Below are 41008 nucleotides of genomic sequence, written 5' to 3'. Positions count from 1 at the left end.
CGAGTTTTCCAAGTAAGTTAGATAAACCCGCCCTCTATTATATAAGCTACCGTCTCTGGGGCGGGTTTATGTAAATCTTAGAGTAAGCATGAAAATTTCCTGAGAAACCCGCCCCTACTATTGCACCGTAGTGTGTCATTCTACTACTGGACTTTAAACCATTCTTTCCCTTATGCCTTCTGCCTTACTTTAATTAACGACGAACTAAACCACTAAAACCTGCTACCCAAAGGGATGTTAATACCCAACCACAGATTATGTGAATCCATAAATACCATCTTAATATATCACCAGTTTTTACTTTGAATAATATTAATGGAATTTCTTTACCTTTTTGAGAATTTGGCAACCAATATGTTTGTTGATGTAGGTCAATTATAGGAATAAATGTATCTAATGAATATAATAAGGAATTAAATTTTGGATAGTCTATATTAATGGTTTGATTATTGTCAGTTTCTTCACTATAAGGACTAACTTGAGAAACTGGTGAAAAGAGGCATTTATTATTAGATATTGAGTTTGAACAATTCTCATAACCTACACGAAACAAATAAACACCGCTGAAGATAAAAATACTACTCAAAAATAAAGCTCTGGTGGGTTTATAGCCATAGACTATTGTAAAGTCGAGAAATCTATTCCAAAAGTTACTTAATTTTTTGAGTTTTGGTCGAATATCTCTTTCTTTATTAATTAATATTTCTGTAGCTGCATCTGGGTCTCCTTCTTGTTTTAAAACTTCGGCTAATTGTTCATAAGTTTGCGGAAAAAATTCTGGTTGTAGTCTCAGCCATTTGAGACGAGTTTTGGCATCTTTCAAAACTTTAATATTATCGTCTGTGCCAAATTTCTGATAAATGAAACCATCAAGGTTGAGATTATTTTTTTCCGGCCAACTTTTTTCGTCGTCTCTGAGGCGACCTATTCTGGCAAATTGTAGATCTATTTTCATACTGTTAGATTCTATTCTTTGATGCTCTTCCTGAAGTAGTGATGTAAATGGATTATTCTTGATATTTATCAGGAAAAAATTTATGGGAATATTTAGTTTTTCTTGTTGAATTTTAATCATGCTTAAAGTGTCATCAACTCTGGCACTAACTAAGTAAATTTTCCCTTTAAAAGTTCCTCCATCTAATATAATATCTCCATCAACATTAATTCCTTCGGCAGATAAAACATTACCTTTTTCGTTGGAAAAATTGCCATTGGTGCAGTCAAGATTTCCTTTAATATTTGCTGCGGTTAAATCTACTTCACCTTCAGCTTTGAAACCATTACTGAGAACAATATTAGTTTTAACTTCTATATTTTGAGCATCGAGGGCATTTTTTTCTGGATTAGAGAAATGACCTTGAGTACAATCTAGTTTACCCCCAATAGTAGAGCCAAATAGACTGACTTTTCCCCCAGCGTTGAAACCATTACCCAGAATGACATCAGCTTTGACTTTTATATTCTCAGCAAATAGCGCATCTTTTCCTGCATTAGAGAAATGACCTTCACTACAGTTAAGTTGACCACCAATACTAGCTCCAGAGAGACTGACTTCCCCCTCAGCGTTGAAACCATTGCCCAGAATGACAGAGCTTTTAGTTTCTATACTTTGAGCAATGAGTGCTTCTCCTTCTGGATTAGAGAAATGACCTTCACTACAGTTAAGTTGACCACCAATACTAGCTCCAGAGAGACTGACTTCCCCCTCAGCTTTGAAACCATTGCCCAGAATGACAGAACTTTTAGTTTCTATACTTTGAGCAATGAGTGCTTTTCCTTTTAGGTTAGAGAAATGACCTTGAGTACAATCAAGTACACCACCAATACTAGCTCCAGAGAGACTGACTTCCCCCTCAGCTTTGAAACCATCACTCAGAAAGATACCACCTTTGACTTCTATACTTTGAGCAATGAGTGCTTCTCCTTTTAGATTAGAGAAATGACCTTGACTACAATCAAGTACACCATCTATAGTAGCTCCAGCTAGACTGACTATACCCTCAGCTTGGAAACCTTCTCTCAAAAAGATACTACCTTTGACTTCTATGCTTTCAGCAAAGAGAGCATCTCCTTTTAGGTTAGAGAAACGACCTTGACTGCAATCAAGTGTACCACCAATAGTAGCTCCAGCTAGACTTACCATACCTTTAGCTTGGAAACCTTCTCTCAAAAAGATAGAATCTTTAACTTCTATGCTTTCAGCAAAGAGAGCATCTCCTTCTGGATTAAAGAAATGACCATTACTACAATCAAGTTGACCACCAATAATAGCTCCAGCTAGATTTACTTCACCTTTACTATGAAAGCCATTTATCAGATATAAATTACCCCTAACTTCAATCAACTCAGCATCAATACTAACAACATGACTACCATCAAATTTGACTTCTTCTACCTTTGCTCCTCTGAGAATAATTTTTTCTGTAAAAACACATTCTGTGAAATACAATAAACTTTTAAACTTCACAAACTCAAGATTTAATTCTCCCGAAATTTTAGCTCCACAAATCTGTAAACCATGATTTGTAAAATATGGAAAAACATCCACATCTGTACATAACCAGTAAATAAATTTAGCTGGTAATATTTGCTCTTCTCCCCATAATTCTGCTTGAGCTGGATTATTAATTTCTTTCTTTTTAATGATAGCTGATAATAACTTTTTTAATGCTTCTGGCTGTTCTAAATTTTCTAATTCTTTTAATTTTTCTAAGTCTAAATCTTTTAAAGTTTTTACATCTTTTAACTCTTTTAAATGGTCTTTTAAAAGTTCTAAATTTAACTGTTCTTTGAGCAAAGTAAGTTCTGGGGATTTGACTTGATAATCAGCAACTTTTCCTGTAGCAATAGCTTTTAATAACCTTTGTTCCACAGAAGTAAGTGTCATTCTGTATCTATGTTTTGCTAGTTCAAATAATTTGTCAAGTTTGTAATTCATAGTTTTTTGGATTTTAAGAATACCGTTAATATTATATCTGTATCTGCTGTATAATCAGGACTGACACAAACGAACCCAGAAACCCAGTTTCTGGCAAGAGAACCCAGAAACCCAGTTTCTCGGAGAAACCGGGTTTCTTTTAACTGAAATAGTTAGTCCAGGTTCAGCTTTCTTCCACCATTGACCCTTATGCTAGTATTAAAAAAAGATTAGCCGTTCTTGTAGAGCCGAGCCGAAGTACCTCATATCCAATCTACCAAGAAAAGAAAAAAATTCCTTTTAGTCAATCCTCTTTTTTATAAGAAGAGGTAATTATTAATTGTTAATTATTAATTATTTAGGACTTACCCATGAGGTACGAAAAATAGTGGTTTGAGATTGCTATCCTGACGGACTGCGACCCATTCATGTCGCGGAGCGAAACGCTGTCGCTCGTATCGGAAAAATTGCCTTGCGCGTGCGTAAGTCCTGTTATTGAACATAACTGTTGGATTAAATCCTTATGAGACATAAATTACTCAGATTAATTTTATTATTTGTAGTTAGTTTTATATTAATTACTTGTAGCCTAAATCCACCTAAAAATTCTCTGGAAAAACCTGAATCAGAAAAAATATTAACAATTTGGTGGAATCGAGGATATTATCCAGAACAAGAAGAAGCTTTAGAGAAAATAGTTACTAAGTGGCAAGAAAAAACTAACCACAAAGTTAAGCTTTTATTTCTGAGTGAGGATGATACTTTACAAGCAGCTATTGATGCTTTGGCAGCAAATAAACCACCTGATATTCTCTTTTCTGAAAGAGCAGAATTTACTCTAATTCCTCAATGGGCGAGGGAAGGAAAATTATTAGATGTTTCTGATGTTATTAAACCTATAAAAAATTTATATAATAATACTGCGCTGAAGTCTGCTTATTTGCACAATAATAATGGCTCTCAATCTTATTATGCTGTACCAATAATGCAGCAAAGTATTCATATTCATTACTGGCATAATTTGCTTATTGAAGCAGGTTTGGATGGAGAAATACCGAAACAATGGGATGAATTTTGGAAATTTTGGCAAAAGGCACAAGATATTTTGCGCCAACAAGGAAAAGATAATATTTATGCCCTTGGTTTGCCTATGTCTATTTATGCTTCAGATACTTACATGATATTTACACAAATTTTGGAAGCTAATAATTTCCAAATATTAGATGAACAGGGAAAATTACAAGTAGATAAACCAGCAGTAAGACAAAAAATTATTGAGATTTTAGACTGGTATACTAACTTGTATAAAAATGGTTATGTGCCACCTAATGCAGTTAATTGGATAAATTCTGATAATAATACTAATTTCCTGAACCATAATACTTTAATGACCATTAATCCGAGTATGTCGATTCCTAGTTCTCAACAAGAAGATGAAGAAATTTACTTGAATCAAATGAGAACTATAGAGTTTCCCCTTAATCCTGATGGAACAGACCCTAGATATTTAGTATCTGTCAAAGAACCTGTCATTTTTACATCTTCTCCTCACCCTAAATTAGCCAAAGAATTTTTATCATATTTAGTACAACCAGAAAATTTAGGAGCTTATATTAAAGGTGCAAAAGGTCGGTATTTTCCGATTATGTCTCAGCTATGGAAAGACCCCTTTTGGAGTAATAAAAAAGACCCTCAGATTTCCGTCGCATCTCAACAATTTACTGAATATAAAACTCGCTTGCTTAGTAATTTAAGTAACCCTATTTATGCTAAGATAGATTCCGAAAATATTTGGGGTAAAGCTATGCAAAAAGTATTAATTGAAGGTTTATCACCAACTGAAGCAACAGACTTTGCTATTAATCGAATTAAAGATATATTTGCAATTAATAATTAATAATGTCAGCATTCAGCTATTAGCCGTCAGCCGTTAGCAAATCCTATCTAAGATATGAAAATGGCTTTAAATTAATATAATTTTTATAAAATCAATAGCTGACCGCTAAATGCTGAATACTTACTCAATAATGAATAATTGATAACTGAAATGACCGATCTTTAAAAGGAGAATCGACTAATAAGGAGAAAGTTTATTTTTCCTGGAAAGGAGAAAGATTTTAGTAAGCATTCAGCTATTAGCTTTCAGCTATCAGCAATAAAAACCTCAACCTTAAGGAAGAAATTTAAACGAATATAGGCTTAAAAACTGAATTTTGTAGTCAAAAAAATTTCTGATTTTTCGGGAACCGTATCATAAAGCTTTTAATTATTAATTAATAAGCATTTCCTGCGGAATGCTGCGCAAACAGCTATTAGCTGTCAGCCGTCAGCAACAAAAACCTCAAGTTTAAAGAAGATATTTAAAGGAATAAAAAAAGTGAAAACTGACTTTTATAGTCAAATAAAATTTATGAATAATAACCCTGCTATTAAAAAATAGAATAACTCTTCTGATAGCTGTTAGCTGACGGCTGTTTGGCCAGCATTCCGCAAGAAATGCTTACATTAATTATTTGGTAAAAATTAGGATATTAAATCATGTACTTTTGGAAAAAAAGCCTCCTAATTAAAATAGTAGGTTCTTTTTTGATTTTGTCGTTAATGACAATATCAATTGTCGGATATACGACTTTTAGTGAAGCACGAAAATCTTTAAAAGAATCAGTCTTTGAACGCCTGAATTTTGCGGCTCAACTTAAAGAAAATGAACTTAATAATTGGATATTAGATCAACGTATAAATATTTTAGCGATCGCTGAGTTGCCAGAAATTAACAACCAAGCAAAAATCCTATTAACCAGCCAAAAATCTAGTCCAGAATATGAATTATCTCAAACTTCACTCCAAACTTTTTTAACATCCTTTACTAATAGTATTAAAAGTTTACAAGAAATTTTTATTTTGAGTAAAAGTAGCAGAATTTTAGTTTCTAGTAATTCCGATAAAGTAGGTAAATATCAACCTCTAATTCAATATAGCAAAATTACAAAATATGATATAGATAAATTAATTTCCAACTTTTACCGATCTGCGGAAACAGGTAAACCGATAATTACCTTTGCTATTCCTATTGTCAATGAAAATGGTAAACAATTAGGAACCTTAGCTACCCATCTTAACCTGGAAAGAATAGATTCTATTATTAGAAAAAAAGCAGGATTAGGCCAAACAGCAGAAATCTATTTAGTAGGTAATATTGGTAGTAGTTTGTCGATGAAAAATGTATTTGTCTCAGCCACAAAATTTGGTTCAGAAGAATTTCCGGATGGTGTTAGTAGTCAAGGTATTAATAATGCTCTGAATGGTCAAAATGGCAAAGGTTTGTATCGAAATTATAAAGGTGTACCAGTCATTGGTGTTTATCAATGGTTAGAATATCAAGACTTAGCATTATTAGCAGAAATAGAGCAAAAAGAAGCATTTGCACCTGCTCGTCATCTTGCTGTTTCAATTGTCTTTGTGGGGATGACTTTAGCCGTGATCATGGCTACAGCTATGTTATTATTAGGTCGTCAAATTGTTAGACCAATTTTAGCGATCGCTCATACAGCTAAGTTAGTAAGTAAAGGAGACCTAACTCAAAAAGTACCAGTCTTAACTAAGGATGAAATTGGTTTACTTGCTCGAACTTTTAATGAAATGATTAAACAGTTAGAAAGTTCATATCAGGAATTATCTAATTACAGTCATATTCTCGAAGTCAAAGTTGATGAAAGAACTCAAGAATTAAAAGAAAAAAATACATACCTAGAACAAACACTTTATAAGTTAAAACAAACTCAAGCTCAATTAATTCAGAATGAAAAAATGGTAGGTTTAGGTCAGTTAATTGCTGGGGTTGCCCATGAAATTAATAACCCTGTTAATTTTATTTATGGCAATATTGGGCACGCCAGAGGTTATGCAGAAGATTTATTAGATTTACTCAATCTTTATCAGCAATATTTTCCAGATCAAATAGCTGAAATTATCAATCAAGAAACAACAATAGACCTAGCTTTTATCAAAGAAGATTTTCCTAGTTTACTTAATTCTATGGAAGAAGGTTCTAAAAGAATTCAAGAAATAGTTTTATCTTTACGCAACTTTTCTCGTCACGATGAATCTAAGCAAAAACAAGTTAATATTCACGAAGGCATAGATAGTACCCTACTAATTTTGCGAAATCGCCTTAAACCCAAGTCAGAATGTCCAGAAATTCAGATAATTAAAGAATATGGTAATTTACCATTAGTTGAATGTTTAGCTAGTCAAGTTAATCAAGTTTTTATGAATATTTTAGCTAATGGTATTGATGCTTTAGAAATGTCATGGTCAGAATCAAAATCTAAATTTATTTCTATTCAACCTCAGATAAAAATTAAGACACAAGCTATAAATAAAGACTATATATCTATTCATATTAGTGATAACGGACCTGGAATACCAGAAGAAGTAAAAAAGAGAATTTTTGACCCTTTTTATACAACTAAACCTGTGGGAAAAGGTACCGGTTTAGGATTATCTCTCAGTTATCAAATTATAGTTGAAAAACATGGGGGAAATTTTTACTGTAATTCTGTAGTTGATCTGGGTACAGAATTTGTGATTGAATTGCCCGTTGTTTATGAAAAGAAGAAATAAGTAAGAAGGCATAAGGCATAAGGCAGAAGACTTTATCAAGGTTTTAGGAACTTTAGGTGGGAAAGCACCAAAATTAAGAGACAATTTTTCTGTTATAACTCCTATTCCTCCTAAATTACCCTCCTGGGAGGGCTGAGGGGTGGGTTGACTCCCTACTCCCTAAAAACAGAAATCAAATAGAATTGTTATAATAATATATTAAGTCTGAAATAAATATCTGACTTATTGTTATTTACTAAGTGGAATTATAAAGCAGTCGAAGCAAAGGGGGTGGACATTTCTACATTCTGAAACCTTTTGATATTCTACTGTTCCTTGTTCCCTGTTCCCTCTCTTGGTCGATTGGATATGGCGAGGAGACCTTGCCATCCCACCCTGCGGGAAGCTCCGCTAACGACCGCTGTTCCCTATTCCCTAGCGCGTAGCGCCATAGCACAATAAATATGGGTCTTAAAAAGAATCTCAGAAATTTACCTAACCGTCAAATTGGAACTGCTTTATTAATTTTGGCAGGTGTATTATTAGCAGTATATTTCTTCACTCCCCGTCGCCAACTCAAACCTGTTCCTTATAGTCTATTTATTGAACAAGTAAAAAGCGGACAAGTAGTCAGAGTTCAAATAGCTAATGAAAGAATTTTATATCTCATTAAAGCACAAGATAAACCTGAACCTTTGCTTGCTGCTACAACTAGAATAAATGACCCTCAATTACTTCAACGTTTAGAAGATAATAATGTTATATTTGAAGCTGCACGTCCTAAAAATCCTTGGTTTGCTATTCTTTTAAATTGGGTAATTCCTCCGATTATCTTAGTAGCAGCATTCCAATTTTTTATGAATCGTGGACCCCAAGGTTCCCTATCAATTAGTAAGAGTAAAGCTAAAGTTTATGTAGAAGGAAAATCAGAAAAAATTACTTTTGCTGATATTGCTGGAGTGGAAGAAGCTAAGACAGAATTAACAGAAATTGTAGACTTCTTAAAAACACCAAAACGCTTCACTCAAATTGGTGCCAGAATCCCTAAAGGTTTGTTGTTAGTCGGACCTCCGGGAACAGGTAAAACTTTATTAGCAAAAGCTGTCGCTGGAGAGGCAGGAGTAGCTTTTTTTAGTATTTCTGGTTCTGAATTTGTTGAACTGTTTGTGGGTACTGGTGCTGCTAGAGTTCGAGATTTATTTAAAGAGGCAAAAAAGAAGGCTCCTTGTATTATTTTTATTGATGAAATAGACGCAATAGGAAAATCGAGAACCAGTGGAAATTTTCATAGTGGTGGTAATGATGAACGGGAACAAACTCTCAATCAATTACTAACAGAAATGGATGGTTTTGGAGCCGGAGATTTAACAGTTATTGTTTTGGCTGCTACGAACCGTCCCGAAGCTTTGGATGCTGCTTTATTACGTCCCGGAAGATTTGATAGACAGGTTTTAGTAGACCGTCCAGACTTAATTGGTAGAGAACAAATTTTAAATATTTATGCCAAAAAAGTTAAGTTAGGAGAAGATGTTGATTTACATAAAATAGCTGTGAGAACTCCTGGTTTTGGGGGAGCAGATTTAGCTAATCTTGTTAATGAAGCTGCCTTATTAGCTGCTAGAAATAATCGAGAAACTGTAGCTCAAATAGACTTTTCTGAAGCTATTGAAAGAGTAGTTGCTGGTTTAGAAAAAAGAAGCCGAGTTTTGAGCGATCGCGAAAAGAAAATAGTCGCTTATCACGAGGTTGGTCATGCTTTGGTTGGTGCATTAATGCCTGGTAGTAATAAGGTGGAAAAAATTTCTATTGTACCAAGAGGAATGGCTGCTTTAGGTTACACTTTACAGTTACCAACTGAGGATAGATTTTTAAGAGATGAAGCAGAAATTAAGGGGCAAATTGCTACTTTATTAGGAGGTCGTGCTGCGGAAGAAATTGTATTTGGAAATATTACCACTGGAGCGTCAGGAGATTTACAAAAAGCTACTGATTTTGCTGAACAAATGGTGACAACTTATGGTATGAGTAAAGTGTTAGGACCTTTAGCTTATGAACGCCGTAGTCAAGGTGGGTTTTTAAGTAATGAAGGAGTTAGCCCCCGTCGTTTAGTTAGTGAAAAAACTGCCGAAGCAATTGATAATGAAGTGAAAGAAATTGTAGAAAAAGCTCATCAAAAAGCTTTAGAAATTTTGAACTATAATCGAGATTTATTGGAAAGTATTTCTCTACAGATTTTAGCACAAGAAGTAATCGAAGGAGAAGAATTATATCAGTTGTTGTCAAAGGTGCGATCGCCAGAAGATAATTAGGAAGTTTGGGAAGTGATAAGTGTAGGTTGGGTAGAGGGACGAAACCCAACATTGAGTAATAAGTGTAGGTTGGGTGGAGGAACGAAACCCAACCACAATCTTTCTATCAAGACTTACGCATTAAGAAGGCAGTTTCAAGGTTTGAGATTGCTTTCCTAATGTCATGCTCCGCAAACATGTCCCGGAGCAAAACGCTGTCAGCGCAATGACAGAAGTACGTTATTTTGCGTAAGTCCTATTAATTTGATTAATCATAATGATCATAACCACTATAAAAATGAAGTCTACCATACCCAAGAAAATAAGGATAAGATTTTTCTCCCACAGGAAAAGCAGTCACACCAAATAAATACACCCCCCCATATCCAGGAGTCCGTACTGGACGCAAACCAATAGTAAAAGTTTTCCCTGGAGGTATTGGAGGATTGAAAATTACAGAGACACTATTAGTTTTCCTGTCTATTACAACATCCTCAATATTCAACTGTTCACCATTTTTTCGATGATTTCCTTCAAAGGCAATTATTTCTCTTGGGTTATATCGAATATCCCCAAGACTATCATTGTTACTAATAGTCACCTGTTTGAGTGGTACTCCAGCATCAGGCAATAAATTGAGAGTAAAATAATAAGTAGCACCCCAGACATAAGTTTCGCTTCGGGTAGTTACCGCTTTAACCAAACGAGGTGGTTGAGCAAAATAAACCTTACCATCTCTTGTCTCAATACCTAAAGAAGGAGTGGCAAATAATAAAAAAGGTAGAAGTAAGAAAGAAAATTTTTTCATATAAAATGTAGTAAGAATGGGACTTATAGAGGAGTAGGGACGTTCCATGGAACGTCCCTACAGAAGAATTGTCTCTTAATTTTTTTGTTAAGGGTGAGGTGTTGATTGCTAACTTTTTGATTTTTCGGGAACCGTACCTTTTTGACCTAAAAGCTGGTACTTTTTCCCCACCTAAAGTTCCTAAAACTATTAGTATGTCAATGCTTTCATATTTCCATACGCCAACCCTATTTAAAAATACACTATGAGTGAGGACTGTAGACAAGACTCTTCCTCCCCATCCTCGCCTCAACCGGACATGATATGACTCCTCTCAAACATAAAACTCAGCTAAGATACTGCGAATTTCATTAGAACTAATATCTTCTAGTCCCGTTTTAGAGTAAATTGTTAGTAAAAGCACCCTAGTGTCTGACTCAACTTGATAGATAAGTCGATAACCATCACTTTCCCCTATTTGAATGTTGCTATTTTGAACTCTTACTTTAAAGATGAAAAGTTCTTCACCTATTCCGCTAAAGCAATCCCCAAGAAAATTACCTGTTTGTATTTCTTCAATAATAGGTTGAATATCGGAGCGGACGTGTCGATATTTTTTTGATAATCTATACAATCTTTCCTCAAATTCATCTGAGAATATGATATAAACTGGGTTGGCTTCATTCTGCATCTATTCTCTCCCATAATTGAGAAACTGGTCTAGTTTGTCCAGATTTTGCTTCTTGCAATGCTCTTGTGAGACTAGCTTTTATTTCTGCAACAGAAGTATCATCAAACTCGGGTTGAATTTCTGCTGTTATTTCGGTAAAAAGTAAGATAACTCGCACTTTGACTGGGACTGAATTTTCAATAGGTTGGTCCAGGAATAATTGCCCTTTTTCATCAATAATTCCTGTTGCTTCAATGGCTTTCATTTTTTTTCAAGGATATAATAGTCAATAAAAATAGATTTGTTTTCTAGTTAAAAAGCTATCATAGATTTGTTCTTTAGTTAAAAAACTATCGACTGAAATTGTTTTTTTTGATTATACAATTATATTATTTTAGCATAGCTTTTCTTTGCGTAGTTTAGGTAAATTATGATTACTTAACCTCATTAGGGTTTGCTGATTTATCGGGAACCGTAAAAGTTTTTTTGTTAAGGTAGGGAGTAGTTAAGAGTTAAGATTGACCGGAGTTCTAGAAAAGGTGGTCATTCATAATCTACCCTTAGTTTTTCTGTCATAATGACCCAAAAATTCTCACTTTTTCCCCGCCATCAAGCAAAAAGCTGGTACTTTTTGAACACCTAAAATTGCTCAAACCTTTATCTCTAAATGCGAGGGATATTTAATCAGTAAGCCCTAATTAATCTCAGGTTTGTAATTCTTGCCATTCTCTGTTTTGCTGATAATGTTCTAAAATTTATCATCTTTTTTATAATGGTAATTTCATTTTTTTGCCTCTTTATGCATCACCAAAAACAATAAACGAGAAACCACAATCTACAACCTGATCTGGTGCTGAAGTGAAGCAGACAAATTTCGAGATATCAGTTTCTACAATTCCAACTGATATGTTAAAGGTAGATTGAGGGTCTCCTTTAATTGTACATACAACTGTTGGTTGACCCACAAATGGGATGTCGAACTCTATTAAATAAGCACCTTTACTTAATCTACGGCAATTAAAACCTTCACCCCACATTTTATTGCCCTCTGAATCGACAGAACCATGAATATGCTGAACTTGGCCACCAGATTGATTTACCAAAATTGTCATAACTAACTCCTGTTTATATTTGCTTCTACAAGGTAAGTTCTATTCTTATAACACCTGTCCATAAACTAAAGTAGGGACGTTCTATGAAACGTCCCTACTATTAATAATAAATGCAATAAAGCTTAATTATTAATTATTCATTATCAATTATTAATTATACGTACTTACGCATAAACGCTATTGGTAGTGGACTATTTCACCTAAAATAGTGCATTAGACTTGTCATTGCGAAGGAATGTGTTTGCGTAGCATTCCGGACCGAAAGCAATCTCAGGCCAACTTCCTATTACACCATTAAGATGAAACAATGCAGTAGGGGCGGGTTTTACAAGTGAGTTAACGAGCTTTCTTAGTAAACTAGATAAACCCGCCCCCAGTGATGTAAGCCAACGTCTCAGGGGCGGGTTTATGTAAATCCTAGAAAGAGATGAAAATTTCTGATCAAACCCGCCCCTACCTATTGCACCATTTTAGATGAAGCGGTCGAGTAGGGTGCGTTACCCTACTTCGTAAGGCACTAATACTCCTTATGTAGTACCTTTGCGTAGGTCCTAAATTATTTAATCACACCAGAAACTGATAATACTTCAGACTCAGGAATCCTGGGGAATAAAGCTCTTTTAGCAAACAATTGAGGATTAGCTTTGGCAAATGTGTATGACTCTCTTACTTGAGTATTTACTGCTACAGTCTTGGCATCATACATATTAGTTGCTATCTTCGGATATAAACCAATACCGATAATCAATACTAGGAAACAAGCAGCGATCGCTACTTCTCTTGGTCTGGCATCGGTATAAACAGCTTTTGCAGGTATCACACAGCTAGTACCGAAACAAACTGCCTCATCTAAAATCTCATTCTCGTAAGGAGTATCCTTCAGTAAACAAGCTGGTGCATGACCAGTGCTATAAAACATTTGACGCAACATTGAGAGTAGATATATTGGAGTCAATATCAGACCAACTGCTGCTAAAAATACTGTCACTGTGCGGAATGTGGAGCTGTAAACATCGCTGCTAGTCATGCCCACAAATACCATTAGTTCGCTAGCAAAACCACTCATTCCAGGAAGAGCTAAAGATGCCATGGCACTGACAGTAAATAGAGCAAATACTTTTGGCATTACTTGACCAAGACCACCCATTTCGTCTAATGCTAAAGTGTGGAGACGGTCGTAAGTTATACCTGCAAGGAAGAATAATACTGCTGCTATTAATCCGTGAGAAATCATTTGTAGTAAAGCTCCACTTACTCCTAAGTCAGTAAAAGAAGCAATACCTAATAACACAAAACCCATGTGAGCAACAGAAGAGTAAGCCAAACGGCGCTTCATGTTAGATTGACCAAAAGAATTTAACCCACCGTATACAATATTTACTACACCCAAAATTGCTAAAACTGGAGCGAAGTAAACATGAGCATCAGATAGCATTTCTAAGTTGAGGCGAATTAATCCATATCCACCCATTTTCAACAAAACACCAGCTAAAATCATCGACACAGGTGCAGAAGCTTCGCCGTGGGCATCAGGTAGCCATGTGTGTAGAGGGAATACGGCTAACTTAACACCGAATGTAATTAGTAATCCTGCGTACATTAAAAGTTCAAAAGCTAGTGGATAATCTTTCAGACCCAGTTCCACTATGTCAAAGGTAATATCGCCACCACCGTATAAGGCCATTCCCAAAGCTGCCACGAGAATAAATATAGATGCGGCTGCTGTGTAGAGCAAGAATTTAGTTGCAGCGTACCGACGCTTTTGACCACCCCAAATTGATATGAGTAGGTAAACAGGAACTAATTCTAGTTCCCACATGATGAAGAGTAACATTAGATCTTGAGCTACAAACACCCCTACTTGGGCGGAGTATAAGACCAACATTAGGAAATAAAAAAGACGTGGTTTATAGTCTACTTGCCACGCTGCGAACATTGAAAGTGTTGTGACTAGGCCAGCTAGAAGCACCAGTGGCATAGATAAACCATCTACTGAGACTGCCCAACTTAATCCTATTTGAGGGAGCCAAGCATATTTTTCTACGAGTTGAAAACCAGAGTCGCTAGCATTGTAGTGGTTCCAGAACGTGTAGCACATTAAAGCAAAGTCTGTAACACCTACTCCTAGAGCATACCATCTCATGGTTTTTCCGTTTTTATCGGGTATGAGGGGTATGATTAGGGCTGCCAGAAGAGGCAGAAGCACTATGGTTGTTAGCCAGGGAAATTGAGTAGCCATGATAACAATGAGAACAAATACTTACCTTTGTTTTTTTTCATCTTACTAAATTTTGTAAACCTTTGTAAAGAGTTTTGGCAGAAATTGTAAATATTTATTTTGAATAATAACGTTAAGTTAAACTTATTAGTAGGGAGTAGGCAGTGGGTAATAGGTGATTTTTGGATATTTCTATTGGATATTTGATATGATAAAAAGTTATATTGATTTGATGGCTAATGTTTTCTGAGGAAAAATGTTGATTTTGGGTTGAAATTTTGTCAGATTAGGATTAGAATGAGAAATTCCTAAATCGGTATAAATAAACTTTACGAATAAATAGCAATAGCTTTTGGAAACCTCTTTGGTAAGACAGCGGTTTTTTTTATGGTGGCGATCGCTTAACTCTATGCTGATAACTGATAACTGAAATAGCCGCAGGGTTTAATGCGGATTAGTTGGAAACGACAAAGAAACCCGGTTTCTTAAAGAAACCCCGGGTTTCTACCCCAGATTAAATCAGGAAGCCCTAATAATTAATAATTAATTATTAATATTGTTCATCTTCATAAAAACGATAGAAAAGATACTCATTTTTAAAACCATGTTTATTAGTAACATGATGAATTAAACCACGGTCTATTAATAATTGACCCATAGAAATTGCTTCATTCAAATTCATTTTTTGAGTTTTAATTAACCAATCTACAGCTTCAGAACCCACAAAACATTTAGAGTAAACATCCCACCGATGTTGACGTTCTTTAATTGATATTCCATTTGGACTACGCATTTCTGCAACTAATTTATATATATCTATATCTTCATTTGTCTTTACTTCTTGATGGTTAATATCATCTTTAATTAATACTTTAGTATGATTTTCTTTTCCTGCTCCTATATGTGACTTATAAACATTATTTCTTAAATTAAATCGAACATTTTCCGGATAACAAATTTCTACTTCAGGAGGAGCATTTTTCTGCATCCAAGTATCAATCATTTGTTGAATTTCAGGAGACTTTAAATGCAAATCTCTTTGAGGAAAAGGAATCTCAATATTATATTTTCGTAGACTAGCTTCGATGCGATAATTTAACTCACTTTTGAGTTGATATTGTTTCTTGGGTTCTCTCGTCCAAACTAATAAATCAAAATTCAGAGAACTATCACCAAATTCTTGAAACCAAAGTTGAGGAGAGGGATGTAATAAAACTTCTGGATGACTTTTTGCTACTTCTAAAATAGCTTTTCTCACTAACTTAATATTAGAACCATAAGCAACTCCTACTGGTACTTTTATCCGAGAAATAGGGTTGCCATGACTCCAATTTAAAACCTCATTTTCTAGAAATCGAGAATTAGGAACAATCAAAGAAATTTTATCTAAAGTTGTAATGTGAGTGCTACGCAAACCTATTTTATCAACAACACCAACTAAACTTCCTACTTCAATAAAATCACCCACTTGAATTGGTCGCTCAAAAATTATAATAATACCACTCATAAAATTATTAGCAATATTCTGGAAACCAAAACCAATACCTACACCAAGAACACTAGCAATAATAGCTAAAGAACTAATATCTACACCCCAAAGTTGTAGGATAATTATTATGCCTAGAAAAATCAATCCATATCTAGTTAAAAAACTAATTGTATCTTGAACACTTCGTTCTGCTCCTGTTAAACTAATAATTTTAGTTCTAAATATCTCAATAAAGTACCCAACTCCTTTCCACATTCCAATAGTTAATGCAGTTAAAAACACCACATCAATAATAGAAAGACCTTTGTTGCCTAAATTAAAAATAGGAGAAGTAAAACTATCAGACAAAATTCGTAATAGTTCTTCGCGATAGCCACGAGTAAATGGTATTATATAAGTGATATAAAGAGTGATTCCTATGCCTACTATTACTCTGATAGAAACCCCAATAATTGGTAAAAATTTTGGTAAAAATTTGACAAATTGAGGATATTTTTGCTCACAAATATGATTAATTTGAAACTCAAACCATTTTAAAAAAAGTTCTAGGGCGAAGGCTGCCAAAATCAAACAAATACTGATTAATAATATTATGAAGATATTGCGAGGCTGACTCTCTTTTTTGACAAATTTAAAAGCTTGTTCAATTTTATATTTCCAGATAGCTGCTTGCTCTTCTGTGTTTATTCCTTCTTTCACGTCTCCAGCAGTTATAGTTACTAGATAGTCATTATTAATACGCAGAATAAACTGTTTATTTTCTCGATCTATATTTATGCTTATAGGTTTACCTGAACTGGAGAAATTTTCTAATTTGGAACTAATATTTGCAGCTCGTTCCATAGCAGTCAAATTTGTTCCATTATGACCTGCTACTTCAAACAATTCTTTACCATTTAATTCTACTGGAGCTGTTTCTAAATTATCATTGCTTTGCGCCCAGGTTGGTACTATGAAAAATAGTAAAGATATTATTAAACTAGCAATGATTAATATTTTGAAAATTTGCCTGGTTGGGATTCTTCTGCTTCTAGGAAAATCTAAGGAACTATGTGTTATTCTCAGGTAACTTACTGTTACTGGTTCATATTTTGCTATTTTTTGCAACTTTAGCCACAAATGTTTATGCCACATATTCATAGTTAAAAAATGCTATTGAATGAAATGTATTAATACTAAATTTTTAGGGGCGGGTTTTCCCAAAAATTAATAAAGCTTCACATTTGATGAGCTAGATCGGCTTTTTCGCTAATAGTCAACGGCTAAATGTTTAAATATTACAGAAATATAAAATCATTCGTGAGAAAAAAATGTAGGGGTTTGGATATCAAACCCCTAGGATAAATTTTACAACTTATTTAGTATTGCTATATTTAGGGTACATCTTAAATATTTGCAAAAATACTTTTTTGCTTCATACCTATTCTCTATTTCCTGTTCCCTAAAAGTGATAATTTTTTGCCTTTATTCAGGCATTGAGATGCAATCTATATTTAAGAATGTGGTTGATAAATTTGCCTTAATTTATCAATAGTTTCTACAGTTTTAAGAGAGCTAAGAATTGTTTCTAGAACCTGAATATTTTCAATAGTATTAATTTCTGAAAATATCTGTTTTCCTAATTCCCCAAATTTAAATTCTAATCCTATTTCTATTCCAGAAAGTATTCTTCTTTGTTCACCTCGTTGCTCACCAATTAAAATTCCTTCTTGTCAGATTTGTTGATACCAAGGAGATTGTTGTAAAACTGCCATATCCCACCTTTTCAGTTATCAGTTATCAGTTATCAGTACCTCTAGCTTCAGCCAGAAGCTTGAAATATTGAAGTTGATTTTTTTATCCCCTTGAAAGGGGAGGTTTGTCAGCTTATTTTTTTTTCAATTCCAATTATACGTTTGCTGCTAATATCGACTTTTTTTTGATCATATCAAATCTAGTTTCTTCTATGTGTTAAAAATTATCATACAGCATTTTCCGCTACTATTGCTACTATTATCTCTAGAAAATTCCCAGATAAATTGTTATAATAAAGCTGATAACTGATTGTTAATAGCTCAATTATTACATATTAATTATGCAAAAATTTATGAATTAAATTAGCTAATTTTTTAGCACTATCTTCTACTGCTAAATTTGCTGCTCCTACAGTCATTTCTTTTAACTTTTCTGGTGATTTTAATAACTCTAAAACTTCAGTCTTAAGCTTTTCTGCAGTTAATTCTGCTTGATTAAAAACTAGGGCAGCATTCTGATTAGAAAAAACCTTAGCATTATAAGTTTGATGATTATCCGCAGCATAAGGATAAGGAATTAAAATTGATGGTGTATGAGTAACTGCTAATTCTGTTAAACTACCGGCTCCAGCACGACTAATTACTAAATTAGCCCGCTGAAATAAACCAGCTACATTTTGATAAAATACCATAGGAAAATATTGGGGATGCTCCACACTAAAAGCATTAGGATCATTTTCCCCTGTTTGATGAATAATCCAAGCTCCAGTTTCTACCCATGCTAGAACACATTCTCTGACTAATTGATTAATTGCCACTGCTCCTTGAGAACCTCCAACAACTACAATGACGGGAACATTTTCTGGAATAGGTAAGTCTAAAGGCTTCCTAGATAAAAATTCTCCTCTGACAGGAGTACCCACATACACAGTTTTCTTAGTAGGAAGATATTTTGTTGCTTCCTCAAACCCTACTGCTACGACACTGCAGAAACGACTAAACCAGCGTGTCACTTTTCCTGGTAAAACATTAGATTCATGGAGAATAACTGGTAAACCTAGAGTCCGAGCTGCAATAACTGCTGGAGCAGCAATGTAACCCCCTGTGGTAAATAACCCTTGAAATTTTCCCCGCTTCAATATCCCTCTTACCCGCAAGATAGAGCGAATAAGTCGAATTAAAATCTTGAAAGTTCCTAAACCCAATTTCTGTTGAAATCCTTCAACTGATATAGTATGGAGAGGGTATTGGGATGGAACTAACTTAGTTTCTAGACGGTCAGGAACTCCTAACCATTCGATGTGATAATCCTTTAATTGATTAGCAGTGGCGATCGCTGGAAATAAATGTCCACCAGTTCCACTTGCTGCGATTAACAATTTAATTTTTTTATTAGTCATTTCAGTTATCAGTTATCAGCTTTTTCAGTTAACCGTTATTGCTGATCAGTGTCAATTCAGTAGTAACATGGGGCAAAATTTAACTTATGGCCACTTAACAGTTATCAGCTTTTTCAGTGTTAATCCAGTAGTAACATGGAGCAAAATTTAACTTATGGCCATAGAACTGACTTTTCACAACCAGTCAATTTTCAGCTAACAACTTTATATAATAGAACTTATGTACTCCAAGGAAGAAACTGGATTTATTGTCGTAATTTAATAGTTAATATGTAAGCATTCAGCTATCAGAAGAGTGCTTTTATCATTTGCCAAAAATATTTAATTAAGATAGAAAAATATTACTACAAAAGCCAGCTCTAAAGTCAATATTCATTTAAACCCTGTGCTTAAGAACAGGGTATCATTGCTGAATGGGAAAGCATTCCCCAGGAAATGCTTAGGTTAATATTTTCAATAATGGATAATTGATAATTACCTCTCTTTAAAACAGATAGGATTGAATAAAAGGAAAAAATAAATTTTTTTTCCCTTTTCAAGGGGAGCCTTCAAGGCGCGAATTATTTAATTATTAATTCTTTGGTAAATTGTTAGTTCATCAACCCAGTTTCTGTATAAATCATATCAAATCCGATAGCATAGGTATAATTTAATATCGTAGGGGTTTGGTCTCCAATTTTTCGGGAACCTTACCCTCTAAAAATTAGGAGTTTTTGCTTTTTTCTGATAGTAAATCTTATTCTCCAAAGCCAGCGGATTTGATATCATGTATAAATTACAAATGAATATTTTTCAAATGCAAAGCAAATTTTCGATGAAGTTTAAACAATTCTCAACAACATTATCTAGTTCATTATTACTTAGTTTAACAGTTTTTGTCGGGGTAGTTTTTTCCTCTAATTTGACATTAGCTAAAACTCCAGAACAAGCACCTAAAAAACTTACAGAATTATTGCAAGAAATTGATCGAGCTGCCAGTGGTCAAAACTTAGAAAATGTCATAAATTTTTATAGTAATGATTTTACCAATTCTGATGGTTTAAATCGGGAAAGTTTAGCTAAAGCTTTAGCTAATTTTTGGCGACTATATAAGTCAGTTAAATATCAGACAAAAGTTCAATCTTGGGAAAATGATGGTAATACTATTGTGGCAGAAACTATTACCTATATTACTGGTGTGCAAAAAATTAAAAATAGAGACTTTACTCTAAAGTCTACTATTACTTCTAAGCAGCGTTATGAAAATGGAAAAATTGTTGAACAAGAAATTTTAGCCGAGGAAAATCAAATCACAACAGGTGAAAAACCACCTAATGTTAATATTAATTTACCAGCAGAAGTAAAACCAGGTGAAAAGTATAATTTTGATGCGGTTGTTCAAGAACCTTTGGGTGAAGAAATTATTTTAGGGGCTGCTTTGGTAGAACCAATTAATGAAAATTCTTATAATTTTGAACCGACTGATTTTACTTTAGAATTATTGTCTTCTGGCGGACTTTTTAAAATTGGTGAAGCTCCAGAAAATTCTGAAGATAAGTGGTTGTCAGCAGTTTTAATGCGAAAAGGTGGTATTTCTATTAGTACCTATCGTTTAAGAGTTATTGATGTAGGGAAGTAGGGGAGTAGGGGAGTAGGAGTAGGGAAGTAGGGAAGTAGGGAAGTAGGGGAGTAGGGGAGTAGGGGAGAAAAATTATTGTTGGGTTTCGTCCCTCAACCCAACCTACAGCTATTGCAGTAATTACTTAACCGGACATGATATGAAACGGTTTAGTAAGGAGGAATGCCATTTCGCCCCTACTCTCATCTACTGAAATAAAAACCGCTGTAAATTACCTCACAAAGAAATCCTCAGCACTAATATCGGGTTTGCCTGCTAACACAGCAAATTCACCACCTTCACCAAAGCCAGGTTCACTACCGTTCTGGTTGTAGAACAACCTGCCATTATTACTGTTATAAACAATTAACGCCTCAGAAGTTCTCACTCCCTCAGTAACAGATGCAAACTCAGTTTGTACGCTGAAACCTGTTCCCGAATTGCTCTCCAACTCAGTAAACGTATCTTTATCCAACAAGATAATATCCTGACCAGGATTAAAGTCAGTAATCCGATCACTACCCATCAACTCATCATCAAACTCTCCATTTATCGCGAAGATAAAGCGATCAATACTTGCCCCACCAGTCATAGTATCTTTACCCAGACCACCATTCAGGCGATCGCGGCCGATACCCCCATTAAGGACATCGTCCCCAGAACCACCTAACAAATGGTCGTTTTCTGGACGGCCTTCCAGAACATCTTGGCCACCAAGGGAACGCAACATATCGTTACCGAAACCGCCGATGATAGTATCGTCACCACCACTACCGTTGATAGTATCGTCTTCTGCATTACCTTTCAATTCTTGGTTGGTAAAGTCTATCTCGGTCTTACCATTATTCTTGACTATGAAATCGAAACCGCGTTCGCTCAACTGAGACTCAACAGATTCAAACGCCTGTTCTACAGTCATATTTCCACGGGTTAAACGACGAGTAACTTTAGGCAACTCTGCCAACAGCATCTCTTGTAGAGGTGCAATTTGACCGAGAGAACGATTCACAACGGACTCCTGTCGGTCTTTTTTCTCCTCCAAGATATTCCCTATTGAATTATTAAAGGAATTAATTAACTCAGCCACAGTTTCTACAACTTCTGGCTCCACAGTTACCTCAGCAACGGTCAAAATCTCCTCAAAAACCTGTCGGATGCGATTAGTATTATTCAAGCGGAAATTATTACCAACAGAATTGAGTTTCTGTGCAATACCCTCAAGAACAACATCAAAAGAATTACCGCTAAAACCAGCATTCTTCAATAAAGTATCGCCGTGAACCAACAGACTCTTAATCAAAATATCTGCTCTTACACCATCAATACCCTCATCAAAATCATCTCCTTTCTCCTTATAAGGATTAAAGCTCTCTAAATCTTCTGCTGCTAATTCAAAGATGCGGTTAATAATCTTGCCTGCTTCCAAAGAAGTAATTCCCAAGCGTTCCAAACCGACTTTAAGAGTAGTTAAACCAGAAACCACATCGGGAGATGCTACATTAGCAACTAAAGGAACATTTAAAGCTACACCAGTAAGAGCATCTACCGCACCGATAACTACTATTTGACCTTCGTCGCTGTCAACCTTATTATTACCATTTTTGTCGTAGGTAGCATTCTCAAAATCAAGAACGAATTTACCGGATTTCTCTATTACAGTAGAAGTGTCTTTGCCATTGAATTTTTCATTGAAGTTGGTATCTAAGAAAACTGTACCTCCCTGAATATTAGCAATTTTTCCTGTTGCACCTTGGGTAATCTCTTCGATGATAAACTCAACTTCAATCTCAATTTCCCCATCTTCTCCCTCGACTTCTTCTACTACTCGCAACTGATAACCAGTCTGGTTTAATTTAGAATCTAAACTCTCATAAACTTCCTCTAAAGTTAACTCACCGCGAGTTAATCGTTCCGTCAATTCTGGTAAATCTCCTAACAATAAATTTTTGAAAGGAGTGATGGTTGGTATGATATCATTTACAGATTTTGGTTTATTTCCCTCGTCCTCATCCTCGTCATCATCATCTTCCTGTTCAATCTCTAATAAATCCTCCATGAAATCATTAAAAGCACTTACTAAAGTAGCAACATTGCTCACAGTTGTGGGATCGACAGAATCTATTCCTATCTCCTGAAGAGCAGAATTGAAAATAGCTTCAATATCAGCTTTTTCTTCTAATTCCACCTCATCTTCCGTGCTTAATTTTTTAACAATTGCATCGGTTAAAATTTTCGCAGATTCGGCAGCATTGCCATCAAAACCAGCGCCTTTTAAGAAGGCAGCACCGTTAATTGTTAAACTGTGCAGCAAGATATGAGATAGAGCTGTATTTACTCCTACCGTCAAGTCTTCTCCTTGCGCTTCATAAGCATCGAAATCGTCTAAGTCTGAATCTAATCCCAAAGTTTTACTGAGGATTTTGTTGGCAGTTTTCACATCTAAACCTAGTTGTTCCAAACCATTTTTAATGGTAGTAATAGGTGTCACCACACTGCCAGTTGTGGCATTACCAACCAGAGAAATAGCTAGAGGCAAACCAGTAGTTACATCTGTACCACCAACTACCACAATTTGACCTTCATCATCATCTATTTTGCCATTTTCATTGGCATCAAATAATGCCAGTTCAAACTCCAGATTATAGTTTCCTAACTCGTCCGTAGTTGTCTTCGGTTCTAGGGGATCTGGTGCTAAATTAAAGTTAGTATCCAGAAATACTGTCCCTCCCTCAATATAACCGCTAGCAGCAGTACCGGCATTGCTACCGCTACCGCCACCTGTACTACCGCCACCACCTGGGGCACCTCCCAGAGCAAACTCAAAGATGGGAACGCGAGCCAATTCTTTATCGTAAACTGTCTTGGTGATTTCAAAGAAACCTAAATCTACTCCGACTTTCACAATAGCCCGGAAGAATGCTTCAATGGAACCTGCTAACTCGAACAGACTCAAAGGATTACTAATCCGTGAGAACACTTCGGAACCCCGAATCTTACCATCGCTTTGTCCGGTGTATTCCCCGATATCTACCACATCCAAACCAACTTCACCCGTGATGCCACCGAGAACTGTAGCCGAAGCAACTACCGCATTCAGTTTGGCTCCTATTGCCATTGTAGCATCGACGGAAAGCTCATCCACATCTACACCCGTATTGGGGTCTACATCACTGAGGTATAAACCGTCTAAGACTAGATAGCTTTGAGCTGGGTCGAATCCTGTTTTCTCCCAAGCGCTGAAACCTACTGTATCCAAACCGAAGACTAAATCTGAAAACACGGAAAATTCACCTTGAATTAATCCATCTACTGGCGGTAAATTTAGAATTGTGAACTTGTTATTAATTTCGTATTGGATATCCAAGGCTGGCATATCGTAGGTAATCAAGTCGATGTCGTTGCCCAGGAAGAGGTTGATAGCAGTGAAGGGGTCTTCCAAGACGGGGATGCTAATACCGAGTTTGTCTAAGGCGCCAAACATTTTATCAACCTTTTGAGAAAGGCTTTGTTTGCCCAAACCTTTATTTTGGCTTTGGTTTCTGGTATTAGAGTTGAGTTGACTGCTGCCTTGGGTTTGGGGGTTGACATCAGCAGCGCTGGTGGTGGGAGAAGCACCTTGGAAGTTTTGTAGGGTATAGCTGCCAAAGTCGATAGCAAAGTTGTTTCCAGCTCCGAGGCTACTTTGCAAGTCTTTCACTGCTCCGACTAACTCAGTGACGCCGACAATGGCATCGAAGAATTGGATGTAATCAATTTTGGCTTTACCACCACGAGAAGGCAGTTTTTCGATAATAGTGCCTGCGACTTCGATAATATTTGCTTGTCCGTCGCCGTTTTGGTCAAATTCTGATGTTAAACCGACGTCGTTGAAGAAACCTATTGGCTCGTTGAGGGCATTGACTACAGGGGTAATGGGTTCGACAACGTTGGCAAGGAAATCGACTACGGGGCTGACTACTCCGGTAACAAAGCTACCAAAGTCTAAGGTCATGTTATTGAAAGCGATATTAAATGCACCTGCTTCTAACTTGGCACTAGCATTACTATTAATGGTTACTGTTTTATTGTTGTCTTTGACGTTATCACTTTTCAGTTTAACTAAGGCTGCACCGATGCTACCTTCAGCGATGGTGACAGTTTTATCTATGATGGCTGTCTCTTGATTATTGTTACCCCAGGTGAAGACTAACTGAGTGCCTTTTGGCAGTCGGATATTTTCGTTAGGCTTATTGTTACCGTTGTCGGCAATGCTGATGTTAATTGACTTAGCCGTTTTTTCTTCAATGCTGACATTAGTCGATCCGGCAATGGATACGGTTGTGGGTTGAGGTGGTTGTTGAGCTGCATTGGTATAGTTGAACAGCGGTAAGTCACTAAAGAGATTGAAACTGTAAGATGGTAATGCTGTGCTGCCTTTGACTGAGGTAACTACATCCACGTCTAAAGCTGCATCCCCAGCGAAACCATAATCAAGAATGCTCGATAGCTTTCCTTGTTTACGCAAGTTTTTCAATTCGGTTACGGTTAGTTTGTTGTTGGCGTCTTTTAAGCCAATATCGAAAGTAGCATTGACTTCCGTTCCTTTGGTGTCTCCTTGAGCAACATTGATACCGTTAGTCATATCCAGTTGCAAAAAGCCTAAGCTACCTTTAGCATTGAAGTTGTCGCTTAATTTAACTGCGGCATTGGCATTGAGGTTAGTATTGGCGGTATCTATATAGAAACCGTCGGTGTCATTGAGTCCGAAAGCGAAGTCGAAGTTGTAGTCAAAGTTGGCATTGAGGTTACCATTTGTTTCCATACCAATGCCTAATGCAGGCAATCCTAAATCGCTGGCGAGAGATATGGGTGTGTTATTGAACTTGTCTGTCGCGTTAACTTTAAAGCTAATATTGCTGCTCGATAGATCGGTGATTTCTACGGTTACTGCTCCACCATTGTTGATGTTGTTGTTAAATGAGTTAGTGAAGGCTTTGGCTAGTTTTTCTCCAGTCACGAACTCCATCGCCCGCACTTCTGCTACTACGTCAGTAATAACGTTGCGGATAAAGGGAGGAGCTGTACCTTCTAGTGTTCCTATCAGAGGCAGACTGAGGGTGTCGAGACTCTCTTGGAATGTTAGTAATCCTTGGGTGAGACTGCTAGCGGTGGTATTGGGATCGAAAGGACGATCTTTAATATCAATAATCTGAGCTGGAACCTTGAGATTGTTGTAGTCACTGTCGCCACTGGTGATGGTATATTCTAGGGTCGCCTCATGGGTATTTCCGACTTCGGCTACGTTGTCATCTAAACCTGTAACGTTAACTGGCTGTAACTGATACCAGTTGTTGGAGTTAAATGTTAGGGAGTTGGTAGATGATAGTTCTTGGTAAGAATAGGTGGTCGTGTTCCCTGTGGTAATGCTGCCAGAGACAGTGTTGACATTAACGCTATTCCCCTTTGAACCTACGAAAGTATCCGCTGCTACGGTTGCTGTTTTACCACCACCAAAATTGAGGACTGTTCCTACTGGCAACAAGAGAGAGTTAACTTTAGGATCGTTAACTTTTAACTCTACTACACCACCACTTAAATCTTTGGTAACAGTTAAATTTCGAGTTTTTTGCACTGGGGCGATATTAATCGTAACGTCAGCAGTGGGTTCAGTCAAGAGGGAGATGAAGTATTGGGCTGGTGCTTCTCCTTCAGTGACGGTAGTTCGTTCCGATGCCTCCACTACCCGCACTCCAGGGATATCATTATCCTCTATTTCTAGGGTAGCAATATTTTCGTCGCTACTGACTTGGTAGCCATTTCCGGCAGTAACTTCAACGATTACTGTTTCTGAAGCAATGCGAGTGGTATCCGCAACAGCAATGGTATTTAGGGCTTTGGAACTTTCCGGAGCTTTGGTAATATTAACTGCTTTATTGCCTGTTTGGTTGAAAGTAACGTCACTGCCAACTGTTCCGATCGCTCCATTACTAAAGGTTAATTTCGTTCCTGCCTTCAGAGTGACTGTATTCTCTACCACGCTCGTAGCTGGATTATCTAAACTGACGCCATTTTTGACTTTCAGGCTGATGCTGGTTCCATTGTAAGCACCGACAACCTCTAAAGGAGTACCTTCTGCTTTGAAGTCATCTATGGGGAAGGCTATCAATGGCGTTCTACTTTCTCCAGGAGCAATACGAGCGCTTCCGGTAGCTATGGGTTGCAGGTCATCTGTAGGACTGACTCCATTCGTATCCGCAGTACCACTGACGGTGTAGTTGATTTTTAAACCTGTGTCATCGAATTTGTCTGGCAGGGGTTTATCTAGGTTGATGGTGAAGTAACCGGGGGCGTTTGCTTCTATGGCTCCTGCTACTGACAAGACGCTGGCTGTTGGTAAATCGTTGTCAATAATATTGACTTTGACTCCAGCATTGCTAACGTTCAATCCTGCGTAAACACTGTCGGCACTATTAGAGGTGTCGAAGGCAATATTTGTGGTATGGTCAAATTCTACTTCAAAGTCATCTACTGCGGTGACGCCGATGGTTTGGGGAACATTCCAGTTAGTGGCATCGTAAGTAATAGTTAAAGGTTCTCCGGGAAGTTTCCCTTCTAGGGCGATTTGGTCGTCGGAGGGCGTCATTACTACGGTGACAGTATCTGTGGGTTCAGTTTTTAGCTCGACTTTATAGAAGTTGTTAGAAACTCCCTCTTTGGCTGCTATTTCTTCTACGTTTACTAAAACTAGGCCGGCGACATCGTTGTCGGTGTTACTGAGGTTGATATCTGGGGAGATGTCTTTAATGAAGGAGGTTGTCAGTCCAGATACCTCTAATGCACCCGATACCTTACTCGTACTGTTGGCTGCAATCGTCACATCCGTAGTTACAATGAAAGATGTACCGTCGGTAAAGCTGATAATATCTCCTGTTTTGAGATTCTTGGCAGTACCGGTGGTATTTTTTAATCCTAATTGTTTTTGGGTGTTGTTGTAGGTGGTAGTTACTTCAAAGTTACCGTTATTATTAGTTGTGCCTACTGCTAGGAGTGGGAGCGTATTGGGGTTTGTCGTTAATGTAGCCTTAGCTAAGTCCCGACTGTTTTCGGCGATAGTGATGTCTGCATCTATTCTCAGTTCCCCACCGTTGTTAAATTTGATGGTTTGGTTTTTGGTGAGGGTGATGGGGTTGCCAGTGGTATTTCTTAATTCTACCTGTTTGAGGCCGTGGTTATATGCTTCGCTTACCTGCCAACTACCGTTGCTGCTTGTGGCACCAAATCCCAGGGTGTTTGGTTCTATGGTGACACTGACATCAACTGGAGTGTTAGTTTCGTCATTATCTAGGGTGACGGTTTGACCTACTGTGGCTACAGTACCGTTACTGAAGTTTAACTTAGTTCCTTGAGGTAGTTGAGCTTTCTCTATGTTGAGTTCGTTTAGTTCTAGTTGAACTTTACCGTTATTTAAGCCTTGGAGGACATCAATATCTATTGCGCCTTCGCGATAGTTGAGGTCGCCACGACTTTCGACAGTGGTTTTCAGGTTGTAGGCAACATTGCCGTCTTGAATTAGGTCATCGACACCTTTGACTGTAAATGCTTGGGGAATATTCCAGTTGGTTCTGTCAAATTGGAGTTCGATGACTTCTTTGCCATCTAATAATCCTTCCTCTTTCTTGCTACTACCCACAAACACTGATACTGGTTCTAGGGGTTCGCTTTCTAGGCGAGAGTAGAACGTTTGCTCCCCTCCAGCTTCGGTGGTGTTGAATGTGCCAGAAACGACGTTTTTGCTAGCTAAATCGGTGGTGACACGAACTCCAGGAGTGTCGTTGTCAAGGATGGTTATTTGGGCTTCAAATGGGGTGCTGGCTGTTGTGCTTTGGTTGGCAGCTATGGTTTTGGTTGCACTGGTTGTAGTTACTGGTACTGCTGTGGCTGTCGATGGGTTTATTTCTGTATCACTGCCAACAGTAACAATGGTTTGTCCGTTGTTGAAACTTATTTCGGTTCCCTGTTTTAGGGTGAATTTATTTAGTTGGCTTTCGTTTAACTTCAGTTGCAGGTTGCTATCGGTCGATCCGTCATAAGCGCTGGTAACATCTACATTTACAAATGTTCGCAATTGGTTGCTGCGACTGAGTTTAGTTGTATCTCCTGTATTAGGCTGGAGAGCAGTGTCGCTTTGCGCTTGTACTTGCACTGATGTGCTATTGAAAGCAGATATTGATATTGTTTCGGCGACAGTGACTTTACTACCGTCGTTGAATGTCAGTTGAGTGCCTAGAGGGATACTATAAGGAGGAACTTCTTTGAGTACAACATTCACTACTTGAGGGCTTCCTGCTTGCACAGTAGTAGCAGTACTCACTTCTACAACGGTGCCATTTTTAAATGTCAGTGTTTCTCCTGCTGGGATTGCAATAGAGCCGCTGGCATTATTGATATCTAAGGTTACTTTTTTGTTAACAGAATCAAAAGCATTGGTTATTTTGAAACGATTATCTGTTGTTACCAGGTTTTTCGGTAAAGTGCTTGACTGTTTAATTTGCAGCCCGACAGAGTTGCTAGAAAAACTTTGACTTCCTGGAGGAGTGTATACCTGATAGTTTTCTGTTACTTCGAGAGTTAGGGTCTCATTGACATCGCTTTCATCATTTCTGTCAATCAGTCGAACGGTGAAGTTTTCTTTGTTTTCTACGATGGCGTCATCCATCGCTCTAATCTCGACAGTTGCTTGCGATTTACCTTCAGGTATATTAACTGTAAGCGGGTTCTGGTAGGACAACTGCTCGTAAAACGCCACGTTACGATAACCAACGAACAACTCTAATTGGTTATCGTTATCAATATCTACTAAGTCCAGTCGCCCAAAAATATTGAGACCCAATCCCCTAAATGGGGAAAGTTGCTCACTGATTTCAAAAACTGGATTTATAGCATTTCCTATGTTTCGATAGTAAACTGTTCCATAGACACCATCAAAAACTGCATCAAAATCGCCATCGTTATCTAGGTCTCCAAATTTTACGGCACCATCAATACTTCCTTTTCCATTTAGGGGATTATCTGCTCCAGTGCGTTGAACAAAATTCCCTCCATTATTTTCAAAGAAAACAACTGTATCTCGAGCTATTCCATCCCGATACACTGCAAAGAAATCTAAATCTTTATCCGCATCTATATCTACAAAAGTAGGAGTAAGGGGAAAGCGTCTGGCTGGATCGCCACCATTTATAGAATTAAAAGGATTATTAGCCCCGGTTCTTTTCACGAATCCAGAAGCCGTATTTTCAAAGTAGTGAATTTGCCCATCTACATCGCCAATAAAAACGTCTAAATCTCCATCGTTACCAATATCTATAAATGCGGGAGCAGGAGCATCAATATTAACAATGCTGCTCAAAGGATTTTGGGCGCCAGTGCGTTGTACAAATACAGGATTGTTTTTATCCCCTGTGTTTTCGTAATAAGTAATACCTTCGGTGTAAGCTGGCTTGAAAAATGCGTATTCCCCTCCAAAAACATCTAAATCTCCGTCCTGATCCCAGTCCACAAAAACTGGAACGATTGACGGTAGGTAATCGCCATTAGTTGATGCCAAATTAGCTGGTGGTATTCGATCCGCCATACTTAAGGGGTTGTTCTCTACAAACACAAAAGGTGTTTGCAAGTCTTGTGAAGTCGATGCAGTTTCACTGATGACTTCATATTCAATGTTTAAGCCTCCTACAGGTGCGGGTTTGTTTAACTTGAAGGTAGCAATAACTTTACCGCCATTTTCGTCGATCTGGGTTTTATCTGCGGTCAGATCGGCAATTATCGGAGGTTGGTTGAAATTGTTAGTTGTTTGGGTTGGATCGGGAGTTCTGTCGTTATCTTCGTTAGTTATTGATATGGATTGTAGTAAGGTACCCTTATAATTGCTGTCAGCGTTGCCGTTTTGACCTTTGACGTTCAAATTGTAAGTTATATTACCATCAACAAGTAGATCGTCTTCCCCTTTCACTGTCACTTCTTGGTACTGGTTCCAGTTTTGCTGAGTGAAGGTGAGGGTTTCGGCTTGGGTATTGTTGCTCTTAAATTTACCTTCCCTGCTGTTGTCGATAGTTAAATCTAAACCCACATTGCCACTAGTAGGTTGTGACGACAACCGCACTGCCACCGTAGTTTCACCTGACGGCAATACTACCGAACCTTCTTGGTTAACAGGAATAGCTGTGCCCTGAGTTAGGGTTACAGGAACTGCTTTTGCCTGACCTAATTTCAGGGCGGTGTCTGTTGTAACTCGTGCCTGAGTACCGTTATTGAAGACGATAACTTGATCCGCAGTAAGGGTGTAATCGCTAGAACGGTTGAATAGTTCTATTTCTACAGTACCCGCGTTAGCATCGTAGGCTTTGGTAGCAGTAAATTCTATTCGTTCCCCTTCTGTGGTTATCAGTTGGTTGCCAGTACCAGTGTTGATATTTCCTAATGGAGTTGCCACAACGTTAGCTGATAAAGGCAAGTTAATGGTATTAGCGTTGCCAACTTTGGCGGTTAAAGCAACTGCGTTGTTGGCAGAGGTTAATTGTAGGAAGTTGCTGGCGTTGGTTTGTTGGTATTTATTCCAGTTAGTATTGGTGAAGTTGAAAATGGCACTGTCGCTACCGTTAGCATCAGTAAGGGTGACACTGATATTTCCCGCTGGTCTTTGGGTTAAACGTACTTGGACGTTGGCGGTGACGTTGCCGTTAGAATCTTCGTTGTAGGAGAGAATGCCTACATCCAACAGCCGATTTTCCGTAGTGCTGGTTTCGGCAATGGGGATACTGCCTAGATTTTGGGCGACAGTGACTGTGGCTGCATTATTACTCAGAGTCGTGCCAGCCGGAATAATTATTTCGACACCATTAGTAAAGGTTATGGTGGTGTCGGCTGCAAAAGTATAGCTTTGAGCGCCTTGGGCGATTTTTAAGCCGATCGCTCCCGTGCTAGAATTGTAAGCAGTGGTTACTTCTAATTTGATAGCGGGAACTTCGATAGTAGCTGTTTTGCTGAGTTGGGCAAATTCTATTCCTGCTTTTTCGTCATCTTTGATATTTAGGGTTGCTTGGCTCGCGGGGTTACTCCTTTCTATAGCTACGGTTACGGTTTTATCCCCTTGAGCAATTTGGTTATCTATGGCTTCGATACCAATATTGGTTGAGGTTTGACCCGCATCTATTTTTAGCAAACCGATACTGCTGTCAACCAAAGACGCACCATTCTTTAATGTGCCGTCATTATTATTACTGGTTAAATCCGTTGCAGTTGTGCCGCTATCATTATTAAAGTTCCAATAGCCAACTAAGCCAGTTTCGTTCCCTGTGAAGGTAGCATTTAAGCTGTCCTGGATTTCGGCTTCGGTTCGCGCCACATTCCAGATGCGGAGTTCGTCAACTTTCCCTTTGAAATGGTTCGCCACACCTCCTCGATTACCAATAAACAAGGGCGAATTATTTTGGGTATTCCCAGTGGTTGTATCTGTAGTCGTTCCCTCTAGCTGACCGTCAATATAAAGTTTTAGAGCAGAACCATCTTTGACAAAAGCAATGTGATGATATTGTCCATCGTTAAGAGTTTTCGTAGAAACAATGGCAGGACCATTTGTACCATCCCAGCGAGCAGCAACGATTTTACCGTTATTTCTGTCGTAGCGAATCACATAAGGATAGCCACCGGGGCCACTCCATTTTTCAATGATGTCACGGTCGGTATTGCCCCCTGGTGTTTGATTGGGATCGGCTTGTACCCAAGACTCAACGGTAAAGTTTTGGTCTTTAGCAAAATCAATGGCATTGGTATCGGGAATTTCCAGATAATCGTTTTGTCCGTCCAGGTTCAGACTTTTTCCCAGCTTGGTATTATTGTCACTGGTAGTAACGTTGTAATCAGTGCCTTCTGTGGCCGTACCGCCGGATACTTTATAGGGGACAACGTATCCGCCTTGGGGAGCAATATCGCTCAAATTAACTGTAAACTGACCTGGTTCTGGCTGTCCTTCCTGGGCGTCTTGAGAGGCACTAACGGTAGCAATTATAGGAGGGATGTCTTGTTCTACTGCTCCTTCTGTTACTTTGATTTTAGTGGTGTCCCTTGGGGTAGAGTCGATGACACCTAATGTAGAGTTGCTTAAGCTGCTATACTTACTGTCATTACTGGTGACACTGGCGCTGACGTTGAAGTTATTGAAGGTTGCTCCCAAACCAGTGACGTTGACGGTTTTATAAGTATCCCAGTTATTGGGGGTGAAGGTCAGGCTATTGTTGTTGAGAGTCCCACTTCCTGACGTGAGATTAATGGTTACGTTGTTAGTGGGTTGGGAGGTGAGTTTGACTTGGAAGGTGGCTTCACCTTGGCTGTCGGCCACAATGGCGTTGTTAGCTGTTATTTGGTCTCCAAAGCGATCGCTAAAAGCTATACCTGCTTGATAGGCAGAACTGTCTTCTACAAAGAAGGAGACAGATGGATCGGAAGATTGGATGAAAAAACTTGGTTCTGGGTTATCTGTTAATACGGAGGTGAGCGTACCAATAACATTTGGTGTGCTAGAAAGTGTGCGTCCAGAAAGATTAAAGGATAATCTACCTCCATTTGAGTAATGTCCTATATAAGTTAGGTCTGCAACTTCAGCTTTAACTGTACCATTATAGCCGTTGCCACTCAAGTCAACAACGCTAGCTCCACTACTATCACTGGCATTAAAATCCCAATATCCCACAAGTCCCGATTCGTTTCCTGATATAGAACGACCCTGGGCGTTTTGAATTTCAGTTTCTGATAGAGCCTTATTCCATATTTGCACCTCATCAATAGAGCCTGGTAAAATATCAATTGGGTTTCCACTACTTTGACGCGCCCCAACGATTACGGGAGTTTGAGTATCGGTACTAACTTGAGCACCAAAAGCCCGAGAACCTGATAGTTGACCGTTAATATAAATTTTTAGCGTCGCACCATCATAAGTGGTCGCTACATGACTCCACTGACCGAAGGGAATAGCAGTATCAGAAACCAACTCCCACGGGGAAACTTCGCGATGAGCCTGAATACGTCCATCATTTTGGACTCTAAGGAAATGGGAACCAATTACTCCACTGTTATGTTTACCTACAATGGTTCCTTCACCGTCTGGCTTCACCCAAGCCGCGATCGTGTAGTTAGCTGTTCCAGCAAAAGCCAGGTCTGTGGTAGCATTACCTCCTAGTTCCATATAGTGGTTTACTTGCCCTGTTACTTGTGTGGAAGATGTAAGGGTAGCAGACCCTCTACTGATAGCAGGATATATATTGTCGTAGTTGACGAATGAATCTAGATTAAGCGGTGCCGTTCCTGTTGTTAACAGAGCTTTGTTATTAGAAGAATTCAGAGTACCATTATTGTTGTTAGAGCTTAAATCTGTAATCGTATTACCATTAACACTTCCTGAGTCAAAACTCCAATAACCGGCCAAACCGACTTCATTCCCAGTCAGAGAGCCATACATATTCTGGCGAATTTCGTTTTGAGTGCGAGATATATTCCAGATGCGGAGTTCGTCAACTTCCCCGTTGAAACGGTTACTATTATCTCCCCGCTGACCGACAAAAAGGGGTGAGCTGTTTTGGGTATTGCCAGTCGTCGTATCTGTAGTCGTTCCGTCTAGCTTACCATCAATGTAAAGTTTGAGAACCGAACCTTCTTTGACAAAAGCAATGTGATGATATTGTGCGTCGTTCAAAGTTGCAGTCGAAACAATACTAGGATTACGAGAACCATCGTAGCGAGCAGCATTGATTTTACCAGTGCTTCCGTCTAAGCGAATCACATAAGGATAGCCACCAGGACCGCTCCATTTTTCAAATATGTCAGCTTCGGTATTTTGGCTCGGATCGACTTTCACCCAAGACTCAACAGTAAAGTTTTGATCCTTGGTGAAATCGATAGCATTGGCATCGGGAATTTCCACATAATCGGTCGTACCGTTTAAAGATAAGACTTCCCGGTTATTAGCAAGGTTGTAAGTTCCACCAAAAGCGTCCGTACCAGAAAGTAGAGTAATTTTAACGTTTTCGTCTCCCTCGACCACCGCATCCGATAAAGCTGTCAAGTGGATGCGGGCTGTATTTTCCCCTTGAGGAATAAAAACAGAATTAGTTGGTGGATTCCCATCGGTGGTGCTGACATCTAATTGAGCATTATAAAAATCTGTCTGTTGGGTAGCAGTAGAGGCCCCTCAATCCGATATTCAATAATAGCCCCCGGTGCAACAGTCACCGCTTGGTCCAAAACTATCTCTACATAACCGATGAAAGAGTCATCTATCTCCAACTTCGCCCCATTTTTGAGAGTACCGTCATTGCCATTAGCCGTAGCATCCTGAGCGATCGTCCCATCGATATTATCCTGGTCAAAATTCCAATAACCTGCCAGCCCTGCTTCAGTCCCTTGGAAAGTTGTGTTTAAGTTGCTCTGGATTTCTGCTGGAGTCCGGGCCACATTCCAAATGCGGAGTTCCTCTATTTCGCCTTTGAAATGGTTGGCAATACCTCCTCGATTACCAATGAACAGAGGCGAGTTATTTTGGGTATTACCCGTTGTGGTGTCTGTAGTCGTTCCGTCTAGTTGGCCATCAACGTAAAGTTTTAATTGATTACCATCTTTGACAAAAGCAACGTGATGAGATTGGCCATCGTTAAAAGTTCTCGTCGAAACAATACTAGGATTATTAGAGCGATCGTAGCGAGCAGCAACGACTTTACCACTGCCTCCATCGTAGCGAATCACATAAGGATAGCCAGTGGGGTCTTTCCATTTTTCGATGATGTCGCCTTCGGTATTTTGACTCGGATCGACTTTGAACCAAGACTCAACGGTAAAGTTTTGATTCGTGCCAAAGTCAATAGCATTGGCATCGGGAATTTCAAGATAATCGTTGACTCCATCTAATAAAAGAATCTGTTTATTGGTTGCTTCTTTAATAATGGGAGTAAATTTGGGGCTACCGAAGTTATAACTTACATTTGCCATGATGTTTGTTTTCCTTTTTTCTCAGCGGTTAGTAGTTAGTTATTTGTTTATTTAATATTTTTCTTTTGAGTCAAATATACTCGCGATTCCCCTAGAGAAAGGAGACTTGAAATGGCTCCCCACAACTCAGCTAGATCCCGAGAAATCGCCGATATTTAGTAATTAAATCTTTTCAATATGTCAATATGAGTTTTGGCTGTTCAAGTTTACTAGCCTTTGTACTTAATTAACTTTGATAATTGTTAAACTAAACTCTATTGAAGTTCAAATCTAACACAATATTTGGGTTTGTCAAGAGAATTAGAACATTAATTTTTATTAATAATTAAAGCTGGTTTTAATTATTTTTTAATTAATTACTTGATGATCTAAAAAAATGTGCTAAAAAAGCCCTTGACTAAGATTCAATTCGGGTTGAATGCCTTGTTATTTCTAAGCTAACAACAGAAAGTAAATAAATCGGAAATATTTTTATATAGCCTCCGAATAATACTTTTTATCAAAAACTTTTTTACATCTTGTTGAGCCGGAGAGTAGGATCTAGAGGCTGCATACAAGGTTTATACAGGACAAGCAAACATAACAATAATTAACATTAAATTAGCTAAAATTAACAAAAAAGTGATTCGACTTGTGCTATCTAGTTGATGGCTGAAGTATTGCCCAAGTATAGTGCTAATGTATTGCAATTGGTATGACATTATATTGTAATAATTAGCCATAAAAAAAATCCTTCCTCTTCCCTTCTAACTTTTGAGGTATGTAAACGGATTCTATATTATTGCTCTTGAGATTATTACCCTCATTGCTAAATAAAGAAACCCGGTTTTTCAAAAAAACCGGGTTTCTTGGCTTTCCTATGAATCCTATAATTGTCCTGCGTAGGGTTATGGGTTATGATGCAAGCCCCCAAGCCTCTCAATTTTGGGAGGAACAAAACCCTTAAACTCCCCCAAAGTTAAGGGGGATGTAACTCTGAACATCGCCTAAAGTTGGCGGGGTGATTTTTATTCACTCCTACTAAGGGACTTCCAAGTAAAAATTATCCCATTTAGTTATAAAAATAGGGAGGAGTAGGGACGTTGCATAACAAAAATGCGTTTCATGTTGCGCAGCAAAACGTCCCTACAGAGGTTAGGTAGAAAACTCGGATAATTTATATTCTGCTATTCCCTAAATATGTAAATATGTTGTTTCTGCGTAACTCCTAATAACTCTAATTATAACTGTCAAAATAAAGTTATAATATGGTGTTAAAAATTAGGAAAACCAATCAAAATTTGTAATAGTAAAAATGATTTCTATTAAAGATCAAATAGTTTTAATTACAGGTGCAAGTAGTGGTATTGGAGAATCTTGTGCCAAGATATTTGCTGAAGCAGGAGCCAAACTAATTTTAGTTGCTCGTCGTCAAGAAAAATTAGAAAAACTTGCTGATGAATTAACTAAAAAATTCCCAAGTAAAGTTTATTTATTAAAGCTAGATGTGCGCGATCGCCTAGCAGTTGAATCCGCAATAAATTCTTTACTTGAACCTTGGCAAAATATTGATATTTTAATTAATAATGCTGGCTTAAGTCGGGGTTTAGATAAACTCCATCTCGGCGACTTCAACGATTGGGAAGAAATGATTGATACTAATATTAAAGGATTGCTATATATGACTCGTTATATAGTTCCAGGAATGGTAAGTCGAGGTCGAGGTCATGTAGTCAATATTGGTTCTATTGCTGGTCGTGCTGCCTATCCTGGAGGTAATGTTTATTGTGCTTCTAAAGCGGCTGTTAGGGCAATTTCTGAGGGTTTAAAACAGGATTTATTAGGAACTCCAGTCCGAGTAACTGAAATTCAACCAGGTTTAGTCGAAACAGAATTTAGTGAAGTCCGGTTTCATGGGGATGCAGAAAAAGCTAAGAATGTTTACAAAGACTTGACACCTTTGACCGGAGATGATATCGCAGACTTAGTATTTTTTTGTACGACGCGATCGCTCCATGTTAATATAAGTGAGTTATTGGTAGTTCCGACAGATCAGGCCAATGGCACAATGATTCACCGACATCAAATATAAAGGCAGAGGGCAGCAGCGGTGCGACCCCGCGCCAAGAATTAGAGATAAATTTGGAAAATAACTTTCTAATAACCGGATTTGGTATCAAAAATTAAATTGATATTTTCCGGAGTTAATAGACAAACTTAGGAAAAAGAAAACTAGATGCACCCTGGAAGCAACCTCTGCCTAATGTTGGTGGAGGTTTTTTTTGCTCCTAAATAACAACTGAAAAATTAAATTGATCAGGACTTACGCAAAGGCACTATATATGGAGTATTGCTTAGTTACGAGATAGGCTTTATATGTCGCGTAGCTTTGCGGAACGCAAAACACACCCTACCAATAGCGTTCATGCATAAGTCCTATTGATATTTTCCGGAGTTAATAGAGAAACTTAGGAAAAAGAAAATTGTAGATGCACCCTGGAAGCAACCTCTGCCTAATGTTGGTGGAGGTTTTTTTTGCTCCCAAATAACCACTGAAAAATTAAATTGATATTTTCCGGAGTTAATAGAGAAAATTAGGAAAAAGAAAATTGTAGATGCACCCTGGAAGCAACCTCTGCCTAATGTTGGTGGAGGTTTTTTTTTGCTCCCAAATAACCACTGAAAAATTACAGCGGTTTTCCTGCACGGTAAACCACAGTAGGGACATATCGCTACGCGACATGTTTGCGGAGCATTCCGGAACGGAAAACGCATTTTTGTTATCCAACGTCCCTACTATATTTTGATTATGGCTCCGGTGGTTCATCAAGAGTGAAAAGCGCTGTAAATTGATGATTTTCTGGAGTTGATAGAGGAACTGAAGAAAAGGAAAAGGTAGATGCACCCTGGAAGTAACCTCTGCCTAGCGTTGGTGGAGGTTTTTTTGTTCACAACCACTGGAAAATTAAATTGATGATTTTCCGGAGTTAATAGAGAAACTTAGGAAAAAGAAAATTGTAGATGCACCCTGATAGATAACCTTCACCTGGCGTTGGTGGAGGTTTTTTTTGTTCACAAACACTGGAAAATTAAATTGATGATTTTCCGGAGTTACATAGATGAACTGAGAAAAAAGAAGAGGTAGATGCACCCTGGAAGCAACCTCTGCCTAGCTTTGGTGGAGGTTTTTTTTGTTCACAATCACTGGAAAATTAAATTGATATTTTCCGAAGTTACATAGATGGACTATTACTATAGCTTAGTTGTCGTGAAGTTTAGTCTTAGTAACACAACTTTCATGTTCCGTGATTTTTTTCTCCTCTCTATGCTTTCTTTCGCAACGTCTCTGAAGGCAACTCCCCAAACATAGCTTTGTAATCTCTAGTAAAATGACTCGGACAGTAGAACCCATATTCATTAGCAAGGAAGACAATGGTACAATTTTCGGGTTCCCTTACCTTCAGGTGTTGTCGCACTGCATTAAGTCGTCGTATCTTGAGATAGCGCATCGGACTCACACCAAATAAGTCTTTAAAACCAAAAGATAATGCACAACTGCTAGACTCTAAATTTTCAGCGAGTTGTTTTAAAGTCAAAGGTTTATCTAAGTGCGCTAACATCTCTTTTTCAGCTTTGGCAATCAATTTTGCTCTTCGGGAAGGTTTGAGAAAAGACTTAGAATTTAACTTAATGGGAATTTTACTAATCAACAAAGGAACGAAATCATCGGCAACGAGTTTTTCAATATGAGGGTTTTGAAACCAAGTAGGTTGGTGTACTGCTAGCCAAATCAGTGGTTTCAGGTAATCTTTAATTTCTTTCATCGCAGTTAGAGGCAAGTTGACATGATTTTTACTGCGGAAATTATCGTCTAGATCGTGGCGTTGTAGTTGGTTTGCATAAGCATCAAAAGTTGTAACAGGGATAAAAATGTTTGTAAATGCTCCACCTTGAAGAAATATTTCGTGTGCTTCAGTGTTATTGAAACCAAAAACAGTTTTTTGAGGTTCGACAGGGTGACGACAGGAGTAATATTCCCTTTCATTTTCAGACCAAATTATCGCAAACGCTATGTATTCCTTTGTACCATCACCTGAAAATTGAAATCCCTGGTTCACCTGATGAAATAAAAAAAATATGTCACCAACCTGAATCGACAAAAACTCAGCTTTAACAAAACCAGGAGTGAGTTGTATTATTTCTTTATTTTTATAATCAAAAAATTCTTTGAAATGATCCACATCTGTACAGGATTTCGAGAGAATATTCTGATTACCTGTTCCAAGAGCATCTTTAGTGTGGTTAGTTTTAATATTATTGATATCCATTAACAAACTTATTTTTGTAGCACTTAATTTTATAACTAAAACTAATATTAATCAAAAAATAGTTATTTAATTTCTATAACTTAGAAAGTTATAATTTTGGCTTATTCACATAGATAGCTTACCAGTACATTAAGTCAAAAAGTATGCACGATTCTAAAAAATTGGCCTAGAAGAGACCTCCAGGCTTACCTTGCACAAAGAAGTTCCAGAGGATGTCATATCAAATCAGAGTGCAACAAACCCGTTTACAAAAAAATACGAAAACGCTGTAGAGACCTTGAATGCAAAGTCTCTAGAGCGAGGGGTATAACGGGTAGATTTATACCAGATTTGGAATCGTAAAAGAGTTAATCAATGTCAGGGCTTACGCAAAGAAACCGGGTTTCTCGTAAATATCTATTATTGACATACTCCCGACGCTCCCCTGCGGGAGATCGCGGGACTTACCGCCAGGGAAGTTAAAAATAATTATTTACCTGAGAAACGTGGTTTCTGGGTTCTCCCTGCGTAAATCCTGCTTATTGTATAGAGGTACTCATAACTGATAACTAAAATGACGCAACTTCCCACATCTATCCCAATTGAAGATATTTCTAAAGTCAACACACCTCATGTAAAACACCACCATCACCACCACCACGATGGTCATACCCATACCCACGGAATAATAGACCCCGAAATCGCTAGTTCGGAACGAGGCATCTGGGCTGTGAAATGGTCGCTAGTGGGTTTGCTAATCACTGCTGTCCTACAGGCAGGGGTATTCTGGCTTTCTGGCAGTGTCGCTCTCCTGGCCGATCTGATTCACAACATCGGGGATGCCATGACTGCTGTGCCTTTGGGTGTGGCGTTTCTCGTTTCTCGACGGAAAGCCAC

At 37.9% G+C, this 41008-nt stretch carries 18 protein-coding genes; 6 read left to right on the top strand and 12 right to left on the bottom strand.

Annotation, left to right across the window (positions count from 1 at the left end; translation table 11 throughout):
- Nucleotides 1-193 precede the first annotated feature (193 nt).
- Entirely contained in the window at nt 194-2938 is a 2745-nt protein-coding gene (locus VKJ25_RS08940; protein ID WP_324236279.1) for a hypothetical protein, read from the bottom strand.
- 502 nt (nt 2939-3440) lie between these two features.
- On the opposite strand from VKJ25_RS08940, the gene VKJ25_RS08935 reads away from it, so the two are divergent.
- From VKJ25_RS08935 to ftsH, 3 genes are all read left to right on the top strand, one after another.
- Nucleotides 3441-4814 carry an ABC transporter substrate-binding protein gene (locus VKJ25_RS08935; RefSeq protein ID WP_324236278.1) on the top strand — a complete coding sequence of 458 codons (1374 nt, stop codon included), beginning with the start codon at nt 3441-3443 and terminating at the stop codon, nt 4812-4814.
- Nucleotides 4815-5455: 641 nt separating this feature from the next.
- A complete protein-coding gene (locus tag VKJ25_RS08930) occupies nt 5456-7540 on the top strand; it encodes a sensor histidine kinase (protein ID WP_324236277.1) in 2085 nt (694 codons plus the stop codon).
- A gap of 443 nt (nt 7541-7983) precedes the next feature.
- Nucleotides 7984-9828, top strand: coding sequence for an ATP-dependent zinc metalloprotease FtsH (gene ftsH, locus VKJ25_RS08925; protein ID WP_324236276.1), 1845 nt, complete (start codon nt 7984-7986; stop codon nt 9826-9828).
- Nucleotides 9829-10075: 247 nt separating this feature from the next.
- Here ftsH and VKJ25_RS08920 read toward each other — a convergent pair whose 3' ends face one another.
- From VKJ25_RS08920 to murG, 7 genes are all read right to left on the bottom strand, one after another.
- Entirely contained in the window at nt 10076-10615 is a 540-nt protein-coding gene (locus VKJ25_RS08920) for a DUF2808 domain-containing protein (RefSeq protein ID WP_324236275.1), read from the bottom strand.
- Between the two features lie 313 nt (nt 10616-10928).
- Complete coding sequence (locus VKJ25_RS08915) at nt 10929-11285, bottom strand: type II toxin-antitoxin system RelE family toxin (RefSeq protein WP_324236274.1); 357 nt, start codon at nt 11283-11285, stop codon at nt 10929-10931.
- Nucleotides 11275-11529 (bottom strand): type II toxin-antitoxin system RelN family antitoxin, encoded by a 255-nt coding sequence (locus VKJ25_RS08910; RefSeq protein ID WP_324236273.1) that lies wholly within the window; start codon nt 11527-11529, stop codon nt 11275-11277. Before VKJ25_RS08910 ends, VKJ25_RS08915 begins: the two co-directional genes overlap by 11 nt.
- Nucleotides 11530-12061: 532 nt before the next feature.
- Nucleotides 12062-12376: a hypothetical protein gene (locus tag VKJ25_RS08905; RefSeq protein WP_324236272.1), complete on the bottom strand. Its 315-nt coding sequence runs from the start codon at nt 12374-12376 to the stop codon at nt 12062-12064.
- Nucleotides 12377-12932: 556 nt separating this feature from the next.
- On the bottom strand, nt 12933-14618 hold the full coding sequence (locus tag VKJ25_RS08900) for an NAD(P)H-quinone oxidoreductase subunit 4 (protein WP_324236280.1): 1686 nt from the start codon (nt 14616-14618) through the stop codon (nt 12933-12935).
- 526 nt (nt 14619-15144) lie between these two features.
- On the bottom strand, nt 15145-17223 hold the full coding sequence (locus VKJ25_RS08895; RefSeq protein WP_324236271.1) for a mechanosensitive ion channel domain-containing protein: 2079 nt from the start codon (nt 17221-17223) through the stop codon (nt 15145-15147).
- Between the two features lie 928 nt (nt 17224-18151).
- On the bottom strand, nt 18152-19216 hold the full coding sequence (gene murG, locus VKJ25_RS08890; protein ID WP_324236270.1) for an undecaprenyldiphospho-muramoylpentapeptide beta-N-acetylglucosaminyltransferase: 1065 nt from the start codon (nt 19214-19216) through the stop codon (nt 18152-18154).
- A gap of 766 nt (nt 19217-19982) precedes the next feature.
- Here murG and VKJ25_RS08885 point away from each other — a divergent pair.
- On the top strand, nt 19983-20834 hold the full coding sequence (locus VKJ25_RS08885; protein WP_324236269.1) for a nuclear transport factor 2 family protein: 852 nt from the start codon (nt 19983-19985) through the stop codon (nt 20832-20834).
- Nucleotides 20835-21045: 211 nt separating this feature from the next.
- On the opposite strand, the gene VKJ25_RS08880 is transcribed toward VKJ25_RS08885, so the two are convergent.
- The 3 genes from VKJ25_RS08880 to VKJ25_RS08870 form a co-directional block, all read right to left on the bottom strand.
- Entirely contained in the window at nt 21046-34905 is a 13860-nt protein-coding gene (locus VKJ25_RS08880) for a LamG-like jellyroll fold domain-containing protein (RefSeq protein WP_324236268.1), read from the bottom strand.
- 77 nt (nt 34906-34982) lie between these two features.
- The gene (locus VKJ25_RS08875) at nt 34983-35825 is read right to left on the bottom strand and encodes a LamG domain-containing protein (RefSeq protein WP_324236267.1); all 843 of its coding nucleotides are present in this window, start codon (nt 35823-35825) and stop codon (nt 34983-34985) included.
- A 560-nt stretch (nt 35826-36385) separates the two neighbouring features.
- The gene (locus VKJ25_RS08870) at nt 36386-36526 is read right to left on the bottom strand and encodes a hypothetical protein (protein ID WP_324236266.1); all 141 of its coding nucleotides are present in this window, start codon (nt 36524-36526) and stop codon (nt 36386-36388) included.
- Nucleotides 36527-37119: 593 nt separating this feature from the next.
- Between VKJ25_RS08870 and VKJ25_RS08865 the strand changes: the two genes are divergently transcribed.
- Nucleotides 37120-37896: an SDR family oxidoreductase gene (locus tag VKJ25_RS08865; protein ID WP_324236265.1), complete on the top strand. Its 777-nt coding sequence runs from the start codon at nt 37120-37122 to the stop codon at nt 37894-37896.
- A 1231-nt stretch (nt 37897-39127) separates the two neighbouring features.
- On the opposite strand, the gene VKJ25_RS08860 is transcribed toward VKJ25_RS08865, so the two are convergent.
- Nucleotides 39128-40132, bottom strand: a complete 1005-nt coding sequence (locus tag VKJ25_RS08860) for an AraC family transcriptional regulator (protein WP_324236264.1) — start codon at nt 40130-40132, stop codon at nt 39128-39130.
- Nucleotides 40133-40685: 553 nt separating this feature from the next.
- On the opposite strand from VKJ25_RS08860, the gene VKJ25_RS08855 reads away from it, so the two are divergent.
- The coding region (locus VKJ25_RS08855; protein WP_324236263.1) for a cation efflux transmembrane domain-containing protein at nt 40686-41008 on the top strand (323 nt) is incomplete at its 3' end.

It is taken from the genome of Okeania sp. (genome assembly GCF_035285525.1).
In the GTDB taxonomy this organism is placed as follows: Bacteria; Cyanobacteriota; Cyanobacteriia; order Cyanobacteriales; family Microcoleaceae; genus Trichodesmium.
This window is presented reverse-complemented; position numbering and strand designations above follow the sequence as displayed.

Coding starts and splice junctions, on each gene's coding strand:
- VKJ25_RS08940 (WP_324236279.1), bottom strand. CDS start 2,938: ATGAATTACAAACTTGACAAATTATTTGAACTAGCAAAACATAGATAC.
- VKJ25_RS08935 (WP_324236278.1), top strand. CDS start 3,441: ATGAGACATAAATTACTCAGATTAATTTTATTATTTGTAGTTAGTTTT.
- VKJ25_RS08930 (WP_324236277.1), top strand. CDS start 5,456: ATGTACTTTTGGAAAAAAAGCCTCCTAATTAAAATAGTAGGTTCTTTT.
- ftsH (WP_324236276.1), top strand. CDS start 7,984: ATGGGTCTTAAAAAGAATCTCAGAAATTTACCTAACCGTCAAATTGGA.
- VKJ25_RS08920 (WP_324236275.1), bottom strand. CDS start 10,615: ATGAAAAAATTTTCTTTCTTACTTCTACCTTTTTTATTATTTGCCACT.
- VKJ25_RS08915 (WP_324236274.1), bottom strand. CDS start 11,285: ATGCAGAATGAAGCCAACCCAGTTTATATCATATTCTCAGATGAATTT.
- VKJ25_RS08910 (WP_324236273.1), bottom strand. CDS start 11,529: ATGAAAGCCATTGAAGCAACAGGAATTATTGATGAAAAAGGGCAATTA.
- VKJ25_RS08905 (WP_324236272.1), bottom strand. CDS start 12,376: ATGACAATTTTGGTAAATCAATCTGGTGGCCAAGTTCAGCATATTCAT.
- VKJ25_RS08895 (WP_324236271.1), bottom strand. CDS start 17,223: ATGAATATGTGGCATAAACATTTGTGGCTAAAGTTGCAAAAAATAGCA.
- murG (WP_324236270.1), bottom strand. CDS start 19,216: ATGACTAATAAAAAAATTAAATTGTTAATCGCAGCAAGTGGAACTGGT.
- VKJ25_RS08885 (WP_324236269.1), top strand. CDS start 19,983: ATGTATAAATTACAAATGAATATTTTTCAAATGCAAAGCAAATTTTCG.
- VKJ25_RS08875 (WP_324236267.1), bottom strand. CDS start 35,825: ATGGCAAATGTAAGTTATAACTTCGGTAGCCCCAAATTTACTCCCATT.
- VKJ25_RS08870 (WP_324236266.1), bottom strand. CDS start 36,526: ATGTCATACCAATTGCAATACATTAGCACTATACTTGGGCAATACTTC.
- VKJ25_RS08865 (WP_324236265.1), top strand. CDS start 37,120: ATGATTTCTATTAAAGATCAAATAGTTTTAATTACAGGTGCAAGTAGT.
- VKJ25_RS08860 (WP_324236264.1), bottom strand. CDS start 40,132: ATGGATATCAATAATATTAAAACTAACCACACTAAAGATGCTCTTGGA.